This is a genomic window from Gelidibacter sp. (genome assembly GCF_053579655.1).
The window spans coordinates 1-57,671 of sequence record NZ_JBMDWE010000006.1 but is presented as its reverse complement, the minus strand read 5'-3'; the positions used below and the strand labels follow the sequence as shown (position 1 = coordinate 57,671).

Here is a 57,671-nt window from a genome sequence, read left to right as displayed (position 1 = left end):
CCAAGTAAATAAGCGGTCATCGGTGTAACTTCACTTGGTTTGGCAACCACACAGTTTCCTGCCGCAATGGCCGGGGCGATTTTCCAAGTAAAGAGATAGAGTGGAAGGTTCCAAGGTGAAATACAACCCACCACACCAATAGGTTGGCGCAAGGTAAAGTTGATGGCATCCTGACCGACGCTTTCGTGACTTTCACTGGCAAATTGTGTAATGGCATTCCCGAAAAATCGAAAATTACTCGCCGCTCTTGGAATGTCAACTTCCTTTGCTAGCGATACCGGTTTTCCATTGTCTTTGCTTTCAGCTTCGGCTAAACGCTGCAAATTATCCTCTAATAATTCTGAAATCTTGATAAGGATTCTACTGCGTTCTTCGAAAGTGGTTTGTGACCAGCTTGGGAATGCGGATTTAGCCGCGAGATGCGCGTTTTCTACATCGGCTTTGGATGAGTTCGGGATTTTTCCGTAGACTTCGCCAGTAGCTGGGCAATAGTTATCCAGCCAATTGTCTTGAATTGGATTGATGTACTGACCGTTGATGTAGTTTCGTATTCCTGTGGAGGCAGGAATCTCATCTTGTTTCTCTCTATTTGCCACCAATTCACGAATTTTATTTTAAGACCTCTCAGGTTTTAAAAACTGAGAGGTCTGTCAAATTATTGTTTTTTATATGCGACCACCTTAATCTCTACCACCAAATCCGGATGTGGCAATTGATGCACCGCCACAGTCGTTCTGGTTGGTCCGGTTTCTTTATCAAAAAATTCAGCGTAGGCTTTATTGTAACCTGCAAAATCATTCATATTAACTAAAAATGACGTGACATCCACCACGTCTTTCAGAGATGCGCCTTCTTTGGCGAGATTCTTTTCAATGTTTCTAATGACCTCGCGAGTCTGGACTTCGGCATTCAAATGTTTGGTGCCTAAGTTGTCAATGATGTCAACACCGGCAATGGTATTGTCTGCACGACGTGAACTGGTTCCAGATACATATATAAAATCGCCAGCACGTTTAGTGGCAGGATAGGCGCCTCTTGGTGTGACACCAGTTCCTGCGCCTGCCTGTTCGTTAGACAGGGCGGTTGGAGCCTCTTTTTTTTCTCTACTCATTTTTTTTAATCTTATAAGTTGTTGTCAAGACCTCACAGGTTTTATAAAAACCCTTCCGTCTTCAATTCCTTTACTGGAATTGAATCCACCTTCCCTTACAAAGGGAAGGAGTTTTTGTTAGGTTAATGCTTAAGATTTTTCGCTACCATATCGTCTTCTAAAATTTCTTCGGTCACAGTTTTTACTTTTTCTAAATTGGTTTTTAAATCGTCGTTGAGGTCAATTATCTTGTCGGCCAACATATTCAAGATGGCTTTGTCTTGTGCACGACCTCTTAACATCGCTTCTCTGTAACCAATATTCTCCTGAAAGGTAACCAATGAATATTTTGAAGAATAGTCGTTTGGGAAATTCTTTTCCAAGGCCATCTCCAAGTTACGCTTTTCTCTGAAAATAGCTTTGTTGACGTGGCCTTTCATTTCATGGAAATTGTCCATTGACAAATCGGCGATGGCATCGGTGTCTTGTTTACGATTCTGTTCATAGACTTTAAAGACGGTTTCCCAGTCGTCATGATCTTCATCCAAAACTTTATCAAATATGGTCACATCTTCAAAAGACGCATTCATCCCTTGTCCATAAAAAGGTACAACGGCGTGTGCGGCATCGCCCATTAAAAGCGTATTACCTTTATAATGCCAAGGCGAACATTTTACGGTCCCTAAGGGCGATGTAGGATTGGTAAAGAAATCATCCACCAGATTAGGCATCAATTCCAAAGCATCCTTAAAGTACTTTTGGAAAAATTCGATCACTTTTTCAGGAGTGGTCAAATTGCCAAAATTGTATTCGCCGTCCTCATAACTTAAAAATAAAGTTACCGTAAAACTGCCGTCCAAATTCGGTAAGGCAATCAACATAAAACTATCACGACCCCAAATATGTAAGGCGTTTTTATAGGTTTTGTAATCGCCGTTTTCAGTTGGATGGAAGCTGAGTTCTTTGTAGCCATGCGATAACCAGTCTTGAGAAAAACTGAATAGGAATTTTTTGCCTAAAAAATAACTTTGTCGCATGACTGAACCTGCACCATCGGTAGCGATGATAATATCAGCATCTTCTACAAATTCATCTTTAGAATTATGATCTTCAAATAAAGCTGTGGTTTTTTCGAAGTCCACAGATTTACATTTTTTATTGAAATGAAATTTGACATTCTCATGTTTTTCGGCTTCGTCCATCAATAGGGCATTCAATAGGCCACGAGAGATAGAGTTGATGTATTCATGATCACGCCCGCTGTAAGGTGCCATGACCATGTTGCCCTCCACATCATGCAACATCCGTCCATTCATTGGGATGCAAAGTTCTCTGACTTTATCTTCAATGCCGACCAGTTTCATCGCTTTAAACCCTCTATCTGAAAGTGCCAAATTGATGGATCGACCAGCGCTGATTTCTACGGTTCGTAAATCTGGACGCATTTCGTAAACATTTACGTTATAACCGCGCTGACCTAAACGTAAAGCGAGTAAGCTGCCGCAAAGTCCTGCGCCGATGATGAGTATGTTTTGTTTGTCTTTCATATATTCATTCCCGCGAAGGCGGGAATCTTCTGTTTTAAATAATTATTTTCAACCCTTCCGTCTTCATTCCCTTCATTTCGACAAGCTCAATGACCAAGCGAAAGAATTTTTGACTCAGGCGCGTTTTGAAATATAGCTACAAATGAAATTTCTCCTGTTTTTAACGTCGTGCTTCATGCCTTGAACTTTCTGCTTTATACAGCCTTCAGGTTATTTTAATATCTCTCTCATCTTCTCCACCAAATAATAAACATCTTGAAACGAATTGTATAAAGGTACAGGCGCACAACGAATCACATCAGGTTCGCGCCAATCACTAATAACACCAGATTCAGTCAACTGCTGATGCAGTCGCTTATCGGCATTTTTTACTTGAATAGATAATTGACATCCGCGCTCATCTGGATTTGACGGCGTGATGATTTTGATATCCTCATGGTTGAGTTCGTGGATTAAAAACTCAAAATACCCTGTGAGGTGTTTGGATTTTTGGGTTAGTTTTTCCATGCCGACTTCGGCAAAAATATCCAATGATGCTCTTATGGCTGCCATCGATAAAATTGGCGGATTACTCAATTGCCAACCTTCAGCACCTGGGAGTTGGTCGAATTCGTCGCGCATTTTAAAACGTGTTTCCTTATTATGGCTCCACCAACCCGCAAAACGGTTCAGATCTTTATTATAGGCATGTCGTTCATTTACAAAACAGCCGCCCAAACTTCCTGGGCCAGAATTGAGATATTTATAAGTACACCAAACCGCAAAATCAGCACCTGAATCGTGTAAGTTCAGTTCTACATTTCCAGCGCCATGCGCACAGTCAAATCCAACCATGCAACCGTGCTTATGGCCAAGTTGCGTAATACGTTTCAAATCAAAAAACTGCCCGGTGTAATAATTAACGCCACCAATCATGATCAATGCTATATCATCGCCATGTTCGTTCAGAATAGCTTCTAAATCGTTATAATCAGCTAATTCTTCGCCTTTTCTGGCTTTCCAAAGAATCAATCCATCTTTGGCATCAAAACCATGATGACGCAATTGGGATTCAACGGCATATTTATCTGACGGAAAAGCGTCCGCTTCAATCAAAATTTTATAGCGTTTTGGAGTCGGTTGGTAAAAAGACACCATCATCAAATGAAGATTGGCGGTCAAGGTATTCATGACAACGACTTCAATAGGTTTCGCACCCACAACTTTAGCCATGCTTTCGGTTAGGAATTCGTGGTAACGTAGCCAAGGATGTTTCGCTTCCATATGCCCTTCAACACCGAGGTTTGCCCAATCTTCCAATTCCTGATTAATATAATCTTTGGTTGATTTGGGTTGAAGACCGAGTGAATTACCAGTCATATAGATCACATCTTTCCCATGCTTGTCTTTTGGAATGTGGAAACGATTTCTGTAAGGTGCCAAAGGATCATTTTGGTCTTGTTGTTTAGCGTATTCTAAACCTAATTTGTAGTTTGACAAGGTATGTGATTTACGGTTCTACACAAAAATAGGAATTATAAGTTTAGAAATGTGGTCAGAAAAATGGAGAATTTAAAAGATGAAAAGATTATTTGCGTTTGATGTTATGTTGAAAGTCAGGCATCATTTTATCTTGAAAGTTAGGTGCGCGACATGGTTTTTCTAAGCTTTATTTGACAAAAAAAGAGCTTCAACTTGGTTAGTGGAAGCTCTTTCAATATCTGGGGACGCATCTGCAAAATATTCTATGAATATACCTTATAGGTCCTATACTCATAGTTTGGATGTTTTCATTGATTTAAAAAAAACAATTAGTCCATGACTTTAATGTTGGTAAAAGAAAGTTTCCAGTTAATATCTGATCTTTTATGGAGTTTTGATATTTTAATGCCTTTGAAATCTTCATAATCTTCCCAAGTTGTGGTCATGGTGGGTTCTTTCGAGTTTCCTTTTCTATAATTCCATTCTTTTAAAAGATAATCATCACCAAAAAATAAATCGTAGGCATCGCCAGGCGTATAACCACCTGTATTTGGGTAAGTGATGGTAATTTTGTTCAGTTGGGTTTTGCTGATAGGTGCTTCGACTATTGAGGTTTCAGAAATGGTGATTGTCTTATCCCAAACCAAATGAAAGGGTGCCAACAACCAATATTTGTCATTTATAAAAGCTTTATCGGCATTCATAGAGCTGCTATCCACTGATTTCTGATTGTAGGTAACGGTATCTTTTCCCGAAATCATGGTGATATCGTCTGTTTTAGGATGCCAAGTCCACGACCGTTCAAAATGCGTAGTGTCCTTATCAACATTAAAGGTAAACTGTAATTCGGTTACGTTTTTCCAGTTCTGAATTCCATTGGCATTGGCGATTTTTTCAGCTGTGGTCCATTCTTTTACAATGGTTTTAGGTTCTTCTTTTTGCTTACAAGAAAAGAATAAAGCAATTAGTACGAGGGAGATTAATGAATTTTTCATATCCTGTTTTTATGTAAAGATAACGATGAATGATTTGTAAGTTTTAATTTTAGTGTTTAAGATACATTAAAAAAACCTGACAGGTTTTTGAAACCTGTCAGGTTTGGAAAATTCTATTTTTTAATTAACTCTGGAAATTTCGCTTTAAAACGTTCATATCTTGGGATGGATACGTTTTGGATATAGGAGTTGTCAGGATGTTTTTTTTCATAATCCTGATGGTAATCTTCGGCAACCCAAAATTTTTGAAAAGGATAAACTTCTGCCGCAATGGGTTCATTGAGTTTCTTTGCCAACGCTGCTTTCTTTTCTTCAATGATATTTTTCTGGGCGTCATTCTGATAAAAAATGATGGAACGGTATTGTGAACCTTTGTCGTTGCCTTGACCATTGACTTGGGTTGGGTTTTGAGAACCGAAATAGACATCGACCAAGGTTGCAAAACTCACCACATTGGGATCGTAAATAACTTCAACGGATTCAGCATGTCCAGTTGTACCAGTATTGTTTGATTCGTAGGTTGGATTTTGGGTATGGCCTCCAGCGTAACCACTAATAACTTCGCTAACTCCTTTCACATGCTCATAAATGTTTTCGACACACCAAAAACACCCACTGGCAAAATAGGCTTTTGCTTTTCCGTCCTTCATAGGAACTTCTACGGGTAAGGCAGTTTTCACAGCCTGCTGTTTAGGATTGGTTTGTGCATTGTTCTGGCAACTGAATATAAATATCAGTGATAATGATAAGACAAGTGATTTCATAAGTGTAATTTATTAATTGCTTAACAAGATAAAGGACTAAAGTATATATGAAAGTTACGTCAAAATAAAAAGCCCTTACATATTGTAAAGGCTTTTTAACTATAAATTATATTTTGTTTAGCTTAATTTAGCAAACATTTTTTCCATTTTTTCTTTTTGCTCATCAGCTAATTCGGCATCAACCAATATACGTCCACTGTGCTCATCTGTAATTACCTTTTTACGTGAGGCAATCTCTACTTGCACTTGTGGTGGAATGGTAAAGAAAGATCCGCCAGAAGCACCTCTTTCAATAGCTACAACAGCTAAGCCATTTTTAACATTCTTTCTAATTCTGTGGTAAGCACTTACTAAACGCTCATCAATTGTATTTTGATACTCTTCTGATTTTTTGATCAGTGCAGTTTCTTCTTTTTCAGTTTCAGCTAAAATGGCATTCAATTCGCCTTTTTTGTGCTTCAAATGTGATTGACGGTCTTTCAAACGGTCTTTGGTTTCAGAAATAACTTCTTTTTTCTGATCAATATTGGCTTTAAATTCCTTGATGTGCTTTTCAGCTAACTCAATCTCCAATTCTTGAAATTCGATTTCTTTGGTAATTGAATTGAATTCTCTGTTATTTCTAACGTTTTTTTGCTGCTCGCCGTATTTTTTGATTAAAGCTTTAGCTTCTTCAATAAGATTCTTTTTTGATTTGATATCCTCATCAACGAGTGACAGGCCACCGTTTAATTTTTCAAGTCTAGTATTAAGTCCTTCAACTTCATCTTCTAAATCTCTTACTTCTAAAGGAAGTTCACCTCTAATATTTCTGATTTCGTCAATTCTAGAGTCAATAAGTTGTAGATCATACAACGCTCTTAATCGGTCTTCAACAGAAAGGTCAGCTTTTTTTGCCATAATTATAAATACTTTACAGGATTGGTGTTTATCGTCGATAAAACGATTGCAAAATTAGTAATTTTTTTTGAGAGATACTCGGCTAAAAAGGTTTTTGTGAACTGTTCGCTTTCATAATGCCCAATATCTGCTAAAATCACTTGACCTTCTGCTGAAAAAAAGTCGTGGTATTTTAAGTCAGAAGTAATGAAAACGTCGGCCTGTGCTGACTTTGCCGCTGCAATAGCAAAACTTCCGGAGCCTCCAAGCACTGCAATACGCTTGACTTTATTTTTGGTTAATTTTGAATGTTTTACACAAGAAACCTTCATTTTTTGCTTTACGAAATTTAAAAATGCTTCGGTTTCCATCTCATTTTCAAGCTCGCCAACCATTCCCATGCCAATGTGTTGATTGTAATTATCTAAGGTGGTCACTTCAAATGCGACTTCTTCGTAAGGATGGCTTTGAAAAAGTGCGTTCAAAATGTTGCGTTCCAAATGTTTTTGAAACGTTACTGAAATCTGGGTTTCTTGCTCCTGTCGATATTCCCCGCGTTTGCCAACTTTAGGATTGGACGTTTCGTTGCCTTTAAAAGTGCCAATGCCTTCCGTATTAAAACTACAATCGGCATAATTGCCAATGGTGCCAGCGCCAGATTGAAACAATGCTAGTCGTAAAGCCTCAGCATCCTTTTGTGGAACATAGGTAGTCAGTTTTTTGATAGTGCCTTGTTGCGGAAGTAATATTTTTTTATTTTCGATACCTAAAGTATTGCAAATAATGTCGTTGACGCCTTGTAGACAATTGTCCAATGCCGTATGAATGGCGTAAATAGCAATATCATGTTTAATGGCCTTAAGGACGACGCGCTCTACATAATTGGAGCCGTTCAATTTTTTTAGACCTTTGAAAATGATGGGATGGAAGCTGACAATTAAATTGCAGTCTTTCTCTATGGCTTCATCCACAACACTTTCAAGAGTGTCCAAGGTCACTAAAACGCCCGTAAGTGGATTGTTTTTATTACCCACCAACAAGCCAACGTTATCAAAATCTTCGGCATAAGCTAAAGGTGCCAATTCTTCGAGATAATTGATGACATCTTGAATAATCATATTGTTTTTAGTTTTTAGGTTCCTTACAAAGATAAAATATTATATTTTCGTGGTAAACAAGTCCTTTGATTATTATGAAATACATAATTATCCTCTTTTTCTCAATAAGTTTATTGGCCTGTCAATCGGGGAATAAAAAGTCTTCTGATGTTGAAGGGTCGGATTTGGATCTTCCAAATTCCGATTTGTATGAACCTCTTGACAGTGAGGCGTCTTCTGAAGATGAGAACTATCAGGTGGCACTCGATTTTATCAATTCTTACATTGAAAGTATTAATCACCTTGAAATTCTCGAATTTGCAAGAAAATCTCCTCTTGCCACTGATAAATTAAAAACAGAATTAGAAAACATCGTCATCTTGGCTTGGGAGGCAAATCCAAGAATTGGTTTATTAGCGGATCCTTTGGTTGACGCTCAGGATTATCCTTCTGAAGGTTTTGAATTGGATACATTTGATCCGAAAACAGGATATGTAATGGTTAAGGGAATTGATTGGGAGGATTTTAAAGTAGCTATGAGAGTGGTTAATGAAAATGGACACATCTTAGTTGATGGTTGTGGTGCTGTCAATATGCCTGAGAATAAGCGTGCTGAACGATAAAATGATCAAAAGACGTTTCTTTACAGAAAATACTTAGCTGTATTTTCTCTTAGTTGCAATAACTTTGCCTGCATGATGAAATTAATAAGGTATTTACTTTTCCCTGTTGTTCCAGTTTATTATTTGGTAACCTGGTTGCGAAATAAATTATATGATTGGGGAATTAAAAAATCAACTGCTTATGATTTTCCTGTGATATGTGTTGGGAATTTAAGTGTTGGAGGCACCGGTAAAACGCCCATGATTGAATACTTAATTCGTTTATTAAAATCTGATCATCATATTGCAACGCTTAGCAGAGGTTATAAAAGACAAACCAAGGGTTTTGTTGTGGCTGATAAAAATGCTACGGCATTAACCATCGGAGATGAGCCTTTTCAGTTTCATCAAAAGTTTGAAGATGTTGTTGTGAGTGTTGATGGCGATAGAGTCCATGGGATTTCTCAATTAATGGCATTGCAAAATCCTCCTGAAGTGGTGTTACTCGATGATGCATTTCAGCATCGAAAGGTAAAAGCGGGGTATCACATTTTATTGACTTCCTATGATGATCTTTATACAGACGATATCTTATTGCCGACTGGAAATTTAAGAGAGCCCAGACAAGGTGCCAAACGCGCTGATATTATCGTAGTGACTAAATGTCCCGAAAATATATCTGAAAAAAAGAAAAAGAAAATTAAAGCTAAGATAAATGCTTTAGCGCATCAAGAAGTGTTTTTTGCAAGTATTGCCTATTCTAATTCTATAAGAAATGCTAAAGAACATCTGGATTTAAAGACGCTTAAGAATCGATCTTTTACCCTGGTCACAGGAATTGCCAATCCCAAACCTTTAGTGGAGTATTTGACAGCTTTAGGCTTGCAGTTTGAGCATTTGAAATTCAAGGATCATCACGATTTTAATGAAAGTGATCTGAGTAATTTAAAACAAAAACAACTGATTGTCACGACCGAAAAAGATATGATGCGTTTGCAGCCTCATTTTGGTGACCGTGAAGCCATCTATTATTTGCCAATTGAAATGAAAATTGATAGACAATTACAATTTGATAAATTGGTAGGTAGTTTTGTTAAATAGACGTTGAGGATTTCTTGTTCTTTTTTAGAACATTATACAGTTTCTTTTCAAAATCTTCCTGCTTGAAAGGCTTCGAGATGATGTCATCAAAACCTGCTTCGTCAAATTCATGCATTTTATCTTCAATAGTTACGGCAGTAAGGGCGAAAATAGTCAGTTCCTTATCAAAGGTTCTAATAATTTTTGTGGCTTCAAGTCCGCTGATACCAGGCATGTGGATGTCCATCAGGACGATGTCATATTGTTCTTCTTTGACGCGTTCCACCGCATCTTCGCCATTGTCAACAACATCACAATAAAGGTTCATTTTATTTAAAATCTTTCGGGTTATCATTTGGTTGATTTTGTTGTCTTCAACAACCAAAATTTTGATATTTGTCAAGTCCAAAGCATTGAGTTTGTTAAGGGTTTTAGGTTTTTCGCTAATTACTGGTTCTGTTGCAAAGGTCATAGGGATTTCAAAAAAGAACGAAGATCCTTTCCCAAGTTCGCTCTTTAAGTAAATTTTTCCTTTTAAAATGTCAATAAGTCCTTTTACAATGGAAAGGCCAAGCCCGGTTCCTCCGTATTTTCGGTTGATTTGAATCGAGCCTTGAGAGAAGCTTTCAAACATGTGTTCTTGTTTCTCTCTGGTTATTCCAATGCCGTTATCTTCTATTTCAAAGCGTATCGTATAGTTGTCTTTGGTCTGATTTAGTTTTTTCAATCTCACCCAGATATCGCCATCTTTTGTGAATTTAATCGCGTTTCCAATAAGATTAATCAAAATTTGAGAAATCTTTAATTGGTCGGCCATAAATGTGGTTGGTAGACCATCATCATATTCATAATGAAGTTTTGTGTTATTGTCCGAGGCTGAATTGCTTAAGGCAGAAATCACATTTTCTACCTTTTTCTTCAGATTGAAAACTTCAGGATCCAGTTCAACTTTATTCGCCTCAATTTTATTGATTTGCAGGATATCATTAATAAAGGTCAATAAGTAATCCCCAGAAAATTTTAACGATTTCAGGTGCGGCAACTGGTCAGGTTTTGGTTCTTCATCCAAAAGCATATTGGTTAAACCTGTCACAGCATATAATGGTGTCCTGAGTTCGTGAGTAACGGTAGATAAAAAGTTGGCTTTTGTTTTCGACGCTAGCTCCGCTTTTTCCTTTGCAATAATAAGCTCATCATTTTTTTTATGAAGCATATTATTGGTTTTAAGTCTGATATTGTTGTTTTTGTAAAGCGATAAGGTCAATAAAGATAGAATGGTGATCAACGCGATACTCAAAATGGTTGTAATCCTTGTCAAATTATTCGACGCATCGGCTTCTTCGAGCTTAACTTCCATTTGTTTAAACTCAGAATCTTTATATTCATTTATAAACTGCGATTTTCTTTCTGGCGATAGGTTTTCGCGTTTAATATTTAATAGCGAGTCTGATAAACTGATATGTTTTCTTAAATATTCATTGGCGAGCTTATAGTCTTCATTTTCTTGATAGATATCGCTAAGCGTGAGATAACTATCAGTGATGTATTCAGGAATATTATTGCGCTCGGCCAATTCCAGTCCCTGCTTGGCCAAAGAAAGTGCCAAGTTTGAATTACCTAATTTTTGTTGAACTTTGCCACTGCTGATGTAGGCACTGCTTAAAATACCCACTTGATTATATTTTTTGGCTAGAATAATCGTTTTTTCGAGCATGGCCTTAGCTGTCTTATAATCTTTCAATTGAATATAAACTTTGGCTTCGTTTAAACTGACATCTGAAATTAGACGTTCAAGACCTTCTTCTTCAAATCTGGATTTGGCAGAATTAAAATATTCCAAGGCCGTTTGATATTCTTTTTTACTCGTATATAAGATGCCACGAACATTGTAGGTAATGGCCAAATTAGCGTAATCATTGGTTTCTCGCTGCAATTCTGATGCTTTTGTTAAAGAAACTAAGGCGTTTTCGGGCTCTTCAACTATAAACTGAACTTTCGCGATTTTGGTGTAGATGCTGCCTTGCCTTTTTTTGTCGTTAATTTGTTTGGCAAGCGTTAATGCCTTTTCGAGATTTTCTTTGGCATTATAATAGTCACCACGCTCAGTTTCAAAACCAGATTGAGTAATGTAGTTTTGAATGCGCATTTTTATAATGTCAACATCTTGGTTAACACTATTTTGAGAGAATAGTATAGAAGATGTTAGAACAAAAAAAGCAACGATATAAAATTTGTATTGGGACATTTCTGGTCACTTTATGAGAAACAAATATAATTATTTATTCGACTAAAGCGCTTATTTCTTCGACAAATTGCTTATTAAATCAATAATTCTACTTGAATACCCAGTTTCATTATCATACCATCCTATAATTTTGATCATATTGCCAATAACGGAGGTCATTTGTGCGTCAAAGATGCAAGAATGTGTATTTCCAACAATATCAATCGATACGATAGGATCTTCAGTGTATTCTAAAATACCTTTAAAGTTTGTATCGGAAGCCTTTTTAAATGCTAGGTTGATCTCTTCAATTGATACGGTCCGCTCAACGTTTAAAGTGATATCGGTTAAAGAACCGTTGGGAACAGGAACTCTAATACCGCATCCTCCAATAACATTGTTTAGTTTAGGAAATATCTTGGTCAGCGCCTTTGCGGCTCCAGTTGTAGTGGGCACGATGGATTGGCCAGCGGCTCTGGCACGTCTTAAATCTTTATGGGGTTGATCATGTAAACTTTGATCGGTGGTATAAGAGTGTACTGTTGTAATATAAGCTTGTTTAATACCGCAAAGATCATCGATGACCGCAATCATTGGTGCGGCATTATTTGTTGTACAAGAGGCATTTGAGATGATGGTTTCATCGCCAGTTAAGATGTTGTCGTTAACGCCTATGACGATGGTTTTAATGGAATCATCTAAAGGAGGAACAGATAAAATAACTTTTTTGGCACCATTTGTAATATGTTTCTCTAATTCTGTAGTCGTTTTAAATTTTCCTGTAGATTCAATGACAAAATCGACCTGGTAAGGTGTCCAATTAATATCGTCAATCTGTTTATGATTAAGTAAAGAAACCTTTTGTTGGTCTATAATGATGTGATTATCATCGAAAGAAATGGTGCTCTTTGAAACGCCATGAATACTGTCGTATTTTAACAAGTGACTTAAGGTTCGGGCATCTGCCAAATCATTGATGGCCACCACCTGCATATCATCACGTTCTTGAATAAGACGAAATACTCGTCTGCCAATGCGACCAAACCCGTTTATAGCAACGTTAATCATTAGTGGATGTGTTTTTGAGCTTTGTAAGATGATCTTACCAAGGCGCTACTTTCAACATGTCTAAAGCCAAGCTCTAATCCGATCGTTTCGTATTCTTTAAATTGATCTGGAAGTATAAACTGTTGTACAGGCAAGTGCTTTTTACTTGGTTGTAAGTATTGACCAATGGTGACGATATCAACATCATTGGCTCTTAAATCATGAAGGGTTTCAATGACTTCTTCGCGAGTTTCTCCAAGACCAAGCATGATGCCAGATTTTGTACGGCGTTGTCCCTGAGATTTCAGATATTTTAGAACGCCTAAACTGCGATCATATTTAGCTTGAATTCTCACTTCTCGCGTTAGTCTCCTAACTGTTTCAATATTATGTGAAACCACTTCTGGAGCAACATCTATTATGCGATCAATATGTTGTTCTATGCCTTGAAAGTCGGGGATAAGCGTTTCCAAGGTAATTTCAGGATTCATGCGACGTACGGCTTTTACCGTTTCTGACCACATGATACTTCCCATGTCTTTGATATCATCTCTATCAACACTGGTTAAAACCGCGTGCTTGATATTCATGAGTTTGATGGAACGTGCCACTTTTTCTGGTTCATCCCAATCTAAGGTTTCAGGACGTCCTGTTTTTACGCCGCAAAATCCACAAGAACGTGTGCAAACATTTCCTAAAATCATGAAGGTTGCTGTTCCTTCTCCCCAACATTCTCCCATGTTTGGACAGCTTCCAGACGTACAGATGGTGTTCAAACTATATTTGTCCACCAAGCTTCTAAGCTCTGTATATTTTTTACCTGTTGGTAGTTTTACCCTTAACCATTTTGGTTTTGGCTGACGTTCAGGAATCACTTTTGTTATCGTTTCTGTGCTCATTCAATCGCAGATTTTGAGTCACAAAGATACAAAGTAAAATTGTAAATAGTTATTATAGTGTGGTGAGATACCAAATGCTAAAACCTATTAAGAATAGAATTCCTAACCAGCTTAGGATGTGCATTTTCATTGATGGACGCCATCGGGCAGGCGTATGTATACTGCTGATGAGCCTGTAATTAATGATGGCATAAAACGGTGCCGTCAAAAATGAAATGATGGTGGCGATCTGTATGAGAAGACCCATTTCAGAGCCAAAAAAGAAGAAGATTGAAACCGTTCCTGCAATCAAAATAATAATCCACAACAAATAATTGTGTTTGGAAAAGTTTCCAAAAAGCAATTCAGAAGTTCTCGCCATAGTTCTTGGCGAGGCATCCAATGTGGTTAGTGTTGTACTGAACATCGTTGTAAAGGCGGCGATACCAATTATGAGATACGACCAGTTTCCTAAACTTTTGGTGTACATGGAAATGAGTTGGTTTGAGAATTCATCAGCTTTAGCGCTGAAGGTATCTCCACTTTGAAACATGACCAGAGCGCCTAAGGCAATAAAACCAAGTCCGATAACTATGGTTGCAATATAGCCGATGTTAAAATCAAATAACGATGATTTTACCCCGTAGTCTTTAGTGACTTTTTGCTTTTCGAGAGCCCAAAGGGATTGCCATACTGAAACATCCAAAGGCGCCGGCATCCAACCCATAAAAGCAATTAAAAACCCAATTTCAATAGCGTTTTTTGGCAGTATTTGGGCAAATGAAGGTGACTGACCGCCAGTTTTGAACACAAGAATCACAGCGACCACTGTACTTATAGTAAGGGTTATGACGATGATTTTCATTAATTGATCAAGAAATTTATATTTTCCTTTAATCAGAATGAGGGAACAAATGAAGAGAATGATGATGGTCCATAATTCTGTGGAAATGAAATTGCCAAAAAGAGAGGAGGCAATTCCGGCCGTTACAATAGTTACCGCCGTTTGAATGGTAAACATGGTCGTAAATGTGATGATGAAATAAAGGATTAAAACGCCTTTTCCTAATCGTTTATAACCGTCCAATAAACTTTCGCCCGTGGCCAAAGCGTATCGCGGGCCAAATTGGAAGAAGGGATATTTAAAGATGTGAACAAGGATTAAGGCCCAAATAAGGCCATAACCAAAATCAGCGCCAGCTCTTGTAGATTGTACCAAATGCGAAACGCCAATAGCTGCACCGGCAAACAATAAACCGGGACCTATTTTTTTTAAGCTGATGCGCATTACTATTTAGTAATTATTTCTGCCAGTAATTTTTTTGCCCTCAAAAGTTTAACCTTAACATTGTTGATAGGTTCGTTAAGCTCTTCAGAAATTTCCTTGTAAGTTAGCTCTTGAAAATATCTCAAATTGATAACTTCCTGATAATGTGGCTTTAGCTTCTTGATGTCTCGAAGTAATTTGGCCAAGTTTTGCTCAGTAATGAGTTTGTCTTCAGGAGAAGGAGATTCATCTATTATATTGTGAAAATCTTCGTTGTCATTGTGACGAGACTTTTGAATGGAGGATTTTCTCTTTCTTATTAAATCAATATGAATGTTTTTAGAAATTGTAATCAACCATGTTTTAAATTCATACTCATCGTTATAAGTATCAATTTTGTCAAAGGCCTTTGAGAAGGTTTGAATAGCAATATCCTCAGCGTCATTTTCATTTTCTGTACGCTTCAATTGAAAACCATAAACATCATTCCAAAAAAAATCCAACAGCATATTAAATGCAGACTGGTCATTTTTTTTTGCGTTGTTTATTATGTCCTTTATTTCCAATGCGTTGGTTTTGAAATGAGATTTTTTATAAAGATAACGAATTGCACTATAATTAAAAATATTTCAAGAAACGGAAAAAATGGAATCAGATCTTTTTCTTCTAATTTTTTTGCAGCTAGTGTCATAGAAATAAACAGTGCTATATATCTAAGACCGATTAATCCAAGCACGATTTCCCAATAAAACAGCGTGCTAAGCAGTGCAATACTTAAAAAGAGGAACAAGAATTGCGAAACATAAAATAAGGACAACATCGCCCTGTGTTTTTGTTTGTAATGTTTTGCTGTAGAAATATGTCGGCGCTTTTGAATCATCCAATCACTAAATGAATTTTTTGGAAGCGACTCCGTAAAACTGTTTTTGGACAAACAAATGGTTGTGTTTTGAGCAGAGGCAATTTGATTGACAAAAAGATCGTCGTCGCCAGACTTAATGTTCATATGATCCATGAATCCGCGAGCTTCAAAAAATAAATCTTTGGTATAAGCTAAATTTCTTCCAACACCCATGTAAGGTTGTCCTAATTTGCTATAAGAAAAGTATTGAATGGCAGTCATCAAAGTTTCAAAACGGATCAGTTTGTTTAGGAACGATTTTTTGACCTTGACATAAGCACCATAGCCCAAAACAAGCTGATGATCTTTTGAAAAATTACTGACCATCTCACTGATCCATTGGTTGGAAGCCGGTTTGCAATCGGCATCGGTAAACAGGAGGTGGTTATGGGTGGCGGCTTTAATGCCTAAAGTAAGGGCGTATTTTTTATTTCCCCAGAAGGTTTCAATGCTTTTGACATTAACGATTTTAATATTGCTATGATTGGCCTTAAAACGCTCCATGACCTGTAAAGTGTTGTCCGTAGAGCTGTCGTTGATCAATACCAATTCAAAGTTTGGATAGTCTTGTTCTAGAATATAAGGCAAAAATGTCTTTAAATTTTCAGCTTCATTCTTGGCACAAACAACTACGGAAATCGTAGGTTTATTGGAGTTAACAGCGTCGTCTTTTTTTTGTTTTACTTTCGAAAAAACATAAGCATAAAAAAAAAGTTGAACAGAAATAACTACAACAAAAATGTAGAAAAGCACATGTAATATAATCATTAACCCTTAAGAATGTTGTGGTTCGTTACAGTTTTCAAATTCATCAGGAGCTTTTCCACAGAACCCGCAAGGGGCACCTTCTTTATTGAGCATAGGATTTTGACTTGCACAAGTGCCAGCGAATTTCCCGTCTTTTTTCGCCCATATTTTTATAGCAATACCAGCAACTGCAAGTGCTAGGAGAATTAATGTAATGACTAAAAGTTTCATCAGTTCAAAATTTATACAAAGATACATCTTTTTAATAATTTGAATCTTTAATAAAGTGGTAATTTATGTGGTGTAAGGACTGAAATGAGTAGAGAACATCAAACCCTGACTATTTTTTATCAAAAAGTATAAACTGTATATAAACAGAAAGGCCGCTCGAATGAGCAGCCTTTTTATGTGTATTTTACTCCCAGAATATGAAACGAGATATGGTTTAGCTTCTTAATTAAATCAATTCTTTAAGGTGACTTCTGCCACAGAATTCTCATTATGGGTATTATTTATTTTTGATCCAGATTTTGGTTCTATGGTAATACTCAATCCTAAGGCATCTTCCATGTAAGGAATTGTTCTCAATTTGTTGCGTTCAGATTCATCCAAAATACCAAGATTTACCATTCTGTCTTGTAGCTCGGCCCAAATTTGATAGGTTTGGTTTTCAGGAAGCTTTGGTAAAGAAACTACATCAATCATTGACGTTTTATCTACAGCATTAATGTAGGCCACCGTCTTAAGATTTTTAGCTCTTGAATTTCCTCTTAAAACGTATTTTTCAGTTTCAGGATTGTTCAACTTCATAAACTGAAGCATGACGTTCTCGAGTTTGTTGTTATTGTTTTCTATATCACTTCTTAGGTCAAAAATCTCATCCACTACCACTTGATTTTCTAGGGCTAAAGATATATTTTGTTCATAAAGTAAGTAAGATAATCCTCCAAAAATTAAGGCCGCAATGCTGGCTGCAATACTAAACCAAGGTGCGCGACTATGCGTGGGAGGTGATGGCAGCGGGATAACCGGGACGTCATCTGTTATTTCTTTGATAACGGCATTCAAAATATATTTTGGAGCCTCTACAGTGTGTGCTTTTGCTAAGATTTCTAAATTATCTTGAAGTCTTTCATATTCAGCTTCAACTTCAGGGAATTCAGCGATATAACTTTCAACTTCCAGATTTTCGTCAGGAGTTGTGGTGCCTAAGATATAGCTATCCAATAGGCCCGATTCCATGAAAACTTGTAATTTTTTTTCCATTTTTATAATCTTTAGTCGTTGAAGATTTTACGTAAATCTCTCAAACCAATTTTCAATCTAGATTTTATGGTACCTAACGGAATATCTAATTCATCACTAGCTTCTTGTTGTGTCATGCCTTCAAAGAATAGGGCATTTAGAACGATTTGGTACTTTTCTTCGAGTTTGGTAACATGCTCTTTTAAATCGATGACATCCTGATTTAAACTTGCAGTTGGTAGAATATATACGTCTGATTTGTCAATTTGGACTTCCTTATGAAAACGATTGTTAAAACTTCTTAATTTATCGATAGCTGTATTGCGGGCAATTCTGTAGAGCCATGTGAAAAGTTTTGCCTTTGATGAATCGTATCTTTTTGCATTTTTCCAGATTTTCACAAAACTTTCCTGTAAGGCGTCTTGTGCCAGCTCTTCGTTCTTGGTTATTTTTAAAATGACGCCATAAAGACTGTCGGAATAATTTTCATAAAGTAAATTAATCGCAGCTTGATCTCCTTTTTCAAGAAGTTGGACAATATGGTCTTCTAATGAATAGCTCAAAAGTTAAGATTTAGTTTAATGTAAGGTTTAAAAAGTCTATATACACTTAATGGACGTATATCAATCTTTAAGATGGTAAAACTACGAATAAACTCGTTTATTCGTTAAATATTGCATTGATATCTATAGTGTCGAAATTTCTTCTTTTAAGGCATATGATTAATAGCTTTGTCGTTCGAGACTTTAGTGTTTGTTTTAATGCTTTGGCAGAACTTGTTGAAGCCTTTTTATATAATGTTTACCTCAGTTTCAATAGTAATTCCGAAAAGTTGCTTTATCGTTTTTTGAATGAGTAAGGCTAAACTAAGAATGTCTGATCCTTTAGCATTCCCATAATTGACCAATACTAAGGCTTGTTTTTTATGAACGCCATAGTCATTAAATGTTTTTCCCTTAAAACCTGATCTTTCAATCAGCCAACCTGCAGGAACTTTTATTTCGTTTGGAGACACCTCATAATTTGGTATCCCAGGAAATTTGTTTTGAAGCTTTTCAAAATGAGTTTTAGAAATAACAGGGTTTTTAAAAAAACTACCACTGTTTCCAATCTCTTTAGGATTTGGGAGTTTGCTTTCTCTAATCGAAATCACTGCTTTGGAAATGTCTTGTATAGTGGGATTTGTTATGCTCATCGATTCTAACTCGGCCGTAATAGCGCCATATTCCATGTGCAATTGATGATCATCCTTGGTCAATGCCAAGGTCGTGCTTACAATAACATAACTGTTTTTTTTGTCTTGTTTAAATACTGATTCACGATACCCAAACTGACAATGTTCCTTAGTGAAAGTTTCGATTTCTTTCGTATGAATGTTCAGCGCTTCACAGGATTCAAGGACATCTTTTATTTCGATGCCATAGGCACCTATATTTTGAATAGGAGCGGCCCCAACATTGCCTGGAATTAGTGAAAGGTTTTCAATACCTCCAAAATTTTGTTCCAAACACCACAAGACAAATTGGTGCCAGTTTTCGCCAGCACCAGCCTTGACAAGAACTTGGTTTTCTTTTTCGTCAACAACTTCAATGCCTTTAAGCGCCACATGAATTACCAAACAATCCAAATCCTTAGTGAGTAGCATATTGCTACCGCCTCCCAGAATGAATTTTTCGGGATGGGCATCCAAGCTTAAAACTTCTTTTAAGTCTTGAATGCTTTCGACCTTTACAAAATATCTTGCACGCGCATCTAACCCAAATGTGTTATAGGGTTTTAATGATATGTTTTCTTGAATGTGCACTAGTTAGGGTAAACTTTTAAAGCTTCTTTTAAAATATGTACGGCTTTAATCAAGCTGTCTTCATTAAGAACATATGCAATTCTAATTTGGTTCAATCCTGTATTTGGTGTGGAATAGAAACCAGCTGCTGGAGCAACCATAACCGTTTCTTTATTAAGATCATAGCTTTCCAATAACCATTGTGCAAAATGATCGGCACTTTTGACTGGCAATTCTACAATGCAATAGAAAGCACCTTTAGGTTCAGCAACTTTAAGACCGTCAATCTTTTTTAATTCTCTGATGAGCGTATTTCGTCTTTTTACATACTCTTCAATAACATCATCAAAGTAACTTTGTGGTGTGTCAAGGGCAGCTTCACTTGCAATTTGAGCTAAAGTAGGTGGACTCAATCGCGCTTGAGCAAACTTAAGGGCGGTTTGAATGACTTCTTTGTTTCGAGATACAAAATAGCCAATTCTTGCACCACACATGCTATAGCGTTTAGAAACTGAATCAATCATAATTGCATGATCTTCCAATCCTTCTTCTTGCATGATAGAGTAAAACTCATTGCCATCATATACGAACTCTCTATAAACTTCATCCGCAATCAAGAATAGGTCGTGCTTTTTAACAAGATCGGCGAGTTGTTTGATTTCTTCATTGGAGTAAAGATAACCGGTAGGATTCCCTGGATTACAGATTAAAATCGCCTTTGTTTTATTGGTAATCAGTTTTTCAAATTCTGCAATTGGAGGTAAAGCAAAGTTATCTTCTATTTTAGAAATAACCGGAACAACCTTGATATCTGAAGCCGTAGAAAATCCATTGTAATTGGCGTAAAATGGCTCAGGAATAATGATTTCATCATCAGGATCCATAATACTTCCAAAAGCAAAAAGCAACGCTTCACTACCTCCAGTAGTTACTATGATATCATTATGGCTAACATGAATGTTATTTTTAGCATAATAATCGGCTATTTTTTTTCTATAACCTTCAGAACCTTCTGAGCGTGTGTAAGCTAAAATATCCAAAGAATGTACTCTCACAGCGTCCAATGCTATTTCTGGTGTTTTGATATCAGGTTGACCAATATTTAAATGATATACAGTTTTACCTTCTTTATAGGCTTGTTCAGCGAATGGTACTAACTTCCTTATTGGCGAAGAAGGCATGGACAGCCCTTTCTTTGAAATTTTCGGCATGATATTAATATTTAAGAGTGCAAAGTTCTGAAAATTATCTCAAACATTTTTTAAAATGAGCATGTAAAAAAACAATGTCACCTTAAAGATTTGTAAATTGGTAGAACTCTATCTTTTTCTCCCGATGATAAAGCGATGTTTTATCTTTTTTAGTTTTGTGATCCTATGCCAATTTACTTTTGCACAGAGTGCTTTTCGTTTAATTCGTACGGAAAGCACAAGAATTAAATTTCAGCTCATCGACAATCTCATTGTTATTCCTGTGGAGGTAAATGGACTGCAACTTTCATTTCTTTTAGATTCGGGCGTCGGTAGGCCCATTCTTTTCAATATTATCAACACTTCGGATTCATTAAAATTGAAGAATGTAGAAAGTATTCTGCTCAGAGGCCTCGGAGATGGCGGTAGTGTGGAGGCTTTAAAATCGACAAAAAACCTATTTAAAATAGGCGATGCTGTAAATGTCAATCAGGATGTTTTCATTATTACTGACGAAACTATAAACTTCACACCAAGATTGGGCATTCCTGTGCATGGTATCATCGGTTACGATATTTTAAAGGATTTCATTGTTGAAATCAATTATGGCTCTAAGTTTATCCGGTTAAATAATCCGAAGACCTACAAGTATAGAATATGCAAAATATGTGAAACATTAGACTTGACTTTAGTTGAAAGCAAACCTTATATTGATGCCACCGTTACCGTCAATGAAAGGGACATTCCTGTTAAATTATTGATGGACTCAGGAGGTAGTGATGCTTTATGGCTTTTTGAAAATGATTCCTTAGGATTGGTTCCTGAAAATAATAAGTATTTTATTGACTTCTTTGGCAAAGGATTGAGTGGAAGTGTCCATGGAAAAAAATCAAAAGTGTCGAAGTTCTCCATAAACAATTTTCATCTTAATAATGTGAACGTTGCTTACCCTGATTCAGCTGCTATAAGTTTTGCCAGAAAGTATAAGGAACGCAATGGCAGTATGGGTGGAGAATTGTTAAGACGATTTAATATCATATTAGATTATAAAAACGAAAAAGTGACCTTTAAAAAGAATAATCGCTTTAATGATCCTTTTGAATATAACAAGAGCGGCATCATCATAGAGCAGGATGGCGTTAGGATAGTTAAGGAAATAGAAAACAATTCTCAATTTAAAAATAATCAAACACAGGAGAGTTTGTCTCGACTATCCGTCATTGAAGCTTACAAGTTTATGCTCAAACCGGCTTTCAGAATTGTTGAATTGAGACCTAACTCGCCGGCAGAAAGGGTAGGGCTAAAGTTGGGGGATATTATTCTGTCTGTCAACAATAAAGAGGTTCAACATCTTAAAATTCAAGAAGTCAATGCGTTTTTTAGAGAAAAAAATGGGAAGCTCATCAATCTCAAAATTGAGAGAGACGGCGTGATCATGCGCTTTAGTTTTAAATTGGAGAGTTTATTGTAAAAAAAAAAGCCCTCAAAAATGAGAGCTTTTAAATTGTAAGAAACACCTATAATTAGTGTTCCATAACACTTTTGTCTTTTTAATCCAAGACATTCTATTAGCTTTAGTCTACAACCTCGCCTTTAATTTTAAGGGCAACAGTTGGCGTATCGGCATTCGATAAAACTGTAATAGTCTTTCTAATTGGCATGACACGTTGTGTATCATATTTTACTTCTATTTGACCTTTTTCTCCTGGAAGGATTGGTTTCTCAGGTTTTTTTGGTACCGTACAACCACAGGTTGAAGTTACTTTCGAAACAATTAATGGCGCAGTACCTGTATTTGTGAATTCAAATACACGAACGCCATCAGCACCCTTTTGGATTGTGCCGTAATCAATTACGTCCGTTTTAAATTCGATCTTAGCTACTTTTTCTTGTGCAAAAGCAGAAATGCTTAACATTCCTACTAATAAAATTGCTACTAAATTTTTCATCATTTTAATTTTAAATTGATAGTGTCAATATTAGTTACTTTTAACCATTTCACAAAATTTTTTAGTTGAACTGCATCATTCTGTTTGAGACTGGTGCCTGATTTTGGTTTAATATTTGTTTTTATAATTTCACTAAAACAGAAATATAAGTAACTTTGCGTGTTATTATACAAAAACAGTACCAAAGTATGCAAATCCCAACAAAATATTCCGCTTCTAGTGTAGAGGACAAGTGGTATTCCTATTGGATGGAACACAAATATTTCAAGTCCGTTCCAGATGAACGAGAGCCCTATACCATTGTCATTCCACCCCCTAATGTTACAGGAGTTTTACACATGGGTCATATGTTGAATAATACCATTCAAGATGTGCTCATTCGTCGCGCACGTTTGCAAGGTAAAAACGCGTGTTGGGTGCCGGGAACGGATCATGCCTCAATTGCGACGGAAGCAAAAGTAGTGGCCAAGTTAAAAGAACAAGGCATTGATAAAAATACATTGTCACGTGAAGAATTCTTAAGCCATGCTTGGGATTGGACCCACGAGTATGGTGGTGTGATTTTAGAGCAATTGAAGAAGTTAGGCTGCTCTTGTGATTGGGATCGTACGAAATTTACCATGGATGACGACATGAGCGAATCCGTCATCAAGGTTTTTGTGGATTTATATAACAAAGGCTTAATATATCGTGGTTTCCGAATGGTCAATTGGGATCCAGAAGCCAAAACGACCTTGTCAGATGAAGAAGTGATTCACGTGGAGCGAACCGACAAGTTATATTATGTCAAATATCAAATTGAAAATCAAGATGATTTTGTTACGATTGCAACCACTCGTCCTGAAACTATATTGGGAGATACAGCAATTTGTGTGAATCCTAACGATGAGCGTTTTCAACATCTTATTGGTAAAAACGTGATTGTGCCTATTTGCAACCGAATTGTGCCTATCATAGCCGATGATTATGTGGATATGGAATTTGGTACAGGATGTTTAAAAATCACTCCGGCGCACGATGTTAATGATAAGGCCATTGGCGACAGACACAATTTGCAAGTTGTCGATATCCTAAATGACGATGCTTCCTTGAATAGTTTTGGTCTGCATCATCAAGGAAAAGATAGAGTAGTGGCCCGTAAAGATGTGACCCAAGAATTGAAGGATTTGGGCATTCTTGTAAAAACTGAAGACATCCTACATAAGGTTGGAACCAGTGAACGAACCAAGGCCGTTATTGAGCCTAGACTTTCGGATCAATGGTTTTTGAAAATGGAAGATTTGGTAAAACCTGCCATTAAAGCGGTTTTGGAAGATGAAGAAGTAAAATTGTTTCCGAAACGGTTCAACAATACCTATCGCCATTGGATGGAAAATATTCGCGATTGGAATATTTCCCGTCAATTACTTTGGGGACAGCAAATTCCTGCTTATTTCTATGGCGATGGAAAAGAGGATTTTGTAGTTGCAGAAAGTCGTGACGAAGCTTTAAAGTTAGCTCAAGAAAAATTAAATAATCCACAACTGAAGTTAGACGATTTAACTCAAGATAAAGATGCTCTAGATACTTGGTTTTCTTCTTGGTTATGGCCAATCAGTGTTTTTGACGGGATTCGTAATCCGGATAATCCTGAAATTGAATATTATTATCCCACCAATGACTTGGTAACAGGTCCCGATATTTTATTCTTTTGGGTAGCCCGTATGATTATCGCTGGCTATGAATATAGAGACGAAAAACCGTTTTCAAATGTATATCTTACCGGATTAGTGCGTGATAAACAACGTCGAAAAATGAGTAAATCCTTAGGGAATTCTCCTGATGCTTTAAAGCTGATCGAAGATTATGGCGCTGACGGCGTTCGTGTCGGTTTGTTGTTAAGCTCTGCCGCGGGAAATGATTTGATGTTTGATGAAGACTTATGTAACCAAGGTAAAGGTTTTTCCAATAAAATATGGAATGCCTTCAGATTGGTTACCGGATGGGAAGTTGCAGACATTGAACAACCCGAGGCTTCAAAAATAGCAGTAGAATGGTACCAATCCAAGTTTCAACAAGCTTTGGTTGAAATAGAAGATCATTATAGCAAATACAGATTGTCTGATGCCTTAATGGGAATTTACAAATTGATTTGGGATGATTTCTGCTCGTGGTTATTAGAAATGATCAAACCGGAATACCAGCAGCCTATCGATTCGAAAACATTTAAAAGTGTGATTGAAATCTTTGAATCCAACTTAAAGATTCTTCATCCATTCATGCCATTTTTAACCGAAGAAATTTGGCATTTTATTGCAGAACGAACGCCTGAAGAAGCTTTGATTGTTGCAAAATATCCAAAAATTGAATCTTTTGATGCCCAATTGATTTCTGATTTTGAAATGGTAAAAGAAGTGGTTTCAGGAATTAGAACCATCAGGAAAGATAAAAACATTTCTTTTAAAGACAGTATTGAATTGTCGGTCATCAATAATGACAATCTTTCTGAACGTTATAATTCGGTCATCGAAAAGATGGGGAATATTTCAAAAATGGAATCTGTTACTGAAGCCGTCGATGGAGCCCTAAGTTTTAGAGTCCATTCCAATGAATATTTTATTCCTATTTCTGGCGCTATTAACGTAGAAGAAGAAATCAAGAAATTAAATGACGAATTAAAATACACTGAAGGTTTCTTAAAATCGGTGCAAAGCAAATTGGCAAACGAGCGATTTGTAAACAATGCACCAGAACAGGTTTTGAAAAACGAGCGCAATAAAGAAGCTGATGCTTTAGCTAAAATTGAAACGATTAAATCGAGTTTGGCGAGCTTGAAGTAGGGTTTGTTGCGTTAAGTTGATAACATTCTGTAGTGGAATTGTTTTATAATCGCTATAAATTTTAAAATCTCAGGTTAAATTATTAATCTGAGATTTTTTATTTTAGAATTGAAACGGGTCTCATTTATTATCTACCGTTGATAAAATAAAGCTATGTGAACCTTTGTATTTTCCTTTGCGGAACTTTGCGTAATAGCATTCTTTGGTATAGACACGGATTTCACGGATTGACATGGAATTGATTTATAAGTTTCAATAAAACAATTCCTAGTATTCAATAGAGCACAGATGACGCTGATTTCTGCAGATGTTCACTGATCTTTTCAGGCTTATTTATAAATCAAATTTGACTAATTATAACTTTGCGTCTCTGCGAGAGAAAATGTTTATTGTAAAACTTCTGCGAAATAGGTCTTTGTCTAAAATTGAATTACCGCAAATTGATTAAATGGAATTTGATACTTTGAATTTGTAATTTAAAAATTACCACTCATTAATCCGATTCGAATCCAACTTCACAAAAATAAACAACAAAATCGTAAACGCCCAAAGTGCGGAACCTCCATAACTGAAGAACGGTAGTGGAATTCCAATTGTGGGAATCAGGCCCATCACCATGCCCACGTTGATCATGAAATGGGCAAATAAGATTGAGGCAACACAATAACCATAGACTCTACTGAATTGTGATTTTTGTAGTTCAGCCAAATACAGGATGCGAAGCAACAGGCATACAAATAGAATTACGACTAGGGCACTTCCCATAAATCCCCATTCCTCTCCAACAGTACTAAAGATGTAGTCGGTATGCTGTTCGGGCACAAATTTTCCAGTGGTTCGAGTACCTTGCATAAATCCTTTTCCTGTCAATCCTCCAGAGCTTATTGCTTTCTCTGATTCATGAAGGTTATAAAGGATGGTTTGTTTCATTTCATGAAGCGCTGTAGGATCGGTTTCCAAACGCAACCAAAGGCTTATTCTGTCTTTTTGATGGAATTGAAGAATATTATTATAGAAATACTTAACTCCAAAAGAAACGGCAACACATGCCAATAGAATGGCGATGGGTTGAAAAATTTGCGGACGTTTCTTCTGTCCAAAAAAGTGATGGGCAAAGATTAAAATTCCGGCAACCCCAACCGCAGTAACCACATTAAATTTGAGCGCTAATATGGCTAGCATAATTAAAAAAACAGCAATGACCAGATAAATTTGTTGTAAACCTTCTCTGTAAAAAACAAAAAAGAAGGCGGCATAAACTACTGTACTTCCAGCGTCATTTTGTAATAAGATCAATAAGGCAGGAATCACGATAATACCCAAGGCTTTAAGTTGATCCTTAAAGGTCTTCATATTGGTTTGAAGGTCACTCATGTATTTTGCGACCGCTAAAGAGGTCGCGAACTTAGCGAACTCACTGGGCTGAAGCGTCATTCCGCCTATACCATACCACGCCGTGGCGCCACTTACGGTTTTTCCAAAAATAAATAGCCCAATCAGGGATAGGATCGAAATAATATAGATAACACTGGCAAAACGTTCGTAAAACTTAGCGTCCAAAGCCAGAATGAGAACAATTAAAACAAAAGTAAAAATAATAAATACAGACTGTTTCCCATAAGGTTGGCTCATATCAAAATAGCTTTCAATACTCCCAGAATGGGAAGCAGACATGATGTTGAGCCATCCAAAACCAACAAGTAGTAGAAATAATGCAATGGTAATCCAATCAAAATTTAAACCTCTATGATCTCTTTGCATTTAGTCTAGCTTAAATGGTGATGGCGCGTTAATAAGATTCGTGGTGGTATCCATCTTTATTTTATCAATGACTTGTAAAGCAGATTCACGGTTAATCCCAAATGGTTTACCAGAATACGGTTTTATGTATTCATGCTCCAAACTATGGGTTAAAATCCAATTTTCCATAGAGGTCATCGTCACCTCACCCTTAATATACTTTTCAATCATCAAACTGGCAATACGGCCTGCAAATCGACTTCCCCAATAACCATTTTCAACAAAAACGGCAATGGCAATTTTCGGATTGTCTTTAGGTGCGAAAGCCACAAAGATCGAATGGTCGGTCAATTGCGTGCGCTTGCCATCTATTCTCATGAAATTTTCAGCAGTCCCGGTTTTACCACAAATATCAATTCCAGGTATCCGAAGTGAAGCAGCTGTTCCTACATTATAGGCATCGAACATGCCCTGCACTATAGGTTCAAAATGTTCTTTATTAATGGTAGTGTAATTAGGGGTTGTATATTTTGCATCAATGTCTTGTCCCTCAATTCTTTTAATGATGTGAGGGGTATAGTAAAACCCGCGATTACTTATCGCCGCTACCATATTTGCTAATTGAATAGGAGTTGCTTCAACTTCACCCTGTCCAATGGAATTAGAAATGTTGTAGGTTGACGACCATCTGTTTTTACCGTACCATTTGTCATAAAACGCACCATCAGGAATACGACCTTTATTTCCAATCTTAAGGTCGTAACCCAAATATTCGCCCAATCCAAAACTTTTGACGTGGTTGCTCCATACATCCATGCCTTCACTTGGTTTGTCGTATTTGTCAATGACGCGTCTATAGACATTGACAAAATAAGCGTTACAGGATTGTGCGATACCGGTATTCATGGATAAGGGGCTCGCATGGCTGTGACATCCTGTCAACCTTCTGTTTCCAAGGTAATAACCATGTCTACACGTAAATTGATCTTGTGTGGTCACTACTTTTTCCTGAAGACCAATTAAAGCACTGAGCACTTTAAAAGGAGAACCAGGAGGGTATTGCGCCTTTAAACTTCGATCAAAAAGTGGTTTTGCAATAGTATCGGTATATAACTTAGAAAAATTCCTTGAGCGTTGTCTTCCCACCAATAAATTAGGATTGTAGGTTGGTGCCGAAACCATGGCCAGAATCTCACCAGAACTTGGCTCTATGGCAATGATACCGCCATGTTTATGGGTCATCAAGAGTTCACCATATTTTTGTAGTTCAGAATCAATCGTAATGCTGATGTCTTTACCTGGAACCGGTAAGGTGTCATGAATCCCGTCTTTATAAGGACCAATATCTCTGTTGAACCTATCCTTTTGAATGAATTTGATTCCTTTTACACCTCGCAGTACTTCCTCATAGGAAAGTTCAACGCCTTGTTTACCTATTAAATCTCCACTTTTATAGTACGGATCGTTTTCGATAATATAGTTGTTGACTTCACCAATATCTCCTAAAACGTTCGCGCCAATATTGGTTTGATAATCTCTTAAAGAACGTTTTTGGATATAGAACCCTTCATACTTCCTGATTTTTTCCTGTAAAACGGCATATTCAATTCTTGAAAGTTGCGGAATAAAAACAGATGGTAGTCGTGGGGAATAGCGATATGCTTTATCATAGAATTTGATAAAATCTTCCTTGGTGATTTTTAAAAGATTGCAAAACTCCAGGGTATCCATCTCTTTGACTTCACGAGGGATGAACATCACATCATAAGAGGGCTGATTGGCGACCAGTAATTTGCCATTTCGATCATAAACGTAACCGCGTTTTGGGTAATCGTAAACCTTTCGGATGGCGTTGTCATCATACAGGCTATATGGATCTTCATCGTACACTTGTAAATAAAATAAGCGTGCAATAAAAACCAAACCTACAACAACGATTACTGAAAGGAGTAGTAATTTTCTCATTTACGTTTTTTACTGAAAAGAATTGAAATAATTAAACAAAGTATAATGGTAAAAATTCCTGAGAATAGCGTTTTTTCAAGAATTAACAATATTTTAGAAATGTTAAAAATTTCTAAGGAAAACATAATTAGATGATGGACGACCACCATCGCTGAAAAATAGGTCAATTTACTTCCGAAATCCATTTGATCGAATTTTATGGATTGATAGTCATATACCGTTCCAAAAGAAAACTTCAAAAACACCGGTCTAATATATGCTGCGGTTACACAGGCTGCAGCATGAATTCCTCCAGAGTCGGAGAACACATCCACACTTAAACCCAATAAAAATGCTAAAAAAACAAATAAAGTTCGGTCGTTATTTGCTGGATATAATAGAATGAAAAGAATGTAAATATAGGGATTGATATAACCCAAAAAATCGATATGGTTAAAGATCAATACTTGTACCAAAACCAAAATGATAAACCTTGCGGCTATATTGAGCGTTGCCTTAGTCATCTTTTGTTTTTTGTAGTGATTTTATTTCTTCAGCCTGTAAGTTTTCAATCACATAAACATGACCAATATTGGTCATATCATTAAACAATTTTACGTTTACGATATACGTATCGCCTCCAGTATCGAGCTTGTAAGAATTAATCGTGCCTATTAATATGCCTTTTGGGAAAATCGTGGATTGTCCTCCAGTAATAATAGTATCGCCAATGGCAACTGGTGCAAATTTTGAAAGGTCGATGAGTTGTGCGAATTCCGCCGATTCTGTATTCCAAACCAAAGAACCAATATGATTGGTCTTTTTTAATTGGGCATTGATACGGCTACGGGTGTTTAAAATCGATAGCACTGAAGCGAAATTTTGCGAGGTATTTTCGATAATACCAACAATTCCTTTTGAGGTAATCACACCATGATCTATTTTAATACTATCCTTGGCGCCTTTATTGATGGTCAAATAATTGGTGGACTGGGAATAACTGTTTTTATAAACATCGGCAGTTCTAAATTTGAAATGCTGGTTTAATTTGAGACTATCTTTTAGAATGTCCTTCAGGGTATCCACATCCATATTATGAACTATGGATTTTAACATGCGGTTCTCTTCTAATAAAGCTTTGTTTTCTTTACCCAAATTAAAGTATTTCCCAATGCTGTTGGCCGTTTGGTAAACCCTCCCTGTAACTACATTGGACGAGTTAATAAACTTACTTTTGTGATAGGAGTGTGATTGAATCGTGAAAAACAGAGACAAGCCAAAAAGCAACAAAAACACAAGAAAAGTTTTGTTCCTAAGTACAAAGTTTATGATTTGTTGCATTGGGACTTAACTATTTTATCAAGATACTTTTGAATTTAGGAAGATTTTTCAATACAATTCCCGTTCCTCTAACAACTGCCCTTAAGGGATCTTCAGCAATATAAACAGGTAAATCTGTTTTTTGTGACAAACGTTTGTCCAGACCTCTAAGCATAGAGCCACCACCAGCAAGATAAATTCCGGTGTTGTAAATATCAGCAGCTAATTCTGGCGGCGTCTGTGATAAAGTTTCCATAACAGAATCCTCAATACGCAAAATAGATTTATCAAGTGCTTTTGCAATTTCGCGATACGAAATTTGAACTTGCTTAGGTTTTCCTGTTAAAAGGTCACGTCCTTGAACGCTCATTTCTTCTGGAGGTAGCTCTAAATCTTCAGTTGCAGCACCAATTTGAATTTTAATTTTTTCCGCGGTGCGTTCTCCCACATATAAGTTGTGTTGCGTACGCATATAGTATACGATGTCATTTGTAAAGACATCACCAGCTACTTTAACTGATTTGTCACATACAATTCCACCAAGAGCGATCACTGCAATTTCAGTAGTACCACCTCCTATATCTACAATCATGTTTCCTTTGGGTTGCATGATGTCAATACCAATACCAATAGCTGCAGCCATTGGCTCATGGATTAAATACACTTCTTTACCGTTAACACGCTCACAAGATTCTTTTACCGCACGCATCTCAACCTCAGTAATCCCTGACGGAATACAAACCACCATGCGCAGCGCAGGGGTGAAAAAACGCTTTTTTAAGGCAGGGATATTCTTTATGAACATATTGATCATTTGTTCAGAAGCATCAAAATCGGCAATAACCCCATCTTTTAATGGCCGTATTGTTTTAATGTTTTCATGCGTTTTACCTTGCATCAGATTGGCTTCTTTACCAACAGCAATTATTTTTCCTGAAATTCGGTCTCTTGCAACTATTGAAGGACTATCGACAACTACTTTATCATTGTGAATAATTAAGGTGTTTGCAGTCCCTAAATCTATGGCTATTTCCTCTGTTAAGAAGTCAAAAAATCCCATGTATGTTATTGATTATTTAGGTTTATATTCGTTTTTTTTTTTTGATATTGTTGTAAATGTAATAAAACTTCATAACTATCAAAGCGTTTATTACATACGTATTTTTATAGCCTTTAGACGGCGTCTTATTGTAATTTTTGCGATTTAATGCTTAAAATGACGCGTTCCAGTAAATACCATTGATACGTTATTAGCGTTGCAATAATCGATACTCAATTCATCTTTAATAGAGCCTCCTGGTTGGATTACAGCAGTAATACCCGCATCTTTCGCAATTTCCACACAATCAGGAAATGGGAAAAAAGCATCACTCGCCATCACGGCGCCTTTCAAGTCAAAATTAAAAGTTTGTGCTTTATGGATGGCTTGGTTAAGGGCATCCACACGACTGGTTTGTCCGGTTCCGCTGGCAAACAATTGTTTGTTTTTTGCCAATACGATAGTGTTTGATTTGGTATGCTTGCAAATTTTGGAGGCAAATATCAAATCATCTAACTCGTTTTTAGACGGTTTATTGTTGGTCGCATAGCTTAAATCAGTTAAAGCATCTGTGATATTATCTTTGTCCTGAACTAAAATGCCATTCAAACAAGTTCTTACACTTGTTTGTGGAAGTGCGATATCTTTTTGAATTAAAAGGATTCTGTTTTTCTTGCCTTCTAATAGTTCTTTCGCTTCCGCAGAAAAGCTTGGTGCTATAACTACTTCACAAAACAAATTGTGGATCTCTTCGGCCGTGGCTTTGTCAATCTCGGTATTTGCAATTAAAACACCACCAAAAGCAGAAACAGGATCGCCAGCCAATGCATCAAGATACGCTTGGTGTAAAGTTTCTCTTTGCGCAAATCCGCAAGCATTGTTGTGTTTTAAAATAGCGAAGGTTGGCGCTTCACCTTTAAACTCATTCATCAAATTCACTGCCGCATCTACGTCCAAAAGATTGTTGTAGCTCAATTCCTTACCATGAAGTTGGTCGAACATCGCGTCAAAATCTCCAAAGAAATAGCCTTTTTGATGTGGGTTTTCGCCATAACGCAATTCTTTTCCATTAGTTTCACTGATTTTTAAAACTGTTTCTACGTTCTCTTTGTTGAAATAATTAAAAATAGCCGTATCGTAATGTGAAGACACATTAAAGGCCTTCCCAGCAAAACGCTTTCTGTCTGCATCTGAAGTTTCTCCCTTTTTAGCTATTAATAATTCCAAGAATTCTGCATAATCGTCCACAGAAGACACACAAAACACATCAGCATAATTTTTGGCAGCCGCTCTAATTAAAGAAATGCCTCCAATATCTATTTTTTCAATAATATCTTCATGACTTGAATCAGAAGCCACGGTTTTTTCAAACGGATATAAATCCACAACAACCAAATCAATTTGTGGGATTGAAAATTCTGCCAATTCTGCGATATCCTTTGCATTATCCTGACGGTTCAAAATCCCTCCAAAAACTTTTGGATGCAACGTTTTAACACGACCGCCCAAAATAGATGGGTAGGTGGTGACCTCTTCCACAGGAATGACTTTGATGCCTAAATCCTTGATGAAACTTTCAGTGCCGCCAGTGGAGTATATGGTAACGCCTAACTGGTTTAATTCTTTAACAATAGGTTCTAATCCGTCTTTACTGAAAACAGAAATTAATGCAGATGAAATGGTTTTGTTGTGCATGGTGTTGTGTGTTTGTTTTGGCCTCATTTTTCAATGAATGCGATGGAAAAATAAAAATTTAATGAAATGCGAATTTTTAAAGCGCAAAAGTACATATTCTTAAAGACAATTTAAGGTAACAAGACTCAGTTTATTTATGTTTTTTGTAACAAAAAACTGTTAAATACGTCCTATCTTTAAAATCGTTTTAAAACCACCAAAAATAGATGCTGCTTTACCTACGCTTATTTAAAGAAAGTTTTTCATTCGCCATAAACGCACTTACCAACAATAAACTGCGCACGTTTTTATCCTTATTGGGCGTCACGATCGGTATTTTTTCCATTATTGCAGTTTTGGCGGCAGTCGATTCTTTGGACAGAAATATCAAGGATCAACTGTCAGGATTGGATAAAAACACGATGTATTTAACTAAGTATTCTTTTGGACCAACTAATGTTCCCCGATGGCAACGCGATAATTTTCCGCAAACGGAATATAGCGACTTTGATTTTATAAGACGAAATGTGCCAGACATTGCGGCGTCGGCCTATGTGATTTTTGGAAGTCCACAAACGGTCCGTTATGGTGCAGAAACCCTCTCGGGCGTCAATATTACTCCAGTGTCCAATGAAATTTATGACATTGAGAACGTAAAGATTGAAGAGGGGCGATTTTATACCGAATCAGAATCCATTAACGGTTCGCCAGTCATTGTTTTAGGCCATTCCATTGCCGAAAACCTATTTGGAAATGCAAATCCGATAGGAAAACAAATTAGGGCTTATGGTCGAAAACTGACCGTGATAGGGGTTATTAAAAAAATGGGTTCAGGTCTTGGCGATAGTTCGGATGACAAAGCTTTTGTACCTGCAAATTTTGTCAGACGTTTTCAAACGGGTGGTGTTGATGGTATTCCTGGGGCAGTTATTATAAAACCCGAAAAAGGTGTGGATATGGGGGCTTTTGAAGGCGTTTTGAAACAGAAATTTAGAGTTTATAGAGGATTAAAGGCAGGCGAGCCTGATAACTTTTTCGTTAACAAGATGTCTGGTTTTACTGATGCTATTGATGGTATTATTGGCACCATGAATATTATGGGATGGATTATTAGTGGTTTCTCTTTATTGGTCGGTGGGTTCGGAATTGCGAATATCATGTTTGTGAGCGTAAAGGAACGCACCAATTTAATAGGTATTCAGAAATCCTTGGGTGCAAAAAACAGGTTCATCTTATTTCAGTTTTTATTTGAAGCTGTGATTTTAGCGGTTATTGGCGGACTTATTGGACTGTTTTTTGTGTGGATTGTGTCGTTAATTGCCTCTCAGTTTACGGGCGATTTCGAATTTGTACTTTCTGCCGGTAATATGTTTTTAGGGTTTGTACTTTCTACCATCATTGGATTGATCTCTGGCGTGATTCCTGCTATTTCAGCAGCACGGCTCGATCCTGTTGAAGCCATTAGAACGGGAATGTAAGGTAGAGCTGAAAATTTCAAAAAAACAAAATCCAAATTTCAATAGTTTAGATAAATCTTGCGCACTAATCGTCTAACTATTTATAGGAACTAAAAAACCTCTCAGGTTTTGAAAACCTGAGAGGTTTTATACTCTGCATTTAGAAAATCACGAAAAAATAAAATCCAAATTCTAACACCCGCAGTGAGTTATTGGAATTTGGAATTTTCACATTGGAGTTTACGCAAGTATCGTAGCGATTTCCGCACAAACAAACTCCAAAAATCGCTCGTCTTTTTCAGTAAACGGATCAATCGTGTTGGAGTCAATATCAATTTGACCTATGTTTTCGCCATTCACAAAAATAGGAATTACAATTTCTGACTTGACCGTAATGCTACAAGCGATATAATTGTCCTGTGCAGAAACATCCGGAACTACAAAATTCTGATTGCTCACGGCGACCTGTCCACAAATGCCTTTTCCAAAAGGAATTATCGTGTGATCCGTTGGTTCACCAACATAAGGGCCTAATTTTAATTCTTCCTTGTCGCCATTTCTAAAATAAAAGCCTACCCAATTGTAATAAGGAACGTTAGCTTCAAGCACTTCACAAATTGAAAGCAAACGCTCATCAACGGTATGGTCTTTTTTAGAAATTATCGAAATTATTTGCGGTTTAAGTTGTTCTAGATTCATTGTTCAAAAGTTTTTGGTAAAAGTATTCAATATCTATCGCTTCAATTCTCGTTTTTGTATATTTTTAACAACGTACATAAAACTTGCATTTTTGAAGGATCTTATCATAAAATATAAATCTGTTATTAAGTTTATCTTGACGTTTTTAGTCGTCTATGCTATTTTGACTTTTGTGTATAAAGTGTATTTGGACTCTTCGGATGGATCAACATATTATCCAGATTACCTTACCAATTTAGTAGCCAAACAAACGGATTCTTTATTGCATGCGTTTGGTTATGCTTCCCGAATAGAAAAGCATCCCGATGAACCTTCAATGAAGCTTATTGTTAATGGTGAATTTGTAGCACGCATTATTGAAGGCTGTAACGCCATGAGTGTTATTATTTTATTTATCTCATTCATCATCGCATTCGCTGGAAAAGCTAAAACGACGTTTTTCTATATTTTAGCAGGCAGCATACTTATTTACATCGTAAATATATTCCGAATTGCGATTTTGTCAGTGGGATTATATCATTATCCTTGGCGGAGTGAAGAGTTACATACGGTTATCTTTCCATTGATTATTTACGGAATGGTTTTTTTGCTTTGGATGTTTTGGGTCAATCGGTTTTCAAGCTTAAGCACGACAAATGAGTAATATTGTAAAATTGGTTGGGTTGCTGGTGCTTTTCGGATTATTGATCCTGATTCGCGCTTTTGAAAACGAATTATTCTACGATCCCTATCTTACATTTTTTAAGAACGACTATCTCTATATTGACAATCCACGTCGTGAAGTTTTTAAGCTCACACTTTTTACGGCACTGAGATATTTTCTTAACTCACTATTTTCATTAGGGATTATTTTTATTTTCTTCAACGATAGCAGTGTGGTCAAATTTTCAACTTTTATTTACGTCGCTGCGTTTTTATTACTGTTGCCAGTGTTCTTGTATTTTGTGATTAATCCAAAACAGGAAGATTATTACATCTTTTTCAATATTAGACGATTTTTAATCCAGCCCTTGCTATTGTTATTGTTGTTACCAGCATTTTATTATCACAAACTGAAATTTAAAAAAAATTAAGGTTTTTTTAATATGCTTAATTCAAACCGAATTTTTGTATTTTTGCAGTGATGTATCAAAAAAACCTTCATAAAGTTTTTTCCGTAGCCATGGCATTTTTAGTGCTATTGTCCACACTTTCATTTACTATGGAAAAGCATTTTTGTGGAGATACATTAATCGATGTCGCCATTTTTACAAAGGCGATTACCTGCGGAATGGATATGGAAGCTGTTTCTAAAATTTCTTTAGAAAAGAAGTCCTGCTGCAAAGATGAATTAGAAATTGTAAAAGGTCAGGACAAATTAAAAAAGGCTTCTTTTGAAGATTTACATCTTGATCAACAGTTTTTTTTAGCCGCTTTAGTGTATTCATTTACCAATCTTTTTGAAGTCTTACCTAAACAGGTGGTCCCGCATAAAGATTATTCTCCACCCAGTTTGGTCACTGACATACATGTGTTAGACCAAGTCTTCATCATTTGATTTTTCAATTCCGTTGTTAGTGATGTGTGTTTGTGCACCTATCGCTTAAGAATTGTTTAATTAAATAGCATTCAAAAATGAAATCTTATTATTGGCTTTTAGCCACTTTATTAGTGCTGTCTTTCGGCGTCTTATATCTGCTTTTTGATGGTGTTCAGAAAATCTAAAAACATTGAAAGCTTAGAAACTAAGAATTTCAATTCGGTAACTGGGAAAGGAGTTACCGGGATTATAAACGGTCAGAAAGTGGCGCTTGGGAACCACAAACTAATGGAGGATGCCAATGTGACCATTCCTGAAGTACTTCAAAAGGAAATCACAAAAGCGCAACAGCTAGGCAAAACCGTTCCATTATTAGCGGTAGATAATCGAGCGGTTGGTTTTGTGATTATTTCTGATAAAATAAAAGAAAACAGCAAAAAAGCGATTGCAAAACTTCAATCTAAAGGTATTGATGTTATCATGCTCACGGGAGATAATAAGGACACTGCAAAAGCAGTGGCTGATACGCTACAAATCAAACATTTTATGGCTGAAGTCCTTCCTGAACAAAAACTAAAAGAAGTGGAAAGACTTCAAAAAGAAGGAAAAATAGTCGCTATGGCCGGAGATGGAATCAATGATGCGCCAGCTTTGGCTCAAAGTGACGTGGGCATTGCGATGGGCACGGGAACTGACGTCGCCATTGAAAGTGCTTCCTTGACCTTAGTGAAAGGCGATTTACACGGAATTGTAAAGACTCATAATTTGAGTGAGAAAGTCATGAGGAACATTAAGCAAAACCGGTTTTTTGCACTGTTATATAACAGTGTAGGAATACCCGTTGCTGCGGGAGTGCTGTATCCGTTTTTCGGACTTCTATTATCGCCCATGATTGCTGCTTTGGCCATGAGCTTTAGTTCTGTTTCCGTTATTGCAAATGCTTTGAATTTAAGAAAAATTAATATTGATTAACTAATGAAACATATACTTTATATCCTCCTATTTCTTCCGACCCTTATTTTTTCACAAGAAAAGATTGAAGGTATTATTGTTGAAATAACAGAACAAAAAACGAGACTGCCTCTGCCAGGGGCTAATGTCTATTGGTTGGATTCTACTATTGGAACGACTACAGATATTGATGGAAAATTCAGTATTCCCTATAATAAAGAGCACACAAAATTGGTCATTAGTTATGTGGGTTATAAAACAGATACTTTAACCATTTCGACTCCAAAACACGTCAAACATGCCCTTAAAGCCACTAGTGAATTGGATGAGATAACCGTAACCTCGCGTAAGCAAGCCACCTCAAAATCGTATATGCAATCTGCTAATGTCACGTTTGTGAGTAGTGATGAATTGCTCAAAGCAGCTTGTTGTAATCTCTCAGAAAGTTTTGAGACGAATCCATCTATTGATGTCAATTTTGCGGATGCCGTAACGGGAACCCGACAGATCAAAATGTTGGGTTTGACAAGTCCTTATATCTTAATTACTGCCGAAAACATTCCGACCATTCGTGGGGCATCGCAAGCTTACGGTTTGAGTTTTACGCCAGGTACTTGGGTAGAGAATATTCAAATTACCAAAGGTGCCGGAAGTGTGGTCAACGGGTTTGAAAGTATCGCAGGGCAGATCAATACAGAACTTGTTAAACCAGCCACGGATAATCAACTTTTCGTTAACCTGTATGGCGCCAGCAGTGAACGCATGGAAGCTAACGTGCATTTGAATACCAAAGTATCGGATAAATGGAGCACAGGTTTATATCTTCATGGAAATACACATGATAAAAAACATGATGTCAATAACGATGGATTTATGGACATGCCGATTTACAATCAGATCAACTTAATGAATCGTTGGCAATACACCAATCCAGAGAAAGGCTTTGTGAGTTTTATCAATTTGAGTTATTTGGATGATTCCAAACAAATGGGACAGCTGAACTTCAATCCTGATACCGATAAATTGACCACGAATGCTTGGGGAAGTGAGATCGACACCCGAAGATTTGATGTGTCTGTTAAAACAGGCTATGTCAATCCTGATATTCCTTGGCAGAGTATTGGTGTTCAAACGGCTTTTAGTAGTCACAAGCAAAACTCTTATTTCGGATTGAATCAATATGATATTTTGCATAATAGCTTGTATGTGAATGGTATTTATAATACGATTATAAGTGATTCGAGACATAAAATCAAAACGGGAGTTAGTTATACTTATGATCATTATGATGAATTGGTTTTAGCTGCCGATTATGAACGTACGGAAAATTCAGTAGGAGCTTTTATGGAATATAATTTTGATGATTTAGAAAAGTTGAATTTGACGGCAGGCTTGCGTATTGACCGACATAATGTGTTAGGAACTTTTGTGACCCCAAGACTTCATGCAAAATATTCGATTTGGGAAAAATCAGCTTTAAGAGCTTCTTTTGGTCGTGGAAAACGCAGTGCCAGTATTTTTGCCGAGAATCAGAATATTTTTTCCACCGGTAGAACTATCATGATATCTAATGTGGTTCCTTCGGGAAACCATAGGGATGGTTATGGGTTAGATCCAGAAATTGCCTGGAATTACGGGGTTTCATTTTTGCAAGGTTTCAATCTTTTTGGGAATAAAGCCGATATAACTTTTGATTATTACAGAACAGATTTCCAAAATCAAATCGTGGTCGATTATGAAAATCCGCGGGAAATCAACTTCTATAATCTTGATGGTGCAAGTTTTGCGAACAGCTTTCAGGTGGAATTGAATTATAATGTCTTTGAAGGATTTGATTTTAGAACAGCCTATAAATATTATGATATCAAAACCCAATACAATTCTGGAAAGTTAGAAAAGCCACTAACGCCTAAACATCGCGTATTCGCAAACATGTCCTATGAAACAAAACGGAAAGATAATTTTGCGCAATGGAAATTTGATGCCACCTACAATTGGTTGGGTGAACAACGCTTTTCATCTACCGTATCAAATCCTGTTCAATACCGATTGCCAGAATACACCCCAACGGTGGGAACTTTAAATGTTCAAGTTACGAAAGTGTTTTCTGAGAAATTTGAAATATATTTAGGCGGAGAAAACATCACGAATGTACGGCAGGACAATCCGATTTTAGCGGCAGATGATCCTTTTGGACCTAATTTTGATACCACTTTTGTGTATGGACCAATTTTTGGAAGTATGTATTACGCGGGATTAAGATTTAAGATTAAGTAGCCCCAATTCCTGTGAAGGAAGGAACCTCGTGAATAATTGAAAATATTAAGCACCCAAGAATTCACAAATCACTTTATAAAACATTTGTGTATTCGTGGCGAAAGAAGAAACAAACAAGGATAATAGATTCATTCGAAGTAATAACAAAAATAACTAACAGATTCCCTCCTTCGAGGGAATGAAAAAAAAGAAGATTATGAAAAAAATAGTATTAGCACTGACATTATTAGTAGGAACAGTAACCTTCGCACAGAATAAAAATGCCAAGGCCACAGTTGAGGTGGATGGCGTATGCAATATGTGCAAGGAGCGCATTGAAAAAGCGGCCATAAAGGCTAAAGGCGTAAAAGTTGCCAATTGGGACGTCAACACCCATGAATTAAAATTGATTTTTGACGAACGAAAAACGACTTTAAAGTCGATTCAACAAAGTGTTGCTGAAAGTGGTCATGACACTAAAGAAGTTAAAGCTACTGATGCGGCTTATCACAGTTTGCACACCTGTTGTTTATACCGAGATGATACAGTTAGAGACGATCATAAGGAAAATAAGCAATAGTTGATTTTTACAACATCACGATGATTTCTGGATGTTGAAGAGTGCAAGAAAAGCTGGATAGTTTTGCTGTCCGGCTTTTTTTTTTGGTAAGGCTATTTATATTTTATATGAAAGTTCAATTTCAGCAAATGAAAAACGCCTCAATTTTGGTTGAGGCGTTTTATTATTAAAAGATTTAGGAAAATTACATCATTCCTGGCATTCCGCCGCCGCCCATTGGCATGGCATGGCCTTCTTCTTTAATTTCCACTAATGCACATTCAGTAGTTAAGATCATTCCAGCAACAGACGCTGCGTTTTCTAAAGCAATACGAGTTACTTTTTTAGGATCGATAATTCCAGCTTTCAACATGTCCACATAAGTTTCTGTCTTAGCATCAAAACCGAAGTCTTTTTTGCCTTCCATAACTTTTGCAACCACAACACTTCCTTCGCCACCTGCGTTTTCGACGATGGTACGTAAAGGTGCTTCAATTGCACGTGCTACAATTTGAACCCCAGTAGTTTCATCTAGGTTGGCAGTAGTCAATTTTTCTAATACTGCTTTTGCTCTTACAAGTGCAACACCACCACCAGCTACGATACCTTCTTCAACAGCTGCTCTAGTTGCGTGTAATGCATCATCAACACGGTCTTTTTTCTCTTTCATTTCCACTTCACTTGCAGCACCTACATAAAGTACAGCCACACCGCCAGCTAATTTAGCCAAACGCTCTTGAAGTTTTTCTTTGTCATAATCAGACGTCGTAGTTTCAATTTGCGCTTTAATTTGGTTAACTCTTGCTTTGATATCTTCAGCTTTTCCTGAACCATTTACAATAGTTGTGTTGTCTTTATCGATAGTGATCGTTTCAGCAGTACCTAACATGGTTAAATCAGCGTTCTCTAAAGAGAAGCCTCTTTCTTCTGAAATCACAACACCACCAGTTAAGATAGCGATATCTTCCAACATTGCTTTACGTCGGTCTCCAAAACCTGGAGCTTTAACGGCAGCAATTTTTAATCCACCACGTAATTTGTTTACTACTAAAGTAGCTAAGGCCTGACCTTCTACATCTTCAGCAATAATCAATAATGGACGACCAGATTGTGCTACTGGTTCTAGGATTGGAAGAATTTCCTGAAGATTTGAGATCTTTTTGTCAAATAATAAAACGTATGGATTTTCTAAATCGGCAATCATTTTATCGGCATCCGTAACAAAATAAGGCGATAAATAACCGCGATCAAATTGCATACCTTCAACCACATCAACGTAAGTGTCCAATCCTTTAGCTTCTTCAACAGTGATGACACCTTCTTTACCTACTTTAGTGAAGGCTTTGGCTACCAATTCACCAATAGTATCATCGTTATTAGCAGAAATAGAAGCTACTTGTCTAATCATTTCTGATGAGTCGCCTACTTTTTTAGCTTGCTTTTCAAGATCAGCAACGATCGCTGCAACAGCTTTGTCAATACCGCGTTTCAAATCCATTGGATTGGCACCAGCTGCAACGTTTTTCAAGCCTTCTTTAACGATAGCTTGCGCTAAAACGGTAGCTGTTGTAGTACCATCTCCAGCCAAATCATTGGTTTTTGACGCTACTTCTTTTACCATTTGTGCACCCATATTCTCAAGTGCATCTTCTAATTCTATTTCTTTTGCAACGGTTACACCATCTTTAGTCACCTGAGGTGCGCCGAATGATTTACCGATAATAACGTTACGACCTTTTGGGCCTAAAGTTACTTTTACTGCATTTGCTAATGCATCTACACCACGTCTTAATCCGTCGCGTGCGTCAATATCAAATTTTATATGTTTTGCCATAATGAAAAATTTTGTTTAAAATTTTAAACTTTCAATTCTCAAAACACCAAATTCCAAAATAGGAACTGATAGTTTGATGCGAAAGTTATTGGAAATTGTTTTTTGTTTTTTGGAATTTGCAATTAGATAATTGCTAATACATCACTCTCACGCATGATCAAATAATCTTTGCCTTCAAGTTTTAGCTCTGTTCCTGCATATTTACCGTAAAGAACGGTTTCACCAACTTTTACCGTCATTGGATTTTTTTTAGTACCTGCACCAACGGCAACAACTTTACCTTTTTGTGGTTTTTCTTTAGCGTTGTCTGGAATGATAATTCCTGAAGCTGTTTTTGTTTCAGCTTCTACTGGTTCAATAAGAACACGGTCTGCCAATGGTTTAATGTTTAATCCCATAGTTGTATTTTTTGTTTTAAGTATGCCTAAGCATGACAGGTTAATTAATTTTTTTTTACTGTATTAGATAGTTGCGAAAAATGTGCCACGGGGCTTAAACTGACAAAGTTTCAGGCATAAAAAAATGCCAACAAATTTTGTTGGCATTTTAATTATTTTAAGCTGATCAATTTTTACTCGTTTGTAGTATCAATTGGTGTTTCAGTATTGTTTGTTGTTGGTTTAGTTGGTGCAGGCATACTTGTCGTAGCTGAATCAGGATCCAACGCTTTAGATTCTGCAGCGCCAGTGGCGCCATCAATAGCAATGTTTGATACTAATATCAAGGCTAACAAAACCGTTGCTAAAATCCAAGTACTTTTATCTAAAAAGTCGGTTGTTTTTTTAACACCACCTAATTGTTGTGTACCACCGCCACCAAATGATGAAGACAATCCGCCTCCTTTTGGATTTTGAACCATAACCACCACCACTAATAAAAAGGATACAATGATGATAAGAACTAAAAATATTGTAAAAGTACTCATGTGCTATTTGGTATTATTTGCTTGTAATTGTTTTACTGCTTTAATTTGGTCTGCAAAGAAACTACTTTTTTCTGGATATTTCAAAATTAAAATCCTATAAGATTGAATTGCTTTATCATAATTTTTTTGCTCTAAATAGATCCTCGCCAATGTCTCGGTCATCAAGTTATCATTCTGTACCAATTTTGTTTGTGCCAGATTGAATGAAGGCGTAGTTTCTTTAACAGGAGAGATTTTTGGATTGGAGGATATAAATTTGTCTATTAAGTCAAACTTTTTTTCCAGAGGCGCTTCTGCTTTTGGTTTCAGCTCTTGTATTGAAGATACTGTTTCTTCGGTTTCAATCGTTTCTTCAGCTGCTCTTTGAATCGGCTTAAAACTTGTAATCTTTAACCATTCGGTAAACGAACGGGTTTCATTTTTATCGAAATCTAAAGGTTTGCCTATTTTTAATTGCTCTTCAGGAGAGGGTTCAATTTTGTTGACATCGACCTCAATGATAGGAACGCTTGTTTCCTCTTTTATATTGGTTTGAACGGGTGCTTTTCTCTCAAATAATCCTGGATCTAAAACGCCCTCACTATCTTTAATGTGCTGTTTTAAGGCCTCATCAATCAGCATCTTTTTATTAACAGAAATATCATCGGCTTCCTTAACGTCAATAGCATTTAAGAGTTCTGTGTTTTGTTTGATGAGTTTTGAAATCTCATTTTGATTGAAAGCTTCTGAAGTAATAAAATCAAATAAAATACTTCGGTCTGTCGTATAGGCAGCGGTAACTCTGAGTTCTTGGTTGTATTTAAAGCTTTCTTTGGTTTTTAAACCTTTTAAATGCAATGCTCGAGCCGCTTGGAAATAAGGATAACGGGCAACAATCTCACCAACCGTTGCGGTTTGGTCAGAAGTCAATTGCTCCGGATAGGTGAGTAGATATGTAAAGTCCTGTTTGTTCACGTTATAAAATTACCATTTTGCCAAGGTAGCGTTCAAAATATCCTGTGTAATTCGTTCAAATATCTCCTCTATGGCCGCATCTTTTTGGGCTCCTACTAATTGCGCGGTTCCTGGGTAATCATAAAAGAATGAAAACTGTTGATTAAGATCGCCGTCAGGATTGTTTTTATCATAAAAACGAACCCGAACACCAATCGTCAAACGGTTTTGTGCTGCGGTGTTATCTGCTGTTGCTGTGGTCGGAGAAATTCGATACTCTGTTATTTCACCTTCATAGGTGATGTCTCCGCCTGAAGTTACCAATTGCAAACTGGTTTGATTTTGGATGATGTCAGCGAGTGCATTTGTAAATGTACGCTCCAAACCAGGTTCAATCAACGGCGCATCATTTTGAAAATAATTAACTTGATAGGTTCTGGTTCCTGCTGGCACGGTAATTCCTGTAAATTTATAATAACCACAGCCTGAAAATAGGCTTAGACTAAAAAGGAATACTAAAATTTTTAATTTCTTCACTTGTGTTTTTTTGAGCAATGTTTTATTACAAATCGAATTGTTTGATTTTTCGGTATAAGGTGCGCTCGCTAATACCGAGTTCAGCGGCGGCCAATTTACGTTTTCCTTGGTGGCGCTCCAATGATTTTTTTATCAATTCGAGTTCCTTGTCATGTAAAGAAAGCGTTTCCTCTTCCTCAACTTCTTCGGCAAAATGGTATTTGTCAGTGTTATTGTCAATGGCTTCTGAAAGTTGACTCATTTTTTCGGGAATGGACATGACTTCTAAATCTTCGATGGTATCTTCATAATCTTCTGCATCGTCATCGCCATAAATTTTTTGGATTAAACCTTCATTTTTCTCTTGTACCTCGTTGGCGTTTCCGTTTTTCATGAGCTCCATGGTGAGTTTCTTCAAGTCGTTCAAGTCGCTTTTCATGTCAAAAAGTACTTTGTAGAGAATCTCACGCTCGCTGCTAAAATCGCTATCGCTTTTTGAATTTTTAATTATGGCAGGAAGATTATCGCCTTGACTAGGTAAGTAGCCTTTTAAGGTTGCGGCACTAATAGTCCTGGTGTGCTCTAATACGGATATTTGCTCAGCAGCATTACGCAACTGCCTAATATTTCCGTTCCATCTATGTTTTAAAAGGACGTCAACCGCTTCATCAGTTAATTTGATGGTAGGCATTTTATATTTCAGGGCAAAATCGCTGGCAAATTTGCGGAATAACAAATGAATATCGTCCTTGCGGTCTCGCAGAGGTGGCAAATGAATTTCAATGGTGCTTAATCTATAATAAAGATCTTCGCGAAACTGTTCTTTCTTGATGGCCTCAAACATATTCACATTGGTGGCTGCTACAATTCGGACATCTGTTTTTTGGACTTTACTGGAACCTACTTTTATAAATTCGCCATTTTCCAAAACACGTAACAAGCGCACTTGAGTGGTTAGTGGAAGTTCACCAACTTCATCTAAAAAAATAGTACCGCCGTCGGCCACTTCAAAATAGCCTTCGCGCGTATTTGTTGCGCCTGTAAAAGATCCTTTTTCATGTCCAAAAAGTTCACTGTCAATCGTGCCTTCTGGAATGGCGCCGCAGTTTACGGCAATATATTTACCGTGTTTGCGGTGGGATAGTTGATGGATGATTTTTGGAATGCTTTCTTTACCGACACCACTTTCTCCAGTTACCAAAACCGAAATATCCGTTGGGGCAACCTGAATGGCTTTTTCTATAGACCGGTTGAGCTTTGGGTCATTCCCAATAATTCCGAAACGTTGTTTTATGGCTTGAATTGATTCCATTTTAAGATTAAAAGTTAAGAATTAAGAGTGAATACTTGTGTGGTTTAGAATACTATAAAAGATTGATATCTCTTATTCATTATTAAATGATGGCATATTCAATAGCTTCTCCAATTAAAGTGGCACTGGTACAATCTGTAATTTTGACGTTTACCAAATCGCCAATTTTATAGTGGGCTTTTGGGAAAACGGCCACGACATTTTGTGAGGTTCTTCCGGACCATTCCTGGTCTGATTTTTTAGATTCGCGTTCCACCAAAACTTCCACCGTGGTGCCTACATAGGCTTTGGTTCTGAATTCGCTATGTTGTCTTTGCAATTGGACAATCTCATCCAAACGTCTTTTTTTCACTTCTTCAGGAACATCATCTTCCAATTTACGCTCGGCTAGAGTTCCAGGGCGTTCAGAATAGGTAAACATATATCCGAAGTTATATTTCACGTATTCCATTAAACTTAAAGTATCCTGATGGTCGGCTTCAGTTTCTGTTGGAAAACCTGAAATCATATCCTGAGAAATCGAACAGGTAGGAAGAATGCGTCTGATATTATCAATCAATGCGAAATATTCTTCACGGGTATGCAAACGATTCATTTCCTTAAGAATGCGATTGCTGCCACTTTGCACTGGCAAGTGAATATGCTTACAGATATTTTTATATTTCGCCATCGTTTCAATCACATCCAAAGTCAAATCCTGTGGATTGGAAGTTGAAAAACGAATGCGCATTTTGGGATAGGCTTTCGCACATAAATCCAATAAATTGGAAAAATTGACTACCGTCGCTTTTTGCATGTCGCTGGCCTTGTCGAAATCTTTTTTCAGTCCGCCGCCATACCATAAATAGCTATCCACGTTTTGGCCCAATAAGGTAATTTCTTTAAAGCCTCTGCTCCAAAGGTCCTTGACTTCTTCTAAAATACTTTGCGGATCACGGCTGCGTTCTCGTCCGCGCGTAAACGGCACCACACAAAACGTGCACATATTATCGCAGCCACGTGTGATGGAAACAAAAGCAGAAACGCCATTACTATTTAAACGGACCGGTGAGATATCGCCATAGGTTTCATCTTTGCTTAAAATAACGTTGATGGCATCTCTACCTTCTTCAACCTCTGATAATAAATTTGGAAGATCTTTATAAGCGTCAGGTCCAACAACCAGGTCGACGATTTTTTCTTCTTCAAGAAGTTTGCTTTTCAAGCGCTCCGCCATACAGCCCAAAACCCCAACTTTCATTTTAGGATTGATACGCTTTACAGCATTGTATTTTTCCAATCTTTTTCGGATGGTTTGTTCTGCTTTATCGCGAATGGAGCAGGTATTTACTAAAACCAGATCTGCTTCTTCCAGTATTTGGGTGGTGTTATAACCTTCCTGATATAGAATGGAAGCTACAATTTCACTGTCACTAAAATTCATGGAACAACCATAGCTTTCAATAAAAAGCTTACGGGTATTCTCTTTTTTTTGTTCGAGTACGAGACTTTCTCCTTGCTTGCTTTCGTCAATAATTTTCTCCATAAGTGTCTTGAAACGTCTGTGATTGTTTTTTTTTGTCTTCCTTAAAAGACAGCTGCAAAGATAAGATTATTTTAATGATTGTGACAAAGTGACAGTGTATTAAAATGTTTTGATAATGTTAAAAATTTATAGTTTCTTTGAAGTTGAACCAACTAAATTTTAAAAAATGACCCCATCAGAATTTCAGTCCAGAATAGCTCAAGCTAAAGATTTGGATTTCGGAACTATTTTTAATTTATCGATTGAACTCTTTAAGAAAAGCTGGCTGCAGGGCTTTTTATTGCAATTATTTGTCATCATTTTAATGGTGCCGTTTTTCATCGTTATCTATGTGCCCATCGTCATGATGGCTATATCACAAGCTGACTCAGGGCATTTTGATCCGAACGATATGAGTGGTTTATTTGCAGGGTTGTCTGTGTTTTATGTGTTATTTATTATTGTAGGAATCTTTATTATAGGTGTTGTTCAAGTGGCGCTGACGGCGGCTTTTTTCAGAATATTGAAAAATGTAGATGAGGGCCTTGAAGCTAAAACGTCAGACTTGTTTTATTTCTTGAAAGGAAAACATCTTGGCAAGATATTAGTGTTAATGTTGGTCACTGTTTTAATAGCCATTCCTGCGGCTTTATTCTTTTACCTACCATTAATATATGTGATGATCCCGATGTCATTCTTTTCGATAACTTTTGCCATGAATCCAGAATGGTCCGTAGGCGATATTGTGAGCTCAAGTTTTAGAATAGGGAATAAGAAATGGCTATTGACTTTTGGATTGTTATTTGTTTCTTATATGGCTGTTGGGATACTGACTTTTGTGAGCTGTGGCCTTGGAAGTTTGTTTTTAGCGCCATTTATGTACCATCCTATTTATTTTATCTATAAAGAAACAGTAGGGTTTGATGATTTGAGCGAGTTGAATCAAATTGGTGAGGAAGTCGTTTTTTAATATAATATATATGGAGTAGAGTGTACATAATTTTTTGGATGGCTATATGAATCCGTAAATTGTATTGATTTTATTTCATACTAGCTTTCTGAAATTATTGGTATTGAGATTGTGTGTACGATAGAGCACTCAAAATGATCTTTGGAAATATAATGTATTTAAAAGCCTGAACCTTCAGGCTTTTTTAATGCCTAGTTGTGGCTCGTCCAATAGCATATAAATCGGCTTAGATTTTTTTAATTAGGTTGAATAATATTTTTTCACATACATTTGTAGCCAGAAAAAATGTAATATGGCGAAGAACTTAGTTATTGTCGAGTCCCCTGCGAAGGCTAAAACGATTGAAAAATTTTTAGGAAAGGATTTTAAGGTAGAGTCCAGTTTTGGGCATATTGCCGATTTACCTTCTAATGAATTGGGGGTTGATGTAGAAGGCGATTTTAAACCAAGATATGAAGTTTCGAAAGATAAAAAAGCAGTAGTAAAAAAACTTAAAGACTTAGCGAAAGGTGCCGAGATGGTATGGCTAGCAAGTGATGAGGACCGCGAGGGTGAGGCCATTGCATGGCACTTGGCGGAGACTTTAAAGTTGGATAAAGCAAAAACTAAACGTATTGTTTTTCATGAAATTACCAAAACAGCTATTCTAAAAGCAATTGAAAATCCACGTGATATTGATTACCATTTAGTAGATGCACAACAAGCGCGTCGAGTGTTGGATAGAATTGTAGGTTATGAGCTGTCTCCAGTGTTATGGCGTAAGGTAAAAGGCGGACTTTCAGCCGGGCGTGTGCAATCGGTTTCTGTGAGGCTTATTGTAGAACGTGAAAGAGAAATACAAGACTTCCAGCCGGAAGCCTCTTATAGAATTGATGCTGAATTTTCCAATGAAGCAGGACAGAGTTTCAAGGCAAAACTTCCAAAGAATTTTTCTACCAAGGAAGAAGCGTATAAATTTTTAGAATCTAATGCAGCAGCGGCTTTTAAAGTTGCCGATTTAGATAAAAAACCAGCTAAGAAATCTCCAGCAGCACCATTTACAACCTCTACTTTACAGCAAGAGGCGTCGCGTAAGCTCTATTTTTCAGTATCGAAAACCATGACGATGGCGCAACGTTTGTATGAAGCGGGTTTGATTACTTATATGAGAACAGATAGCGTCAATTTATCTGATGAAGCACGTAATGGTGCCCAAGCTGAGATTAATGAGGCATACGGTTCAAAATATAGTAAACCACGCAATTATAAAGGTAAATCAAAAGGTGCTCAAGAAGCGCATGAGGCCATCAGGCCAACTGATTTTTCTGTGCACTCTGTTGACATTGATAGAGATCAGGCCAGATTATATGATTTAATTTGGAAACGTGCCGTTGCTTCACAAATGAGTGAAGCTGAACTGGAGCGTACCAACGTGAAAATTAGTGCTTCCACACATAAAGAATTGTTCACGGCCAATGGCGAAGTCATCACTTTTGATGGGTTTTTAAAAGTCTATTTAGAAGGAACTGATGATGAAGATTCTGAACAGGACGGTATGTTGCCAGCCATGAAAACCAATGAAACTTTGGTTAATTCATACATCACGGCCACGGAGCGTTATACAAGACCTCCTTATCGCTATACGGAAGCTTCTTTGGTAAAGCAGTTGGAAGAATTGGGTATTGGTCGACCATCGACATATGCACCAACGATTTCAACCATTCAAAATAGAAACTATGTTGAAAAAGGATCTATTGAAGGTGTAGAACGAAATTATACACAATTGACCTTAAAAGGTGGGAAGGTAAAAGATAACGAACTCACTGAAAAAGTAGGATCAGATAAAGGGAAATTAGTACCCACAGATATTGGGACAATTGTGACCGATTTTTTGGTCAACCATTTTGAGAAAATTCTGGATTACAACTTTACCGCAAAGATGGAGGCCGATTTTGACGAAATAGCAGAAGGAAATGAAGATTGGACTAAAATGATGAAGGACTTTTACAAAGACTTTCATCCACAGGTTATAGATGTTCAAGAAAATGCTGAGCGTGAATCGGGCGAACGTATTTTAGGTACAGACCCAAAAACCGGACGACAAGTAAGTGTGCGTTTGGGCAAGTTCGGTCCCATGGTGCAAATCGGAACGGTTGATGAAGAAGAAAAACCTTTGTTCGCGAGTTTATCTCCAGACCAACAATTAGCTAACATCACCTATGAAGAAGCCATGGATCTTTTCCAGCTTCCAAAAACATTGGGGACGTATAATGACGAAACCGTCGAGGTTAATAATGGGCGTTTTGGACCTTATGTAAAATATGGCGACAAGTTTGTGTCTCTTCCGAAGGGAATGGAAGCCTTAAATGTGGAGCTTGATGTCGCTATCGATTTAATTAAAGAGAAAGAACAAGCAGACGCTCCTATATATATGTATAACGATTTACCTGTTCAAAAAGGTAAAGGGCGTTTTGGTCCTTTCATTAAATGGAACGATATGTTTATTAACGTCAATAAAAAATATGATTGGGATAATTTATCTGACAGTGATATTGTAGAATTGATTGAAGATAAAATTCAAAAGGAAATAGATAAGGTCATCCACAATTGGGAAGATGAAGGAATTCGTGTGGAAAAGGCACGTTGGGGAAGGCATAATATCATTAAAGGAAAAATAAAGGTTGAATTGGCTAAAACGGTTGATGTTTCTAAATTGACTTTGGAAAGTGCCAAAGCGATGATTGAAGAAAAAACACCAAAAAAGAAAGCCGCCGCAAAGAAAGCACCTGCTAAAACTGCAAAGAAAACGCCTGCTAAAGCTGTCAAAAAAACAACAACTACAAAAAAGAAGTAAGCCATGACCTTTAATTTTTTGACGCCTGTTTCTGATGAAGTATTGTCTGACAATGAGTTTTTGTCACCACAAGCCCTGGGAACAAAAATGAGGATTCATTCTGAGGCAGACGGACTTCCAGATCTTGAGGGTGTAAAGATTGCCATTATCGGTGTTCTTGAAAACAGGAATGATGTTAATTATAGTGGATCTGAGGTGCGGTTGGAGCATATAAGAAAGGTGTTTTACGGTTTGTTTCCTGGGAATTGGCACACCGCCATGGCCGATTTGGGCGATATCCGTCAAGGCGATAGCGTGGAGGATACTTATTTTGCATTGCGGACAACGATTGCCGTCTTGCTCGAAAAACAAATCATTCCTATCATATTAGGAGGAAGTCAGGATTTGACCTATCCTAATTATAGAGCTTACGATAGTGTTTTACCAATGGTCAACATTGTAAGTGTGGATTGTAATTTTGATTTGGGAGATTCCTCGTTGCCCATGAAAAACAATAGTTATTTGGGGAAAATCATTTTAGAACAGCCTTATAATCTGTTTAATTATTCTACCATTGGCTACCAAACCTATTTCAATTCGCAAGAAGAAATAGATTTAATGGAGAAGCTCTATTTTGAAGCTTATCGTTTGGGCGAAATATCAAAATCCATCAATGTCGTAGAGCCCGTAATGCGAGATGCCCATATTGTGAGTGTAGATTTAAAAGCAGTGAAGGCGTCGGAGGTCTCTACTGAACAACGGTATTCGCCAAATGGCTTGGATGGAAAAGAAATTTGTGCCATCGCAAGATATGCAGGGATCAGTAATAAGGTGTCCTCTTTTGGTATTTATGAATACCAGCATTCACAGGATGATCACGGCACCGCAATGCTTGTAGCACAAATGTTATGGTATTTTGTTGAAGGGGTTAACTGTCGCATTAAAGAAGATCCGTTAAATGATGATGTCAACTATCAGAAATTTAACGTTTTAATAGACGATGATGAATTGATTTTTTACAAAAGCATTAAAACGGGGCGTTGGTGGATCGAAATTCCTTTTTTACCAGAGGTCAATAATAAATTAAAGAAGCATACGTTATTACCATGCATGCATGACGATTATATCGAAGCTACACAAGGGAAAATACCTGAAAGATGGTATAAGGCCTACAAGAAAAATAGCTTTTAATTACCTGTGGAATGGTTCTTTCATCGATGAAACGACCTCTTTTTAGGATGAAATGCAAAAAAAGTAAGAAATAAATTGTTTTTTTAAAAATATATAGATATGTTTACTCCCTCAAATAATGGTAACATAAAATTTACTGCTAAATAATTTAACCTCGAGTTTTTATGAATATGAAGAAGTTCGCTTTATTAACCGCTGTTTTAGCTCTATTGACTAGTTGTAATTCTGGAGACAGAGGAGAATTAGTTGGAGTTAAAGGAAAGAAATGGCATCCGGAAAAACCATATGGAATGACCTTAGTTCCAGGGGGTTCATTTATTATGGGTAAATCTGACGATGATTTGGCCGGTATTCACGATGCCCCAACCAAAACTGCAACTGTTAGAGCCTTTTACATGGACGAAACTGAAATTACTAATAGTGAGTACCGTCAGTTTGTTAACTGGGTCAGAGATTCTATCATTAGGACTAAATTGGCAATCATGGCTGATGAAATCGGTGAGACCCCAGGAAATGGAGGTATTGGAGAATTTGCGTTTAGAGATGCCGATCCAGAAAAGATGACCGTTTATGAAAAGTATATGTATGATACGTATAGTGGTTTAGGTCCAACAGGTTTTGAAGGGCGACCATTAAACAAAAAGGTAAAGTTAATTTACGATACGAGTAAGTACCCGGATGAGTACTATGCTGAGGTTATGGATACTATGTACTTGTCAATGGAGGAGTCTTACAATGGACAACGTACTTGGGATGTTACAAAATTTAAGTATAAATATACGTATATGGACATCCAAAAAGCAGCTAAAAACAGAAACTTAAAACGTAAAGACGTTTTGGTAACTGAGGAGGTTCAAATTTATCCCGATACAACAGCCTGGATCAGAGATTTTGCTTATTCATATAATGAGCCAATGCACAATGATTATTTTTGGCACGAAGCTTACGGTGCATATCCTGTTGTTGGGGTGTCTTGGAAACAAGCCAATGCTTTCTGTAACTGGAGAACATTATATAAAAACTCTTACCAAAAAAGTAAAGGTGCTCAAAACGTAAACTCTTTCCGATTACCATCAGAAGCTGAGTGGGAATATGCTGCCAGAGGTGGTCTTCAAGGTGCAACATTCCCATGGGGTGGTCCTTATGCAAAAAATGATAGAGGTTGTTTCTTAGCAAACTTTAAACCATTGCGTGGTGACTATGCAGCTGATATGGCGTTATATACTGTTGAGGCAAAGTCTTATGAGCCAAATGATTTCAATTTATATAACATGGCTGGTAACGTATCAGAATGGGTAAACGGATCTTATGACCCGGCATCTTATGAATATATGTCCACGATCAACCCTAACGTCAATGATCCTAACAACCAACGTAAAGTTGTAAGAGGTGGTTCATGGAAAGACGTTGCGTATTTCCTACAGGTAAGCTCTAGAGATTATGAATATGCTGATTCCGCACGAAGCTATATTGGCTTTAGAACTGTACAGGATTATATGGGAACAGATATTACTGCAAATGCAGCAACTAACAAAAATTAAGAACCTTAACAACCAAAACTAAATATTAATCTACTAAGTATTTTAACTTAATTAAAAAACAAAATTATGGCACAATCAAGAGCAAGAAAAAGAATTATGATTATGACTTATGGCCTAGGTGCGGCAGTAGTAATCTTAGGTGCATTATTTAAAATCATGCACTGGCCTTATGGAAATCAAATGTTAATCATTGGTTTAATTACAGAGGCAGCAGTATTCGCGGTATCGGCATTTGAACCTATTGACGATGATTTGGATTGGTCATTAGTATATCCCGAATTAGCAGGTGGACCATCATTAAATAAAAAAATAGAGCAACCTAAAGACGCAGAAGGACTTTTATCTAAAAAATTGGATGCATTACTTAAAGACGCAAAAATTGATGGCGAATTAATGGCTAGTTTAGGCAACAGTATTAAAAACTTTGAAGGTGCTGCTAAAGGAATTAGCCCAACGGTAGATTCAATGGCTGCGACTAGAAAGTACGGTGAAGAAATGTCATTAGCTGCGGCACAAATGGAATCATTGAACAGTCTTTATAAAGTTCAGATGGAATCTGCAAGTCGTCAGGCTGCAATCAACGAAGAAGCTGTTGAAAATGCAACGAAACTTAAAGACCAGATGAAATCTTTAGCGTCTAATTTATCATCATTAAATGGTGTTTATGGAGGCATGCTTTCTGCAATGAACAGAAACAACTAATTAGTAGAATTATACAAATCAACCACTAAAACTAATTAGAAATGGCAGGAGGAAAATTGTCCCCAAGACAAAAAATGATTAACCTGATGTATTTGGTGTTTATCGCAATGATGGCACTTAATATGTCGAAAGAAGTGCTTTCTGCATTTGGGTTAATGAACGAAAGAATCAGTGATTCTAATGCATCGGCAACGGTTCGGAATGCGGCATTCATGCAAGGTTTAGCAGATAAGGTTGAAGAGCAACCAGCTAAATACCAACCAATAAAAGCTAAGGCGGATCAGATTGATAAATTATCAAACGAATTTAATACCTATTTAGAAGGTCTTAAAACTGGAATGCTGAAATCAGTTAAAGATCCTACTAAATATGAGGAGATGGACAGAACTGATCATTTAGATGAAAAATTGTTCGTCGGTGATAATATGTCTAAAGAAGGTCAGGAGTTTATAAATAAAATCAAGACTTATAGAGAAGGTGTTATCCAAGTATTGGGCGAAGGCAATCAAGACATTCAAGCTGATATTATTAAGAAATTTGCAACTGATGATGTGAAAACATCTGAAGGTATCACTAAAGGATGGTTAACCTATCACTTTGAAGGCTTCCCAATGGTAGCTTCATTAACCAAGCTTACACAAATGCAAGCGGACGTTAAAACGATAGAATCTGAAGTATTATCGTCCATGTTGGCCGGTGAGCAGGTAAAGCAATTGTCTATGAGAAATTATTCAGCAATTGTAATTCCTGAGAAAACTGCATTTTTTAGCGGTGAGAACTTTAAAGGAAAAGTTGTTCTAGGTCGTTTTGATAACACTCTTAATTTTGAAAATGTTGTTATTAACGGTAATAAATTAGAGAATATCCAAGCTGGACAAGTTGTGCTTGATTTCCCTGCAGGAGCTGTTGGTGAAAGAGAGATTAAAGGTACTTTACAGTTTAAAGAAGGCAATGAAATTGTTGATATTCCTATTGTGAGTAAATATGCTGTAGTTCCTAAACCAAACTCCGCTACTATTTCAGCAGATAAGATGAATGTGGTATACCGTGGTGTACCTAACCCAATGACCATTTCTTTTGCAGGTGTTTCTGATAATAATGTAGATGCTTCTGCTCCAGGATTGGTAAAAGGATCAGGCGCTGGTAAATACACTATGAATCCAGGTGCCGGTAAAGAAGTTACTATTAACGTGACAGGAACATTGCCTGACGGTTCTAAAGTTAGCGACAGATCGACTTTTAGAATCAAGGATATTCCGAAGCCATCTGGTACAATTGCGGGTCAACCTGACAACGTGAGCTTGCCAAAAGCCAACGTAGAAATTGCTACTGTTGATGCTAAATTATTCGATTTCGATTTCGATTTAGATATCAGCGTAACGTCATTTAAAATTAAAGTTCCTGGTCAACCAACGGTTACTGTAAACGGAAACAAAATGAATGACCAAGCAAAAAATGCCTTGCGCAAAGCTTCAAGAGGTGATGCGGTACAGATTTTTGAAATCAAATCACAGATCAAAGGAAATACCAGCATCAAATTGCTTCCAGCGTCACCGGTATTTATTGAAATATCAAACTAATATACTATTGGTATAGTTGTAACTTTGAAAATGCTAATGAAGGTAATGTCCCAAATAATAATTAAAAATATGAAATTGAAATATTGTTTATTAACCGTTTTAAGTATTGGCTTCGCCGTAAGTTCCTTCGGACAAGCGAACTTGCTCAATGCGAAGACACCCGAAGAAATTGGAGTGAAATCTGAGGCCCAAAAAGCTTTGGATAACGACAGGCCGCTTGAATACGGTTATGTTGATGATAGAGATATCATGTTTTCAAAAATGACCTGGGAAAAAGTAGTTCTTGATGAGCGCGTAAACTTTCCTTTATATTATCCTATTGACACCAATAATATCGGTGCCAATCGCCGTTCTTTATTTGACGTATTATGGAAAAATGTAAGAGAAGGGAAGATTGAAAACGTTTATGATGACTCTTATTTTACGGTTAAACGTCAATTAAAGGATATTCAAGCTACGATGTCAAAAGTTGATACTTTAGATATTGGATACCAACAGTACAACTCCGATGGGTTTGTATCGCCAGAATATATCATAAAAAGAGATATTCAATCGTATGACATCAGTGCCTACCTGATCAAAGGATTATGGTATTTTGACAAGCGTCAAGGTGAATTAAAATACAGACTTTTAGGAATTGCACCTGCTGCTGCCGACGTTAACTTTATTGATTCTGATAATGAAGCCAACAAGGAACCCATTGCCTTATTTTGGGTGTTCTATCCAGAAGTAAGAAATGTGTTGCACGAAGCCAAGGCTTTCAACAACCAAAACAGTGCGATGCCTTTTTCATACGACCATATATTGAATTCAAGACGATTCAATGGTTATATGTATAAGGAGGAAAACGTTTTTGGAGATCGAGAAGTTAAGGAATATATCGCTGAAAATGCATTAATGCAACTCATGGAGTCTGATCGCATCAAAGACAAGATTCGTAATTTTGAACAAGATATGTGGGCATATTAGTAAATGCTCATTAGTATAATTGGAACGCTCACTTTTTAAGTGGGCGTTTTTTATTTATACTTTTTTACATTAGAATCATTGTTGTCCGATTAAAGTTGCCTTGGTCTTCTAAGAATAGTGATCAATAAAGTTCTTTCAACGTTTTTGATCCTCAATCTC

Annotated in this window: 51 protein-coding genes and 1 pseudogene (1 of these 52 running past the window's edge); 18 read left to right on the top strand and 34 right to left on the bottom strand. The window is 36.9% G+C overall.

Features of this window, described 5'->3' with window-relative positions; genetic code table 11:
- The 8 genes from ACOH2D_RS04940 to ACOH2D_RS04905 form a co-directional block, all read right to left on the bottom strand.
- Positions 1-596: the 5' end (the start) of an aldehyde dehydrogenase gene (locus ACOH2D_RS04940; protein WP_449534537.1), read on the bottom strand. It extends 883 nt beyond the left edge of the window; the window shows 596 of its 1,479 coding nt (coding positions 1-596); its start codon is at positions 594-596; the stop codon falls past the left edge of the window.
- A gap of 59 nt (positions 597-655) precedes the next feature.
- Positions 656-1,111, bottom strand: a complete 456-nt coding sequence (locus ACOH2D_RS04935; protein ID WP_348036998.1) for a RidA family protein — start codon at positions 1,109-1,111, stop codon at positions 656-658.
- Positions 1,112-1,233: 122 nt separating this feature from the next.
- Positions 1,234-2,637 (bottom strand): FAD-dependent oxidoreductase, encoded by a 1,404-nt coding sequence (locus ACOH2D_RS04930; protein WP_348037000.1) that lies wholly within the window; start codon positions 2,635-2,637, stop codon positions 1,234-1,236.
- Positions 2,638-2,847: 210 nt separating this feature from the next.
- Positions 2,848-4,116: a kynureninase gene (gene kynU / locus ACOH2D_RS04925; protein WP_348037002.1), complete on the bottom strand. Its 1,269-nt coding sequence runs from the start codon at positions 4,114-4,116 to the stop codon at positions 2,848-2,850.
- 311 nt (positions 4,117-4,427) lie between these two features.
- Positions 4,428-5,093: a hypothetical protein gene (locus ACOH2D_RS04920; protein WP_348037004.1), complete on the bottom strand. Its 666-nt coding sequence runs from the start codon at positions 5,091-5,093 to the stop codon at positions 4,428-4,430.
- Between the two features lie 113 nt (positions 5,094-5,206).
- Entirely contained in the window at positions 5,207-5,857 is a 651-nt protein-coding gene (gene msrA, locus ACOH2D_RS04915) for a peptide-methionine (S)-S-oxide reductase MsrA (protein ID WP_348037006.1), read from the bottom strand.
- 117 nt (positions 5,858-5,974) lie between these two features.
- Positions 5,975-6,757 carry a zinc ribbon domain-containing protein gene (locus ACOH2D_RS04910; RefSeq protein ID WP_348037008.1) on the bottom strand — a complete coding sequence of 261 codons (783 nt, stop codon included), beginning with the start codon at positions 6,755-6,757 and terminating at the stop codon, positions 5,975-5,977.
- Between the two features lie 2 nt (positions 6,758-6,759).
- The gene (locus tag ACOH2D_RS04905; RefSeq protein ID WP_348037010.1) at positions 6,760-7,854 is read right to left on the bottom strand and encodes a Nif3-like dinuclear metal center hexameric protein; all 1,095 of its coding nucleotides are present in this window, start codon (positions 7,852-7,854) and stop codon (positions 6,760-6,762) included.
- A gap of 74 nt (positions 7,855-7,928) precedes the next feature.
- On the opposite strand from ACOH2D_RS04905, the gene ACOH2D_RS04900 reads away from it, so the two are divergent.
- Both ACOH2D_RS04900 and lpxK read left to right on the top strand, forming a co-directional pair.
- Positions 7,929-8,456, top strand: coding sequence for a hypothetical protein (locus ACOH2D_RS04900; RefSeq protein ID WP_449534536.1), 528 nt, complete (start codon positions 7,929-7,931; stop codon positions 8,454-8,456).
- A gap of 72 nt (positions 8,457-8,528) precedes the next feature.
- On the top strand, positions 8,529-9,536 hold the full coding sequence (lpxK, locus tag ACOH2D_RS04895; protein WP_449534535.1) for a tetraacyldisaccharide 4'-kinase: 1,008 nt from the start codon (positions 8,529-8,531) through the stop codon (positions 9,534-9,536).
- Here lpxK and ACOH2D_RS04890 read toward each other — a convergent pair.
- The 11 genes from ACOH2D_RS04890 to ACOH2D_RS04840 all read right to left on the bottom strand — a co-directional run bounded on the left by ACOH2D_RS04890 (position 9,529) and on the right by ACOH2D_RS04840 (position 20,818).
- Complete coding sequence (locus ACOH2D_RS04890; protein WP_449534534.1) at positions 9,529-11,760, bottom strand: ATP-binding protein; 2,232 nt, start codon at positions 11,758-11,760, stop codon at positions 9,529-9,531. The genes lpxK and ACOH2D_RS04890 overlap by 8 nt on opposite strands.
- 51 nt (positions 11,761-11,811) lie before the next feature.
- Positions 11,812-12,807: a type I glyceraldehyde-3-phosphate dehydrogenase gene (gap, locus tag ACOH2D_RS04885; protein WP_449534533.1), complete on the bottom strand. Its 996-nt coding sequence runs from the start codon at positions 12,805-12,807 to the stop codon at positions 11,812-11,814.
- Positions 12,807-13,685: a lipoyl synthase gene (gene lipA / locus ACOH2D_RS04880; RefSeq protein ID WP_348037020.1), complete on the bottom strand. Its 879-nt coding sequence runs from the start codon at positions 13,683-13,685 to the stop codon at positions 12,807-12,809. Before lipA ends, gap begins: the two co-directional genes overlap by 1 nt.
- A gap of 52 nt (positions 13,686-13,737) precedes the next feature.
- Positions 13,738-14,952: an Nramp family divalent metal transporter gene (locus ACOH2D_RS04875; RefSeq protein ID WP_348037022.1), complete on the bottom strand. Its 1,215-nt coding sequence runs from the start codon at positions 14,950-14,952 to the stop codon at positions 13,738-13,740.
- Between the two features lie 2 nt (positions 14,953-14,954).
- Positions 14,955-15,497 (bottom strand): RNA polymerase sigma factor, encoded by a 543-nt coding sequence (locus ACOH2D_RS04870; protein WP_348037024.1) that lies wholly within the window; start codon positions 15,495-15,497, stop codon positions 14,955-14,957.
- On the bottom strand, positions 15,488-16,600 hold the full coding sequence (locus ACOH2D_RS04865; RefSeq protein ID WP_348037026.1) for a glycosyltransferase: 1,113 nt from the start codon (positions 16,598-16,600) through the stop codon (positions 15,488-15,490). The genes ACOH2D_RS04870 and ACOH2D_RS04865 overlap by 10 nt, the downstream gene beginning before the upstream one ends.
- A 6-nt stretch (positions 16,601-16,606) precedes the next feature.
- On the bottom strand, positions 16,607-16,810 hold the full coding sequence (locus ACOH2D_RS04860; protein ID WP_449534532.1) for a membrane or secreted protein: 204 nt from the start codon (positions 16,808-16,810) through the stop codon (positions 16,607-16,609).
- Between the two features lie 231 nt (positions 16,811-17,041).
- On the bottom strand, positions 17,042-17,845 hold the full coding sequence (locus ACOH2D_RS04855) for an anti-sigma factor (RefSeq protein WP_348037030.1): 804 nt from the start codon (positions 17,843-17,845) through the stop codon (positions 17,042-17,044).
- 11 nt (positions 17,846-17,856) lie between these two features.
- Positions 17,857-18,387, bottom strand: coding sequence for an RNA polymerase sigma factor (locus tag ACOH2D_RS04850; protein ID WP_348037032.1), 531 nt, complete (start codon positions 18,385-18,387; stop codon positions 17,857-17,859).
- A 227-nt stretch (positions 18,388-18,614) separates the two neighbouring features.
- Positions 18,615-19,628 carry a UDP-N-acetylmuramate dehydrogenase gene (murB, locus tag ACOH2D_RS04845; RefSeq protein ID WP_348037034.1) on the bottom strand — a complete coding sequence of 338 codons (1,014 nt, stop codon included), beginning with the start codon at positions 19,626-19,628 and terminating at the stop codon, positions 18,615-18,617.
- Positions 19,628-20,818: a pyridoxal phosphate-dependent aminotransferase gene (locus tag ACOH2D_RS04840; RefSeq protein WP_449534530.1), complete on the bottom strand. Its 1,191-nt coding sequence runs from the start codon at positions 20,816-20,818 to the stop codon at positions 19,628-19,630. The genes murB and ACOH2D_RS04840 overlap by 1 nt, the downstream gene beginning before the upstream one ends.
- 124 nt (positions 20,819-20,942) lie before the next feature.
- Between ACOH2D_RS04840 and ACOH2D_RS04835 the strand changes: the two genes are divergently transcribed.
- Positions 20,943-22,268, top strand: a complete 1,326-nt coding sequence (locus tag ACOH2D_RS04835; protein ID WP_449534529.1) for a retropepsin-like aspartic protease — start codon at positions 20,943-20,945, stop codon at positions 22,266-22,268.
- 103 nt (positions 22,269-22,371) lie between these two features.
- Here ACOH2D_RS04835 and ACOH2D_RS04830 read toward each other — a convergent pair whose 3' ends face one another.
- Positions 22,372-22,746 (bottom strand): DUF1573 domain-containing protein, encoded by a 375-nt coding sequence (locus ACOH2D_RS04830; protein ID WP_348037040.1) that lies wholly within the window; start codon positions 22,744-22,746, stop codon positions 22,372-22,374.
- A 188-nt stretch (positions 22,747-22,934) separates the two neighbouring features.
- On the opposite strand from ACOH2D_RS04830, the gene ACOH2D_RS04825 reads away from it, so the two are divergent.
- A complete protein-coding gene (locus ACOH2D_RS04825) occupies positions 22,935-25,565 on the top strand; it encodes a valine--tRNA ligase (RefSeq protein WP_449534528.1) in 2,631 nt (876 codons plus the stop codon).
- Between the two features lie 483 nt (positions 25,566-26,048).
- On the opposite strand, the gene rodA is transcribed toward ACOH2D_RS04825, so the two are convergent.
- From rodA to purH, 6 genes are all read right to left on the bottom strand, one after another.
- Positions 26,049-27,326 (bottom strand): rod shape-determining protein RodA, encoded by a 1,278-nt coding sequence (rodA, locus tag ACOH2D_RS04820; RefSeq protein ID WP_348037044.1) that lies wholly within the window; start codon positions 27,324-27,326, stop codon positions 26,049-26,051.
- Entirely contained in the window at positions 27,327-29,270 is a 1,944-nt protein-coding gene (gene mrdA, locus ACOH2D_RS04815) for a penicillin-binding protein 2 (protein ID WP_348037046.1), read from the bottom strand.
- Entirely contained in the window at positions 29,267-29,773 is a 507-nt protein-coding gene (locus ACOH2D_RS04810; protein ID WP_449534527.1) for a rod shape-determining protein MreD, read from the bottom strand. The genes mrdA and ACOH2D_RS04810 overlap by 4 nt, the downstream gene beginning before the upstream one ends.
- The gene (gene mreC, locus ACOH2D_RS04805) at positions 29,766-30,590 is read right to left on the bottom strand and encodes a rod shape-determining protein MreC (RefSeq protein ID WP_348037050.1); all 825 of its coding nucleotides are present in this window, start codon (positions 30,588-30,590) and stop codon (positions 29,766-29,768) included. The genes ACOH2D_RS04810 and mreC overlap by 8 nt, the downstream gene beginning before the upstream one ends.
- Positions 30,591-30,600: 10 nt before the next feature.
- A complete protein-coding gene (locus tag ACOH2D_RS04800; RefSeq protein WP_348037052.1) occupies positions 30,601-31,629 on the bottom strand; it encodes a rod shape-determining protein in 1,029 nt (342 codons plus the stop codon).
- 144 nt (positions 31,630-31,773) lie between these two features.
- Positions 31,774-33,330 carry a bifunctional phosphoribosylaminoimidazolecarboxamide formyltransferase/IMP cyclohydrolase gene (gene purH / locus ACOH2D_RS04795; RefSeq protein WP_449534526.1) on the bottom strand — a complete coding sequence of 519 codons (1,557 nt, stop codon included), beginning with the start codon at positions 33,328-33,330 and terminating at the stop codon, positions 31,774-31,776.
- A 179-nt stretch (positions 33,331-33,509) separates the two neighbouring features.
- Here purH and ACOH2D_RS04790 point away from each other — a divergent pair, with 179 nt between their 5' ends.
- The gene (locus ACOH2D_RS04790) at positions 33,510-34,760 is read left to right on the top strand and encodes an ABC transporter permease (protein ID WP_348037054.1); all 1,251 of its coding nucleotides are present in this window, start codon (positions 33,510-33,512) and stop codon (positions 34,758-34,760) included.
- Positions 34,761-34,979: 219 nt separating this feature from the next.
- Here the strand turns inward: ACOH2D_RS04790 and ACOH2D_RS04785 are convergent, their stop codons facing one another.
- Positions 34,980-35,438 carry an XrtF-associated fRMsr-like GAF protein gene (locus tag ACOH2D_RS04785; RefSeq protein ID WP_449534525.1) on the bottom strand — a complete coding sequence of 153 codons (459 nt, stop codon included), beginning with the start codon at positions 35,436-35,438 and terminating at the stop codon, positions 34,980-34,982.
- 91 nt (positions 35,439-35,529) lie between these two features.
- Between ACOH2D_RS04785 and xrtF the strand changes: the two genes are divergently transcribed.
- The 6 genes and pseudogenes from xrtF (at position 35,530) to ACOH2D_RS04755 (ending at position 40,744) form a co-directional block, all read left to right on the top strand.
- On the top strand, positions 35,530-36,081 hold the full coding sequence (gene xrtF, locus ACOH2D_RS04780) for an exosortase family protein XrtF (RefSeq protein ID WP_449534524.1): 552 nt from the start codon (positions 35,530-35,532) through the stop codon (positions 36,079-36,081).
- Positions 36,074-36,511 carry an exosortase F system-associated membrane protein gene (locus ACOH2D_RS04775; RefSeq protein ID WP_449534523.1) on the top strand — a complete coding sequence of 146 codons (438 nt, stop codon included), beginning with the start codon at positions 36,074-36,076 and terminating at the stop codon, positions 36,509-36,511. The genes xrtF and ACOH2D_RS04775 overlap by 8 nt, the downstream gene beginning before the upstream one ends.
- A 50-nt stretch (positions 36,512-36,561) precedes the next feature.
- Positions 36,562-36,975 carry an HYC_CC_PP family protein gene (locus ACOH2D_RS04770; protein WP_449534522.1) on the top strand — a complete coding sequence of 138 codons (414 nt, stop codon included), beginning with the start codon at positions 36,562-36,564 and terminating at the stop codon, positions 36,973-36,975.
- A 153-nt stretch (positions 36,976-37,128) separates the two neighbouring features.
- Positions 37,129-37,929: pseudogene (locus ACOH2D_RS04765) on the top strand (HAD-IC family P-type ATPase); the annotation flags it as partial.
- Positions 37,930-37,932: 3 nt separating this feature from the next.
- The gene (locus ACOH2D_RS04760) at positions 37,933-40,185 is read left to right on the top strand and encodes a TonB-dependent receptor plug domain-containing protein (RefSeq protein ID WP_449534521.1); all 2,253 of its coding nucleotides are present in this window, start codon (positions 37,933-37,935) and stop codon (positions 40,183-40,185) included.
- Positions 40,186-40,381: 196 nt separating this feature from the next.
- Entirely contained in the window at positions 40,382-40,744 is a 363-nt protein-coding gene (locus ACOH2D_RS04755; protein ID WP_449534520.1) for a heavy-metal-associated domain-containing protein, read from the top strand.
- A 184-nt stretch (positions 40,745-40,928) separates the two neighbouring features.
- Here ACOH2D_RS04755 and groL read toward each other — a convergent pair whose 3' ends face one another.
- The 7 genes from groL to miaB all read right to left on the bottom strand — a co-directional run bounded on the left by groL (position 40,929) and on the right by miaB (position 47,768).
- The gene (gene groL, locus ACOH2D_RS04750; RefSeq protein ID WP_449534519.1) at positions 40,929-42,557 is read right to left on the bottom strand and encodes a chaperonin GroEL; all 1,629 of its coding nucleotides are present in this window, start codon (positions 42,555-42,557) and stop codon (positions 40,929-40,931) included.
- A 122-nt stretch (positions 42,558-42,679) separates the two neighbouring features.
- Positions 42,680-42,955, bottom strand: coding sequence for a co-chaperone GroES (gene groES / locus ACOH2D_RS04745; protein WP_129016628.1), 276 nt, complete (start codon positions 42,953-42,955; stop codon positions 42,680-42,682).
- A gap of 173 nt (positions 42,956-43,128) precedes the next feature.
- Entirely contained in the window at positions 43,129-43,482 is a 354-nt protein-coding gene (secG, locus tag ACOH2D_RS04740) for a preprotein translocase subunit SecG (protein ID WP_348035751.1), read from the bottom strand.
- 3 nt (positions 43,483-43,485) lie between these two features.
- Positions 43,486-44,436: a tetratricopeptide repeat protein gene (locus ACOH2D_RS04735; protein WP_348035753.1), complete on the bottom strand. Its 951-nt coding sequence runs from the start codon at positions 44,434-44,436 to the stop codon at positions 43,486-43,488.
- A gap of 9 nt (positions 44,437-44,445) precedes the next feature.
- Entirely contained in the window at positions 44,446-44,952 is a 507-nt protein-coding gene (locus ACOH2D_RS04730) for an LptE family protein (protein WP_348035755.1), read from the bottom strand.
- A 25-nt stretch (positions 44,953-44,977) separates the two neighbouring features.
- Positions 44,978-46,243, bottom strand: a complete 1,266-nt coding sequence (locus ACOH2D_RS04725; RefSeq protein ID WP_348035756.1) for a sigma-54 interaction domain-containing protein — start codon at positions 46,241-46,243, stop codon at positions 44,978-44,980.
- Between the two features lie 82 nt (positions 46,244-46,325).
- On the bottom strand, positions 46,326-47,768 hold the full coding sequence (miaB, locus tag ACOH2D_RS04720) for a tRNA (N6-isopentenyl adenosine(37)-C2)-methylthiotransferase MiaB (RefSeq protein WP_348035757.1): 1,443 nt from the start codon (positions 47,766-47,768) through the stop codon (positions 46,326-46,328).
- Between the two features lie 166 nt (positions 47,769-47,934).
- On the opposite strand from miaB, the gene ACOH2D_RS04715 reads away from it, so the two are divergent.
- The 7 genes from ACOH2D_RS04715 (at position 47,935) to porN (ending at position 57,512) form a co-directional block, all read left to right on the top strand.
- Positions 47,935-48,717, top strand: a complete 783-nt coding sequence (locus tag ACOH2D_RS04715; RefSeq protein WP_449534518.1) for a hypothetical protein — start codon at positions 47,935-47,937, stop codon at positions 48,715-48,717.
- A gap of 292 nt (positions 48,718-49,009) precedes the next feature.
- The gene (gene topA, locus ACOH2D_RS04710) at positions 49,010-51,550 is read left to right on the top strand and encodes a type I DNA topoisomerase (protein ID WP_449534517.1); all 2,541 of its coding nucleotides are present in this window, start codon (positions 49,010-49,012) and stop codon (positions 51,548-51,550) included.
- 3 nt (positions 51,551-51,553) lie between these two features.
- Positions 51,554-52,720, top strand: a complete 1,167-nt coding sequence (locus ACOH2D_RS04705; protein WP_449534516.1) for a formimidoylglutamase — start codon at positions 51,554-51,556, stop codon at positions 52,718-52,720.
- Between the two features lie 170 nt (positions 52,721-52,890).
- Positions 52,891-54,261: a T9SS ring complex lipoprotein PorK/GldK gene (gene porK / locus ACOH2D_RS04700; RefSeq protein WP_449534573.1), complete on the top strand. Its 1,371-nt coding sequence runs from the start codon at positions 52,891-52,893 to the stop codon at positions 54,259-54,261.
- 66 nt (positions 54,262-54,327) lie between these two features.
- The gene (gene porL / locus ACOH2D_RS04695; protein ID WP_348035763.1) at positions 54,328-54,963 is read left to right on the top strand and encodes a type IX secretion system motor protein PorL/GldL; all 636 of its coding nucleotides are present in this window, start codon (positions 54,328-54,330) and stop codon (positions 54,961-54,963) included.
- 41 nt (positions 54,964-55,004) lie between these two features.
- Positions 55,005-56,543 (top strand): type IX secretion system motor protein PorM/GldM, encoded by a 1,539-nt coding sequence (gene porM, locus ACOH2D_RS04690; protein WP_348035765.1) that lies wholly within the window; start codon positions 55,005-55,007, stop codon positions 56,541-56,543.
- A gap of 69 nt (positions 56,544-56,612) precedes the next feature.
- Positions 56,613-57,512 (top strand): type IX secretion system ring subunit PorN/GldN, encoded by a 900-nt coding sequence (gene porN, locus ACOH2D_RS04685; RefSeq protein ID WP_348035767.1) that lies wholly within the window; start codon positions 56,613-56,615, stop codon positions 57,510-57,512.
- The last annotated feature ends 159 nt before the right edge of the window (positions 57,513-57,671 follow it).

Bases quoted from the DNA above. Each gene is read 5' to 3' on its own strand.
- ACOH2D_RS04935 (WP_348036998.1), bottom strand. From the start codon at position 1,111: ATGAGTAGAGAAAAAAAAGAGGCTCCAACCGCCCTGTCTAACGAACAG.
- ACOH2D_RS04930 (WP_348037000.1), bottom strand. From the start codon at position 2,637: ATGAAAGACAAACAAAACATACTCATCATCGGCGCAGGACTTTGCGGC.
- ACOH2D_RS04920 (WP_348037004.1), bottom strand. From the start codon at position 5,093: ATGAAAAATTCATTAATCTCCCTCGTACTAATTGCTTTATTCTTTTCT.
- msrA (WP_348037006.1), bottom strand. From the start codon at position 5,857: ATGAAATCACTTGTCTTATCATTATCACTGATATTTATATTCAGTTGC.
- ACOH2D_RS04910 (WP_348037008.1), bottom strand. From the start codon at position 6,757: ATGGCAAAAAAAGCTGACCTTTCTGTTGAAGACCGATTAAGAGCGTTG.
- ACOH2D_RS04905 (WP_348037010.1), bottom strand. From the start codon at position 7,854: ATGATTATTCAAGATGTCATCAATTATCTCGAAGAATTGGCACCTTTA.
- ACOH2D_RS04900 (WP_449534536.1), top strand. From the start codon at position 7,929: ATGAAATACATAATTATCCTCTTTTTCTCAATAAGTTTATTGGCCTGT.
- lpxK (WP_449534535.1), top strand. From the start codon at position 8,529: ATGATGAAATTAATAAGGTATTTACTTTTCCCTGTTGTTCCAGTTTAT.
- ACOH2D_RS04890 (WP_449534534.1), bottom strand. From the start codon at position 11,760: ATGTCCCAATACAAATTTTATATCGTTGCTTTTTTTGTTCTAACATCT.
- gap (WP_449534533.1), bottom strand. From the start codon at position 12,807: ATGATTAACGTTGCTATAAACGGGTTTGGTCGCATTGGCAGACGAGTA.
- lipA (WP_348037020.1), bottom strand. From the start codon at position 13,685: ATGAGCACAGAAACGATAACAAAAGTGATTCCTGAACGTCAGCCAAAA.
- ACOH2D_RS04875 (WP_348037022.1), bottom strand. From the start codon at position 14,952: ATGCGCATCAGCTTAAAAAAAATAGGTCCCGGTTTATTGTTTGCCGGT.
- ACOH2D_RS04865 (WP_348037026.1), bottom strand. From the start codon at position 16,600: ATGATTATATTACATGTGCTTTTCTACATTTTTGTTGTAGTTATTTCT.
- ACOH2D_RS04860 (WP_449534532.1), bottom strand. From the start codon at position 16,810: ATGAAACTTTTAGTCATTACATTAATTCTCCTAGCACTTGCAGTTGCT.
- ACOH2D_RS04855 (WP_348037030.1), bottom strand. From the start codon at position 17,845: ATGGAAAAAAAATTACAAGTTTTCATGGAATCGGGCCTATTGGATAGC.
- ACOH2D_RS04840 (WP_449534530.1), bottom strand. From the start codon at position 20,818: ATGCCGAAAATTTCAAAGAAAGGGCTGTCCATGCCTTCTTCGCCAATA.
- ACOH2D_RS04835 (WP_449534529.1), top strand. From the start codon at position 20,943: ATGATAAAGCGATGTTTTATCTTTTTTAGTTTTGTGATCCTATGCCAA.
- ACOH2D_RS04830 (WP_348037040.1), bottom strand. From the start codon at position 22,746: ATGAAAAATTTAGTAGCAATTTTATTAGTAGGAATGTTAAGCATTTCT.
- ACOH2D_RS04825 (WP_449534528.1), top strand. From the start codon at position 22,935: ATGCAAATCCCAACAAAATATTCCGCTTCTAGTGTAGAGGACAAGTGG.
- rodA (WP_348037044.1), bottom strand. From the start codon at position 27,326: ATGCAAAGAGATCATAGAGGTTTAAATTTTGATTGGATTACCATTGCA.
- mrdA (WP_348037046.1), bottom strand. From the start codon at position 29,270: ATGAGAAAATTACTACTCCTTTCAGTAATCGTTGTTGTAGGTTTGGTT.
- ACOH2D_RS04810 (WP_449534527.1), bottom strand. From the start codon at position 29,773: ATGACTAAGGCAACGCTCAATATAGCCGCAAGGTTTATCATTTTGGTT.
- mreC (WP_348037050.1), bottom strand. From the start codon at position 30,590: ATGCAACAAATCATAAACTTTGTACTTAGGAACAAAACTTTTCTTGTG.
- ACOH2D_RS04800 (WP_348037052.1), bottom strand. From the start codon at position 31,629: ATGGGATTTTTTGACTTCTTAACAGAGGAAATAGCCATAGATTTAGGG.
- purH (WP_449534526.1), bottom strand. From the start codon at position 33,330: ATGAGGCCAAAACAAACACACAACACCATGCACAACAAAACCATTTCA.
- ACOH2D_RS04790 (WP_348037054.1), top strand. From the start codon at position 33,510: ATGCTGCTTTACCTACGCTTATTTAAAGAAAGTTTTTCATTCGCCATA.
- ACOH2D_RS04785 (WP_449534525.1), bottom strand. From the start codon at position 35,438: ATGAATCTAGAACAACTTAAACCGCAAATAATTTCGATAATTTCTAAA.
- ACOH2D_RS04775 (WP_449534523.1), top strand. From the start codon at position 36,074: ATGAGTAATATTGTAAAATTGGTTGGGTTGCTGGTGCTTTTCGGATTA.
- ACOH2D_RS04770 (WP_449534522.1), top strand. From the start codon at position 36,562: ATGTATCAAAAAAACCTTCATAAAGTTTTTTCCGTAGCCATGGCATTT.
- ACOH2D_RS04760 (WP_449534521.1), top strand. From the start codon at position 37,933: ATGAAACATATACTTTATATCCTCCTATTTCTTCCGACCCTTATTTTT.
- ACOH2D_RS04755 (WP_449534520.1), top strand. From the start codon at position 40,382: ATGAAAAAAATAGTATTAGCACTGACATTATTAGTAGGAACAGTAACC.
- groL (WP_449534519.1), bottom strand. From the start codon at position 42,557: ATGGCAAAACATATAAAATTTGATATTGACGCACGCGACGGATTAAGA.
- groES (WP_129016628.1), bottom strand. From the start codon at position 42,955: ATGGGATTAAACATTAAACCATTGGCAGACCGTGTTCTTATTGAACCA.
- secG (WP_348035751.1), bottom strand. From the start codon at position 43,482: ATGAGTACTTTTACAATATTTTTAGTTCTTATCATCATTGTATCCTTT.
- ACOH2D_RS04725 (WP_348035756.1), bottom strand. From the start codon at position 46,243: ATGGAATCAATTCAAGCCATAAAACAACGTTTCGGAATTATTGGGAAT.
- miaB (WP_348035757.1), bottom strand. From the start codon at position 47,768: ATGGAGAAAATTATTGACGAAAGCAAGCAAGGAGAAAGTCTCGTACTC.
- ACOH2D_RS04715 (WP_449534518.1), top strand. From the start codon at position 47,935: ATGACCCCATCAGAATTTCAGTCCAGAATAGCTCAAGCTAAAGATTTG.
- topA (WP_449534517.1), top strand. From the start codon at position 49,010: ATGGCGAAGAACTTAGTTATTGTCGAGTCCCCTGCGAAGGCTAAAACG.
- ACOH2D_RS04705 (WP_449534516.1), top strand. From the start codon at position 51,554: ATGACCTTTAATTTTTTGACGCCTGTTTCTGATGAAGTATTGTCTGAC.
- porK (WP_449534573.1), top strand. From the start codon at position 52,891: ATGAAGAAGTTCGCTTTATTAACCGCTGTTTTAGCTCTATTGACTAGT.
- porL (WP_348035763.1), top strand. From the start codon at position 54,328: ATGGCACAATCAAGAGCAAGAAAAAGAATTATGATTATGACTTATGGC.
- porM (WP_348035765.1), top strand. From the start codon at position 55,005: ATGGCAGGAGGAAAATTGTCCCCAAGACAAAAAATGATTAACCTGATG.
- porN (WP_348035767.1), top strand. From the start codon at position 56,613: ATGAAATTGAAATATTGTTTATTAACCGTTTTAAGTATTGGCTTCGCC.